The organism is Actinokineospora lacus (assembly GCF_053813445.1).
The window spans coordinates 625,065-681,156 of the sequence record NZ_JBQERA010000003.1 but is presented as its reverse complement, the minus strand read 5'-3'; the positions used below and the strand labels follow the sequence as shown (position 1 = coordinate 681,156).

54 protein-coding genes and 1 pseudogene (1 of these 55 running past the window's edge) are annotated in these 56,092 nt (G+C 71.2%); 12 read left to right on the top strand and 43 right to left on the bottom strand.

Annotated elements, in window-relative coordinates; all coding sequences use genetic code 11:
• Positions 1 to 313: 313 nt before the first annotated feature.
• Positions 314 to 1,264, bottom strand: a complete 951-nt coding sequence (locus ACTG9Q_RS11330) for a hypothetical protein (protein WP_455572626.1) — start codon at positions 1,262 to 1,264, stop codon at positions 314 to 316.
• A 513-nt stretch (positions 1,265 to 1,777) separates the two neighbouring features.
• On the opposite strand from ACTG9Q_RS11330, the gene ACTG9Q_RS11325 reads away from it, so the two are divergent.
• The gene (locus ACTG9Q_RS11325) at positions 1,778 to 2,068 is read left to right on the top strand and encodes a type II toxin-antitoxin system Phd/YefM family antitoxin (RefSeq protein ID WP_455572625.1); all 291 of its coding nucleotides are present in this window, start codon (positions 1,778 to 1,780) and stop codon (positions 2,066 to 2,068) included.
• An 81-nt stretch (positions 2,069 to 2,149) separates the two neighbouring features.
• Positions 2,150 to 2,515, top strand: a complete 366-nt coding sequence (locus tag ACTG9Q_RS11320) for a hypothetical protein (RefSeq protein WP_455572624.1) — start codon at positions 2,150 to 2,152, stop codon at positions 2,513 to 2,515.
• A 34-nt stretch (positions 2,516 to 2,549) separates the two neighbouring features.
• Here the strand turns inward: ACTG9Q_RS11320 and ACTG9Q_RS11315 are convergent, their stop codons facing one another.
• Genes ACTG9Q_RS11315 through ACTG9Q_RS11305 form a run of 3 tightly spaced genes read right to left on the bottom strand, consistent with a single transcriptional unit; the run spans position 2,550 to position 5,046 of the window.
• On the bottom strand, positions 2,550 to 3,341 hold the full coding sequence (locus ACTG9Q_RS11315) for an SIR2 family NAD-dependent protein deacylase (RefSeq protein WP_455572623.1): 792 nt from the start codon (positions 3,339 to 3,341) through the stop codon (positions 2,550 to 2,552).
• Positions 3,331 to 3,642: an antibiotic biosynthesis monooxygenase family protein gene (locus ACTG9Q_RS11310; RefSeq protein ID WP_455572622.1), complete on the bottom strand. Its 312-nt coding sequence runs from the start codon at positions 3,640 to 3,642 to the stop codon at positions 3,331 to 3,333. The genes ACTG9Q_RS11315 and ACTG9Q_RS11310 overlap by 11 nt, the downstream gene beginning before the upstream one ends.
• Before the next feature lie 9 nt (positions 3,643 to 3,651).
• Complete coding sequence (locus ACTG9Q_RS11305) at positions 3,652 to 5,046, bottom strand: M1 family metallopeptidase (RefSeq protein ID WP_455572621.1); 1,395 nt, start codon at positions 5,044 to 5,046, stop codon at positions 3,652 to 3,654.
• Between the two features lie 92 nt (positions 5,047 to 5,138).
• On the opposite strand from ACTG9Q_RS11305, the gene ACTG9Q_RS11300 reads away from it, so the two are divergent.
• Positions 5,139 to 5,945, top strand: coding sequence for an alpha/beta fold hydrolase (locus tag ACTG9Q_RS11300; protein WP_455572620.1), 807 nt, complete (start codon positions 5,139 to 5,141; stop codon positions 5,943 to 5,945).
• Here the strand turns inward: ACTG9Q_RS11300 and ACTG9Q_RS11295 are convergent.
• Genes ACTG9Q_RS11295 through ACTG9Q_RS11285 form a run of 3 tightly spaced genes read right to left on the bottom strand, consistent with a single transcriptional unit; the run spans position 5,877 to position 7,771 of the window.
• Positions 5,877 to 6,383 (bottom strand): 2'-5' RNA ligase family protein, encoded by a 507-nt coding sequence (locus tag ACTG9Q_RS11295; protein WP_455572619.1) that lies wholly within the window; start codon positions 6,381 to 6,383, stop codon positions 5,877 to 5,879. The two genes, ACTG9Q_RS11300 and ACTG9Q_RS11295, sit on opposite strands and share 69 nt — an antisense overlap.
• A gap of 1 nt (position 6,384) precedes the next feature.
• Positions 6,385 to 7,254 (bottom strand): A/G-specific adenine glycosylase, encoded by an 870-nt coding sequence (locus ACTG9Q_RS11290; protein WP_455572618.1) that lies wholly within the window; start codon positions 7,252 to 7,254, stop codon positions 6,385 to 6,387.
• Positions 7,255 to 7,279: 25 nt separating this feature from the next.
• Entirely contained in the window at positions 7,280 to 7,771 is a 492-nt protein-coding gene (locus ACTG9Q_RS11285; RefSeq protein ID WP_455572617.1) for a beta-class carbonic anhydrase, read from the bottom strand.
• A gap of 191 nt (positions 7,772 to 7,962) precedes the next feature.
• On the opposite strand from ACTG9Q_RS11285, the gene ACTG9Q_RS11280 reads away from it, so the two are divergent.
• Positions 7,963 to 8,661 (top strand): hypothetical protein, encoded by a 699-nt coding sequence (locus tag ACTG9Q_RS11280; protein ID WP_455572616.1) that lies wholly within the window; start codon positions 7,963 to 7,965, stop codon positions 8,659 to 8,661.
• Here ACTG9Q_RS11280 and ACTG9Q_RS11275 read toward each other — a convergent pair.
• Positions 8,658 to 9,758: a LacI family DNA-binding transcriptional regulator gene (locus tag ACTG9Q_RS11275; protein ID WP_455572615.1), complete on the bottom strand. Its 1,101-nt coding sequence runs from the start codon at positions 9,756 to 9,758 to the stop codon at positions 8,658 to 8,660. The two genes, ACTG9Q_RS11280 and ACTG9Q_RS11275, sit on opposite strands and share 4 nt — an antisense overlap.
• A 170-nt stretch (positions 9,759 to 9,928) precedes the next feature.
• On the opposite strand from ACTG9Q_RS11275, the gene ACTG9Q_RS11270 reads away from it, so the two are divergent.
• From ACTG9Q_RS11270 to ACTG9Q_RS11260, 3 genes are read left to right on the top strand one after another with little or no spacing between them, the layout of a single operon-like run.
• Positions 9,929 to 10,942, top strand: a complete 1,014-nt coding sequence (locus ACTG9Q_RS11270) for a metal ABC transporter solute-binding protein, Zn/Mn family (protein WP_455572614.1) — start codon at positions 9,929 to 9,931, stop codon at positions 10,940 to 10,942.
• Positions 10,939 to 11,781 (top strand): metal ABC transporter ATP-binding protein, encoded by an 843-nt coding sequence (locus tag ACTG9Q_RS11265; protein ID WP_455572613.1) that lies wholly within the window; start codon positions 10,939 to 10,941, stop codon positions 11,779 to 11,781. The genes ACTG9Q_RS11270 and ACTG9Q_RS11265 overlap by 4 nt, the downstream gene beginning before the upstream one ends.
• Positions 11,782 to 12,621: a metal ABC transporter permease gene (locus tag ACTG9Q_RS11260; RefSeq protein ID WP_455572612.1), complete on the top strand. Its 840-nt coding sequence runs from the start codon at positions 11,782 to 11,784 to the stop codon at positions 12,619 to 12,621. It begins immediately after the preceding gene.
• A 224-nt stretch (positions 12,622 to 12,845) separates the two neighbouring features.
• Here ACTG9Q_RS11260 and ACTG9Q_RS11255 read toward each other — a convergent pair whose 3' ends face one another.
• The 19 genes from ACTG9Q_RS11255 to ACTG9Q_RS11165 form a co-directional block, all read right to left on the bottom strand.
• The gene (locus tag ACTG9Q_RS11255) at positions 12,846 to 13,298 is read right to left on the bottom strand and encodes a DUF3800 domain-containing protein (RefSeq protein WP_455572611.1); all 453 of its coding nucleotides are present in this window, start codon (positions 13,296 to 13,298) and stop codon (positions 12,846 to 12,848) included.
• A 102-nt stretch (positions 13,299 to 13,400) separates the two neighbouring features.
• Positions 13,401 to 14,642, bottom strand: coding sequence for a DUF445 domain-containing protein (locus tag ACTG9Q_RS11250; RefSeq protein WP_455572610.1), 1,242 nt, complete (start codon positions 14,640 to 14,642; stop codon positions 13,401 to 13,403).
• A 39-nt stretch (positions 14,643 to 14,681) separates the two neighbouring features.
• Positions 14,682 to 15,821: an ABC transporter permease gene (locus ACTG9Q_RS11245; protein ID WP_455572609.1), complete on the bottom strand. Its 1,140-nt coding sequence runs from the start codon at positions 15,819 to 15,821 to the stop codon at positions 14,682 to 14,684.
• Complete coding sequence (locus tag ACTG9Q_RS11240) at positions 15,818 to 16,993, bottom strand: ABC transporter permease (RefSeq protein ID WP_455572608.1); 1,176 nt, start codon at positions 16,991 to 16,993, stop codon at positions 15,818 to 15,820. The genes ACTG9Q_RS11245 and ACTG9Q_RS11240 overlap by 4 nt, the downstream gene beginning before the upstream one ends.
• A 14-nt stretch (positions 16,994 to 17,007) precedes the next feature.
• Entirely contained in the window at positions 17,008 to 17,946 is a 939-nt protein-coding gene (locus ACTG9Q_RS11235; protein WP_455572607.1) for an ABC transporter ATP-binding protein, read from the bottom strand.
• A gap of 139 nt (positions 17,947 to 18,085) precedes the next feature.
• Complete coding sequence (locus tag ACTG9Q_RS11230) at positions 18,086 to 19,081, bottom strand: right-handed parallel beta-helix repeat-containing protein (protein WP_455572606.1); 996 nt, start codon at positions 19,079 to 19,081, stop codon at positions 18,086 to 18,088.
• Positions 19,081 to 19,596, bottom strand: coding sequence for a phosphopantetheinyl transferase (locus tag ACTG9Q_RS11225; RefSeq protein WP_455572605.1), 516 nt, complete (start codon positions 19,594 to 19,596; stop codon positions 19,081 to 19,083). The genes ACTG9Q_RS11230 and ACTG9Q_RS11225 overlap by 1 nt, the downstream gene beginning before the upstream one ends.
• Complete coding sequence (locus ACTG9Q_RS11220; RefSeq protein ID WP_455572604.1) at positions 19,593 to 20,360, bottom strand: alpha/beta fold hydrolase; 768 nt, start codon at positions 20,358 to 20,360, stop codon at positions 19,593 to 19,595. The genes ACTG9Q_RS11225 and ACTG9Q_RS11220 overlap by 4 nt, the downstream gene beginning before the upstream one ends.
• Positions 20,361 to 20,384: 24 nt before the next feature.
• Positions 20,385 to 21,203, bottom strand: coding sequence for a nuclear transport factor 2 family protein (locus ACTG9Q_RS11215; RefSeq protein WP_455572603.1), 819 nt, complete (start codon positions 21,201 to 21,203; stop codon positions 20,385 to 20,387).
• Positions 21,200 to 21,616: a phosphopantetheinyl transferase gene (locus tag ACTG9Q_RS11210; protein ID WP_455572602.1), complete on the bottom strand. Its 417-nt coding sequence runs from the start codon at positions 21,614 to 21,616 to the stop codon at positions 21,200 to 21,202. Before ACTG9Q_RS11210 ends, ACTG9Q_RS11215 begins: the two co-directional genes overlap by 4 nt.
• Entirely contained in the window at positions 21,613 to 22,527 is a 915-nt protein-coding gene (locus ACTG9Q_RS11205) for an ACP S-malonyltransferase (RefSeq protein ID WP_455572601.1), read from the bottom strand. Before ACTG9Q_RS11205 ends, ACTG9Q_RS11210 begins: the two co-directional genes overlap by 4 nt.
• 16 nt (positions 22,528 to 22,543) lie before the next feature.
• Positions 22,544 to 23,443, bottom strand: a complete 900-nt coding sequence (locus ACTG9Q_RS11200) for an alpha/beta fold hydrolase (RefSeq protein WP_455572600.1) — start codon at positions 23,441 to 23,443, stop codon at positions 22,544 to 22,546.
• Positions 23,440 to 24,687, bottom strand: coding sequence for an FAD-dependent oxidoreductase (locus ACTG9Q_RS11195; protein ID WP_455572599.1), 1,248 nt, complete (start codon positions 24,685 to 24,687; stop codon positions 23,440 to 23,442). The genes ACTG9Q_RS11200 and ACTG9Q_RS11195 overlap by 4 nt, the downstream gene beginning before the upstream one ends.
• Entirely contained in the window at positions 24,684 to 25,445 is a 762-nt protein-coding gene (locus ACTG9Q_RS11190; RefSeq protein ID WP_455572598.1) for a nitroreductase family protein, read from the bottom strand. The genes ACTG9Q_RS11195 and ACTG9Q_RS11190 overlap by 4 nt, the downstream gene beginning before the upstream one ends.
• Positions 25,442 to 27,709: a beta-ketoacyl synthase N-terminal-like domain-containing protein gene (locus ACTG9Q_RS11185; RefSeq protein WP_455572597.1), complete on the bottom strand. Its 2,268-nt coding sequence runs from the start codon at positions 27,707 to 27,709 to the stop codon at positions 25,442 to 25,444. The genes ACTG9Q_RS11190 and ACTG9Q_RS11185 overlap by 4 nt, the downstream gene beginning before the upstream one ends.
• A 40-nt stretch (positions 27,710 to 27,749) precedes the next feature.
• Positions 27,750 to 28,820 carry an aminomethyl transferase family protein gene (locus ACTG9Q_RS11180; RefSeq protein WP_455572596.1) on the bottom strand — a complete coding sequence of 357 codons (1,071 nt, stop codon included), beginning with the start codon at positions 28,818 to 28,820 and terminating at the stop codon, positions 27,750 to 27,752.
• A 1-nt stretch (position 28,821) separates the two neighbouring features.
• The gene (gene fabZ, locus ACTG9Q_RS11175) at positions 28,822 to 29,286 is read right to left on the bottom strand and encodes a 3-hydroxyacyl-ACP dehydratase FabZ (RefSeq protein WP_455572595.1); all 465 of its coding nucleotides are present in this window, start codon (positions 29,284 to 29,286) and stop codon (positions 28,822 to 28,824) included.
• Positions 29,283 to 29,582: an acyl carrier protein gene (locus ACTG9Q_RS11170; protein WP_455572594.1), complete on the bottom strand. Its 300-nt coding sequence runs from the start codon at positions 29,580 to 29,582 to the stop codon at positions 29,283 to 29,285. Before ACTG9Q_RS11170 ends, fabZ begins: the two co-directional genes overlap by 4 nt.
• A gap of 30 nt (positions 29,583 to 29,612) precedes the next feature.
• Positions 29,613 to 30,359 carry a 3-oxoacyl-ACP reductase family protein gene (locus ACTG9Q_RS11165; protein ID WP_455572593.1) on the bottom strand — a complete coding sequence of 249 codons (747 nt, stop codon included), beginning with the start codon at positions 30,357 to 30,359 and terminating at the stop codon, positions 29,613 to 29,615.
• Between the two features lie 131 nt (positions 30,360 to 30,490).
• Between ACTG9Q_RS11165 and ACTG9Q_RS11160 the strand changes: the two genes are divergently transcribed.
• Positions 30,491 to 32,074, top strand: a complete 1,584-nt coding sequence (locus ACTG9Q_RS11160) for an FAD-dependent oxidoreductase (protein ID WP_455572592.1) — start codon at positions 30,491 to 30,493, stop codon at positions 32,072 to 32,074.
• Between the two features lie 449 nt (positions 32,075 to 32,523).
• On the opposite strand, the gene ACTG9Q_RS11155 is transcribed toward ACTG9Q_RS11160, so the two are convergent.
• Both ACTG9Q_RS11155 and ACTG9Q_RS11150 read right to left on the bottom strand, forming a co-directional pair.
• Positions 32,524 to 34,065 carry a BTAD domain-containing putative transcriptional regulator gene (locus ACTG9Q_RS11155; RefSeq protein ID WP_455572591.1) on the bottom strand — a complete coding sequence of 514 codons (1,542 nt, stop codon included), beginning with the start codon at positions 34,063 to 34,065 and terminating at the stop codon, positions 32,524 to 32,526.
• Positions 34,062 to 35,237 carry a macrolide family glycosyltransferase gene (locus ACTG9Q_RS11150; RefSeq protein ID WP_455572590.1) on the bottom strand — a complete coding sequence of 392 codons (1,176 nt, stop codon included), beginning with the start codon at positions 35,235 to 35,237 and terminating at the stop codon, positions 34,062 to 34,064. The genes ACTG9Q_RS11155 and ACTG9Q_RS11150 overlap by 4 nt, the downstream gene beginning before the upstream one ends.
• A gap of 219 nt (positions 35,238 to 35,456) precedes the next feature.
• Between ACTG9Q_RS11150 and ACTG9Q_RS11145 the strand changes: the two genes are divergently transcribed.
• Positions 35,457 to 36,557: a DegT/DnrJ/EryC1/StrS family aminotransferase gene (locus ACTG9Q_RS11145; protein ID WP_455572589.1), complete on the top strand. Its 1,101-nt coding sequence runs from the start codon at positions 35,457 to 35,459 to the stop codon at positions 36,555 to 36,557.
• A 345-nt stretch (positions 36,558 to 36,902) separates the two neighbouring features.
• On the opposite strand, the gene ACTG9Q_RS11140 is transcribed toward ACTG9Q_RS11145, so the two are convergent.
• From ACTG9Q_RS11140 to ACTG9Q_RS11085, 12 genes and pseudogenes are all read right to left on the bottom strand, one after another.
• Complete coding sequence (locus ACTG9Q_RS11140; RefSeq protein ID WP_455572737.1) at positions 36,903 to 38,249, bottom strand: NDP-hexose 2,3-dehydratase family protein; 1,347 nt, start codon at positions 38,247 to 38,249, stop codon at positions 36,903 to 36,905.
• A gap of 53 nt (positions 38,250 to 38,302) precedes the next feature.
• Positions 38,303 to 38,863 carry a dTDP-4-dehydrorhamnose 3,5-epimerase family protein gene (locus ACTG9Q_RS11135; protein WP_455572588.1) on the bottom strand — a complete coding sequence of 187 codons (561 nt, stop codon included), beginning with the start codon at positions 38,861 to 38,863 and terminating at the stop codon, positions 38,303 to 38,305.
• Positions 38,864 to 38,901: 38 nt separating this feature from the next.
• The gene (locus ACTG9Q_RS11130; protein ID WP_455572587.1) at positions 38,902 to 39,843 is read right to left on the bottom strand and encodes an NAD-dependent epimerase/dehydratase family protein; all 942 of its coding nucleotides are present in this window, start codon (positions 39,841 to 39,843) and stop codon (positions 38,902 to 38,904) included.
• 6 nt (positions 39,844 to 39,849) lie between these two features.
• A complete protein-coding gene (locus tag ACTG9Q_RS11125; RefSeq protein ID WP_455572586.1) occupies positions 39,850 to 41,070 on the bottom strand; it encodes a methyltransferase domain-containing protein in 1,221 nt (406 codons plus the stop codon).
• A 29-nt stretch (positions 41,071 to 41,099) separates the two neighbouring features.
• Entirely contained in the window at positions 41,100 to 43,784 is a 2,685-nt protein-coding gene (locus ACTG9Q_RS11120; RefSeq protein ID WP_455572585.1) for a LuxR C-terminal-related transcriptional regulator, read from the bottom strand.
• Positions 43,785 to 44,184: 400 nt separating this feature from the next.
• Positions 44,185 to 45,207: a tyrosine-type recombinase/integrase gene (locus ACTG9Q_RS11115; protein ID WP_455572584.1), complete on the bottom strand. Its 1,023-nt coding sequence runs from the start codon at positions 45,205 to 45,207 to the stop codon at positions 44,185 to 44,187.
• Between the two features lie 215 nt (positions 45,208 to 45,422).
• A complete protein-coding gene (locus tag ACTG9Q_RS11110; protein WP_455572736.1) occupies positions 45,423 to 45,587 on the bottom strand; it encodes a helix-turn-helix transcriptional regulator in 165 nt (54 codons plus the stop codon).
• A 45-nt stretch (positions 45,588 to 45,632) separates the two neighbouring features.
• Positions 45,633 to 47,228, bottom strand: a pseudogene (locus ACTG9Q_RS11105) (replication initiator).
• The gene (locus ACTG9Q_RS11100) at positions 47,225 to 48,646 is read right to left on the bottom strand and encodes an FtsK/SpoIIIE domain-containing protein (protein ID WP_455572583.1); all 1,422 of its coding nucleotides are present in this window, start codon (positions 48,644 to 48,646) and stop codon (positions 47,225 to 47,227) included. Before ACTG9Q_RS11100 ends, ACTG9Q_RS11105 begins: the two are co-directional and overlap by 4 nt.
• Positions 48,647 to 49,100: 454 nt before the next feature.
• The gene (locus ACTG9Q_RS11095) at positions 49,101 to 49,322 is read right to left on the bottom strand and encodes a hypothetical protein (protein ID WP_455572582.1); all 222 of its coding nucleotides are present in this window, start codon (positions 49,320 to 49,322) and stop codon (positions 49,101 to 49,103) included.
• Positions 49,323 to 49,371: 49 nt separating this feature from the next.
• Positions 49,372 to 50,115, bottom strand: coding sequence for a Scr1 family TA system antitoxin-like transcriptional regulator (locus tag ACTG9Q_RS11090; RefSeq protein ID WP_455572581.1), 744 nt, complete (start codon positions 50,113 to 50,115; stop codon positions 49,372 to 49,374).
• A 2-nt stretch (positions 50,116 to 50,117) separates the two neighbouring features.
• Positions 50,118 to 50,594, bottom strand: a complete 477-nt coding sequence (locus tag ACTG9Q_RS11085) for a hypothetical protein (protein WP_455572580.1) — start codon at positions 50,592 to 50,594, stop codon at positions 50,118 to 50,120.
• Between the two features lie 194 nt (positions 50,595 to 50,788).
• On the opposite strand from ACTG9Q_RS11085, the gene ACTG9Q_RS11080 reads away from it, so the two are divergent.
• From ACTG9Q_RS11080 to ACTG9Q_RS11070, 3 genes are read left to right on the top strand one after another with little or no spacing between them, the layout of a single operon-like run.
• A complete protein-coding gene (locus tag ACTG9Q_RS11080) occupies positions 50,789 to 51,565 on the top strand; it encodes a GntR family transcriptional regulator (protein WP_455572579.1) in 777 nt (258 codons plus the stop codon).
• A gap of 43 nt (positions 51,566 to 51,608) precedes the next feature.
• A complete protein-coding gene (locus ACTG9Q_RS11075; RefSeq protein WP_455572735.1) occupies positions 51,609 to 52,244 on the top strand; it encodes a 2'-5' RNA ligase family protein in 636 nt (211 codons plus the stop codon).
• Positions 52,245 to 52,272: 28 nt separating this feature from the next.
• Positions 52,273 to 52,695 (top strand): NUDIX hydrolase, encoded by a 423-nt coding sequence (locus ACTG9Q_RS11070; RefSeq protein ID WP_455572578.1) that lies wholly within the window; start codon positions 52,273 to 52,275, stop codon positions 52,693 to 52,695.
• 746 nt (positions 52,696 to 53,441) lie between these two features.
• Here the strand turns inward: ACTG9Q_RS11070 and ACTG9Q_RS11065 are convergent.
• Entirely contained in the window at positions 53,442 to 54,875 is a 1,434-nt protein-coding gene (locus tag ACTG9Q_RS11065; protein ID WP_455572577.1) for an MBOAT family O-acyltransferase, read from the bottom strand.
• A gap of 73 nt (positions 54,876 to 54,948) precedes the next feature.
• A protein-coding gene (gene radA, locus ACTG9Q_RS11060; RefSeq protein ID WP_455572576.1) for a DNA repair protein RadA crosses the window boundary here: on the bottom strand, positions 54,949 to 56,092 show its 3' portion. It continues 194 nt past the right edge of the window; 1,144 of the gene's 1,338 nt are visible here — the last part of the coding sequence; its start codon lies beyond the right edge, outside the window — the gene reads right to left on this strand; its stop codon occupies positions 54,949 to 54,951.

Below are 56,092 nucleotides of genomic sequence, written 5' to 3'. Positions count from 1 at the left end.
ACTCCGCGCTCTGTCCACAGCCCGTCCGAGTTATCCACAGTCACCACCATGAACCCTTCCCCCTGCGGAAGGGGTGAACACCAGCCCGGACAGCGGCCTGACCAGCAGATATGCGAGAACACAGCCCATGCCTGCCGACCTGCTCCGGCTCACCAGAGCAGTGCCTAGCGGCCGCCGGGAACCTCGCACCGCCGTGTTGTCCACACCCGTCGAGGTTATCCACAGGCAACCGCGAACGAGTCCGCGCCGGTGGACCGACCAGAGCTGTGCCGCCTTGAGTGGCCAGCGCCGAAATACCACCGGTTGGTGGCGTTCACGGTTTCGACACGATGCTCGGGAGGATGGTGGCAATGCCGGTGGGGACGCGTTTCTGGGACAACGCGCACGCGGGCTTCTGCACACTGGTGACCACAGGTTCTTCGAGGGTTCCGCCGAGCGCGATGGCCTCGACGCTGAGTCCCGCGCAACCGCGGGGGAGATCAGCCTCTGCCAGTGCGTCCTGGTCCGGCACGAAGCGGAGTTCGACCTTGAGGGGCGTGGTGACCGGGGCGCCGTTGGCGGGCGCCGATGCCAGGACGAACGTGAGTAAACACGCGATCAGGAGGACGCCCGCGATACGGAGGTCGCGGACGAGGGTGTGGTAGCGCTGACGGGTCTCGGCCAGATTGGCGGTCTCGGCGATGCGGCCCGCGATTTCCGTGACGGTATCCAATCGCTGCCGCAGTCGCCGCTCGTCGGTGTCGCTGTTCGCGTCATAAACGATGGGGGAACGGGCACTCGTGCTCGGCGACAAGCTCGTGGACACGGTGACACTGCCGGTCTCCTGGAGCGTGGTGGTGGCGACGAACAACTCGCGTTGCGCCCGGTAGATCTCGCCGAGGACGAGTTCCCGCCCAGTGGTGAGCAGGCTCTTGCTGCCTTGGAGTTCACGGTTGATCGGGTGTTCGCGCCAATGGTCCGGTCGGGTGCGTTCCAAGCCGGTCAGTTTTCCGAGCGTCCACGCCGGTGAAACCAGCACCCGTGCCGCGCGCACCAAGATCCAGCCCGCGGCCATCGCCCCCAGCACCGCCGCGGCAACGGCCACCACCATCCGAGAAGCCGGTCCGTCGATCTTGGTGACAGCGGAGACCTGGAGTCCGGCCATGATCACCGCCGCCATCGCGGCCGCCGCGGCCACCAGCCATCGAGCGGCGGACCGGATCGACTCCAGCTCCTGATTCCGGTCCACGGGTTCGTGGGAACCCTCCTGACCTGCGCTGTTCATCCAGTTCCCCCGACTCGCTTGACAAGCCCCGCCGTTGTAGTACAAATATAGTACAACTGGTTCGAGCAGGAGGAGGCGCCATGAGACCCAGGAGCGAAGGTGATGACGTGCCTCCTCCCATGCCGGCGAGGAAGCACGTGGACCGAATACCCGCCGTGACGGAGACGCTGAAAGCGCACCGAGGAGTGAGGGCAGCCCTGGTGGCCGCGTCCCGGGACGCGGGCAGCCGGGGCGGCTCTCCCCCTCGGCTGGCGGGACCCTGCTCGGTCAGGACTGTGCGCTGCGCGCGCTTGCATTGTCGGCGGGTCGTGTTGGTGACCACACCTTTGTCGTCCGAGCCGGGGCCCTCGACCACAGGGGTGACGCCTGCGCGGGACCGACCCCGTTGGCGCCCGTCACGAGCGTCGCGGACTCTTTCCGTGACGGTGGCTCGACGCCTCCTGGGTGTCGGTGGTGTTTGAGATCATGTCCGGGAGTGAAACTGGGGTCACCTGGCCTGGAGGAGGAGTGGCCATGTCACCGAAGACGAGACTGGCGGAGTTCAAGACGTACACGATGCGCGAGCTGAACCAGAACACCGCTCGTGTGCTCGACGAGATCAACGATTCCCACATTCCCGCCGTGGTCACCAAACACGGTCGGTTCGTCGCGCTGATCACGCCGTTGCGGGACTCCTCCGTCGAACAGCTCGTCCTCTCGCACGGTGAACTCCACTCCGAGTTGGAGAAGCGGGCGACGGACCAGGACGTCATCACGTACTCGACCGACGACGTCCTGGAACAGTGGAAAAACCACCAACCCTGAACGGTGCGGGCCACTGAGCTGTTTGGGTGAAACCCGGGAGATCGCGAAACAACCGGAGGCCGCGCCATAGATGGTGGCTGTGTGTACCAACTCGAATGGGGCCCCCGCGCCGTTGAGGACCTGAACGTCAAGGTCTCCAGCGAGCGGGCCGTTCGGGAACTCGTTCGGGTCGCCCGGGAGGCCCTGGACGAGCCTTCCGACGGCGATGGCGGGCAATTGGGCGCCTTCTTGTGGCGGCGCTGCATCCTCCCGCGGCGCAGAGAAGAACTCGATGCCGCCATCGCCCAGGGGGTGGACCCCCCGGACGCGGGTGACGCGGCGTGGAACTACGTCCTCGTCTACGTCCGTCGAGGACTCAGGCCGGGGTTCAAGGTGCTGGCCGTCCTCACCAACGGTGAACTGGCCGCCGGCCTGGAGAGCCTGCCCACCCTGGACTTCGTCTCCTGACCCCCGCGCGGTCCAGCGGCTGGTCAGGTGTGGGTCAGGGTAGGCGGTCTTTCAAGGCTGTCAGGGCTTCCGCGGCGCCCATGGGGAGGCTGATGCCGCGGCCGTGGCGGACGGTGCTCTCCCTGGGGTTGACGCGGATCAGGGCCCCTGAGGCCGCGGTGGCCAGTTCTGCCATTCGGCGGACGGTGGGGACCGCTGTCCCGGCGCCGATCTCCAGCACCGCGACGCGTCCGGCTGTTCGGCGCCAGGTGTTCAAGGCGTCCAGGGCTTCCTGGCTTCGGTGGGGGACCCAGGTGTAGTCGCCGAACATGAGGATGTTGGGGCGGGCCAGGTTTCCGCAGTCCGGGCAGGAGGGGAGCTTCCCGACCGCCCGCATGGTTTCCGGGTCGACCTCGATGTCCAGGTCGTCGGCGGGCCACACTTGGCCGGAGCAGGGGCCCAGGCACTGCAAGTGGTGGATCGAGCCGTGTACCTCGGCCACGTCGGCGAAGCCCGCCTTCTGGAACTGGCCGTCCACATTGGACGTGAACACCCGGGCGCCGAGGGACCGCAGCACCTCGAACCCCGCGTGTGGCACGGCCGAGCGGTACAGGGCCAGCCGGTGGCCGTAGAACCCCCACGCCAGCTCCGGGTCGGCCGAGAAGTGCACCGGGTCGGCCAGTTCCACGAACCGCAGGCCCAGGCGGGCGTACGGGGGGTACGCCGCCCAGAAACCGGTGTCACCCCGGAAGTCCGGCAGCCCGGAGTCCACCCCCATCCCCGCCCCGGCGCACACCAGGACGGCGTCCGCCGAGGCGATCAGCGCGGCGGCGTCGTCAAGACTCACGCGGCCCCGCGCTCTGGACGACCTCGAATTCCAGCAGCGCCGAGCCCGTGCCCACCGGCTTCGCGCGCTCGCCGGAGTGCGCCTCCTTGGCCGAGCCGCCCATCCACGCCTGGAAGTGCTCCTCGGTCTCCCAGCGGGTGTACACGAAGTAGCGGTTCTCCCCGGCCACCGGCCGCAGGAGCTCGAAGCCGAGGAAGCCGGGCTGGCCGTCGACAGCGCCCAGGCGGGCGGCGAAGCGCTTCTCCAGCTCGGGGCCTGCGCCCTCGGGGACCTCGATAGCGTTGATCTTCACGATTGCCATAACCCCAGACTAACGCGCCAGCGGCCCGGGGTAGAGGTGCTCGTCCGACGGGCGGGCGGCGTCGCGGAACCACGCGACGAGGAACGGGCGGACGTCCTCGCCCGCCACCGCGGCGACGAGGTCCTCGAACTGCGGCCACGAGGCGTTGCCGTCGGCGTTGGCCGTCAGCCACGTGCGCAGGACCTCGTCGAAGTCCTCGTCGCCGATGTGCCTGCGAAGGGCGTGCACGGCCACCTGCCCCTTGTCGTAGACGGCGGTGAACTCGTTGCCCGCGCCCATGTCGTAGAGCTTGCGGTTCCAGAACCGCTCCCGCTCGTACGCGCGGGCGACCGTCGTGCGGTACAGCGCGTCGATGTCGACGCCCTGCGACTCGTCCCACATCCACATGGCGTAGGAGGCGAAGCACTCGTTCAGGCAGATGTCGGCCCAGGTGTCCACCGACACGCTGTTGCCCCACCACTGGTGGGCCAGCTCGTGCACCACCACGTCCAGCTCGGCCCACCGCGCGTAGATCGGCCTGCCCTGCGTCTCCAGGGAGAACCCGATGTTCTCGTTGAGGTAGATCCCGCCCGCGGCGCTCTGCGGGTACTCCCCGAACTTCGAGGTCAGGAACTCCAGCACCTCCGGCATCCGCGCCTGCACCGACCGCTTGCCCTCCGCGCCGGGGGCGTAGGCATTGACCACGGGCGTGCCGTCGGCCAGCGCCGACCGCTCGATGGTCCACCTGTCGATGCCGATGGTGGTCAGGTACGTCGCGACGCGGTTGGGCTCCACCCAGCGGTACGTCGTCCAGCCGTCGGCCTTCACCGGGGGCTCCTCGACGCCGTTGGAGACCACGCTCCACGGGTCGGGCACGCGCGCGGACAACGCGAAGGTGGCCTTGTCGCGCGGGTGGTCGTTGACCGGGAACCAGCTGCTGGCGCTGTGCGGCTCACCCGCGGCGAAAGCGCCGCCCGACTGGGTGCCCTGCCAGCCACCGGCGCCCAGCGGCCCCTCGTCCTCGGACCCCGGCTTGCCGGAGTACCGCACCCGCGCGCTGAAGTCACCGGAGACCGGGGCCGCCGGGGTGACCACCAGTTCCTGCTCGCCCTCCCGCTCGAACGACGCCGCGACGCCGTCGACCTCGACGGCGGAGACCTCGAAGCCGGTGAGGTCGAGGTTGAACCGGGTCAGGTCCTCCGACGCCGTCGCCTTGACCACGGTGTCACCGTCGAGCCTGCGGGACTCCGGGTCGTAGGTGATGCCCACCTCGTAGGCGACGACGTCGTAGCCGCCGTTGCCGTCGTCGGGGTAGTACGGGTCGCCGATGCCGTCGGCGCCCACGCCCGCCACCACCGAGGGCGGCGCGGCGTTCTCCACGGAAGCAGGCGAGGTGCACGCCGTGAAGGCGCCGACGGCTGCCACAGCGAAGATCACACGGATGGGGACTGGACGCACCGTCCCATCATGACGCCCCGACTGTGTTGCCCGGGTTGACTCGGGCAGACTCGAACCCCGTGGCACGGCGCGACGTGGTCGACTTCGGCGGGGACGGCCCCCCGATCCTGCTCCTGCACGGGCTCATGGGCCGCGCCACCACGTGGTGGCCGGTGGCCCGCTGGCTGCTCCCGTACGGCCACGTCATCGCGCTCGACGCCCGCGCCCACGGCCGCAGCCCCCACCGCGGGCCGCGCTGGCGCACCCCGGACTTCGTCGCCGACGCCACCGCCCTGCTCGACGAGCACGGCCCCGGTGTCGTGATCGGACACTCGATGGGCGGCCTGCACGGGCTCGGCGTCGCCGCCACCCGCCCCGACCTGGTGACCGGCCTCGTCGTCGAGGACATGGCCGTGGACCTGCGCGGGCGCACTGTGGACGCCTGGCGGGGCCTGTTCGACGCCTGGCCCGTCCCCTTCGCCTCCCTGGCCCACCTGCGCGACTTCTTCGGCCCCGTCGTCGGCCCCTACTTCGCCGAGTGCGTCGAGGAGCGCGCCGACGGCTACCACCTGCTGTCCGACGTGGACGACCTGTTCGCCATCGCCGCCGAGTGGGGCGCCCGCGACTACTGGGACTGGGTCGACGCCGTGCGCTGCCCCCTGCTGGCCATCGAGGCCGAGCACAGCGCCATGCCACCCGGCCAGCAGGCCGCCATCGCCGCCCGCGCCCAGGGCACGCACCTGCTGGTAGCCGGTGCCGGACACCTGGTCCACGCCTCCCAGCCCGAGGTCTACCGAGGCGCGGTCGAGGCGTTCCTGTCAGGTCAGCGGATCGATCTCCCCGGTGGCCGTGTCCATGACCACCACGCCGGAGACCCGCGCGCGTAGCCCGGCCACCGGGAACACCGCGCCGAACGCGGCGACCAGCTCATCCCCGGTGACCTGCTGGACCAGCGTGCAGTGCGGCACCCACGAGCCCGGCAGGTAGTACGAGCTGGGGTTGCGCACCTTCCCCGCCAGCACGTCGTGCACCGCCGAGTGCACCGCCAGCAGCTCCGGGTCGGTGACCGCCGCGAGCATCAGCACGTTCTCGCTGTGGGCGAAGGTCGACAGCGACCCGAACCACAGCGACGGGATGTGCAGCGCCCGCAGCTCGGCCCGCAGTGCCTCCCGGGTCTTCCGCGGGATGTCCGAGGCCACCGCGAAGGTCAGGTGCGGCGGGAAGGTCCGCCTGCTCGGCAGCCCGGCGGCGTCCAGCCTGGCCCACAGCGCGCGCACGGCGGCGTCGGCCTTGTCGTCGAACAGGACGCTGACCGCCTGCGCCACCTCAGCCCTCCCCGGGAAGCGCGAACAGCCCGCCCGCGGTCTGCTCGACCAGCCCGTCGACCAGCAGCGAGTCCAGGCACCGGTCCCGCTGACCCGCGTCGGCCCACACCACGTCCAGCCGCGCCCTGGACGCCGGGTCGGGCGAGTCGCGCAGCACGTCCAGCAGCAGCCCGCGCACGTGCCGGTCGGTTCCGCTGAACTTCTGCGCCGCCTTCACCGGGCCCTGGTAGGCGGGCCTGCCCGCCCGCTGCCAGGCGCAGGAGTCGAACACCGGGCAGTCCGCGCACCGAGGGGCCCGCGCCTTGCACACGACCGCGCCCAGCTCCATCAGCGCCGCGGACACCCGCGCGGCCTCGGCGGGCTCCTCGGGCAGCAGCTTCTCCACGTCGGCCATGTCCCGCACCGTCGAGGGCGGCCCGGCCTCACCCGCGCCGTGCACCGCCCGCGCCACGACCCGCCGGACGTTGGTATCCACCACGGGGCAGCGCTTGCCGTAGGCGAAGGCCGCCACCGCGCGCGCGGTGTACGCGCCGATCCCGGGCAGCGCGAGCAGCGTGTCCACGTCGTCGGGCACCACGTCGCCGTGGGACCTCTCGATCTCCGTCGCCGCCTCGTGCAGCCGCAGCGCGCGGCGCGGGTAGCCCAGCTTCCCCCACGCGCGCACGACGTCGCCGCGCCCGGCCGCGGCCAGCGCCGAGGGCACCGGCCAGCGCGCCATCCACTCCAGCCACACCGGCTCGACCCGCGCCACCGGCGTCTGCTGCAGCATCACCTCGCTGACCAGCACGCCCCACCCGGTGCGGTCCGGGGCCCGCCACGGCAGGTCCCGCGCGACACCGTCGAACCACTCGACCACCACGCGTGTGTCCATCGCGGGGCACTGTATTCGCCCCGGCTCAGTGCACCTCGGTCAGCGCCGCGGTCTGCACGTCGTAGACGAACCCGCGCACGTTCTCGGTGTACGGGATGAAGGGGCTGCGCCGCACCCGCTCGACCGACTGGCGCACGCTGTCCTTGACCTCGCGGAACGCCTCCACCGCCCACGGCGGGCGCAGCCCGGTGTCCCGTTCGAGGGAGTCCTTGAACTCGTCGTCGGTGATCGTGGCCAGGCCGCATGAGGTGTGCTGCATGACGATGACCTCGCGGGTGCCCAGCTGGCGCTGGCTGATGGACAGCGAGCGCACGATGTCGTCGGTCACCACCCCGCCCGCGTTGCGCATGATGTGCACCTCGCCGTGGGTCAGGCCGAACACGTCGAACACCTTGATGCGGGCGTCCATGCAGGTCACCACGGCCAGGTGCAGCCGGGGGACGGGCGTGAGCATCCCGGGCGCGCCGTGGTCGGGGCCGTCGAGGTGGCGTTGGAGCAGATCGTCGATGGCGGTCATGGGCCTGCCTCCGGCGGTCGTCGAGTCATGGTCACTTATTGGAACCGCTGTCCCACTCCGCAGCCAAGCGGAATAGGGCCGAATTCACTGTGGCATACGCCGCTGACGAGGTATCGCCCAGACGAATATCGCCCAGACGAGCGACACCCGGCGGCGCCACCGTCCGTGTTTCCGCGACTACCGTCGCTGCCATGTCCGACCAACCTGGCCCGGTGTCCCGGGGCGTGTACTTCCGCCGCAGGGCAGGCGCGCTCGCGGGCTCGATGCTCGCGCTGGTGGGGCTGATCTGGCTCGTCGACGGGCTCATCGGCGGTGAGGAGCCGGTCAGGGGCGTCGCCGCGTCCGTCCCGCTCCCGGCCTCCACGGCGCCCGCCTCCCGGCGGAACGCGCCCGCCAGCGCGACGGCCGCCCAATCGGCCACCCAGTCGGCCAGTCGGTCGGCGCGGCCCAGCCCCAGCAGGACACCCGAGCAGGTCCCGCCGGACCCGAGCGCGCCGTGCCCGGACTCCTCGGTCCGGGTCTCCGCCGAGACCGGCGAACCCGCCTACCGGACCGGGCAGCGACCGCTGCTGCGGCTGGTCGTGGTCAACACCGGACCCGTGCCGTGCACCCGGGACGTGGGCCGAGCGCTGCGCGGGCTGGAGGTCACCAGCCGCGACGGCGGGACCCGGGTGTGGTCGAGCAACGACTGCTACTTCGGCACCCGCGAGGGGTCGCCGCGCGTGCTGGCGCCCAAGCGGCGCGCGGTGTTCGAGGTGCGGTGGACCGGCCGCACGTCCGCCGCGGGCTGCCCGGTGCGCCGCGCGCCCGTCGCCCCCGGCGACTACGCGGTCGTGCCCAGGCTGGGGAAGCTGACCGGCGCCCCGGTGCCGCTGAGGCTGACCGCCTAGGGGCCGAACCAGCGCTCCTCGCTGGTGCGCGGCGGGGCGGAGGTGGTGCCGGTGACCAGCTCGGTGTCCAGGATGATCTCCCGCGGGCGGGTCGGGTCGGGCGCGCCCAGCAGCAGCTTGCCCGCCGCGCGGCCCTTCTCCAGCACCGGCTGGCGCACGGTCGTCAGCCCGACCCGGTCGGCTTCGGCTATTCCGTCGAACCCGGTCACGGTGAGGTCCTGCGGCACCCGCAGGCCGCGGCGGCGGGCCTCGGTCAGCGCGCCGAGAGCGAGTATGTCCGACGTGCAGATCAGCGCGGTGACCTGCGGGTCGGCGTCGAGCAGCTGCGCGGCGGCCGAGGCCCCGCTGGCCGTGCTGTGGTCGAAGCGCTCCACGACGCGGATGGCCGACCAGTCCACGCCGACGGCGCTGAAGGACTCGGCCAGGCCGCTGAGGCGGGCGCGCTGGACGTGGAAGTGGGCGTTCCGCTGGCGCTCCTGGTCGGCGAACCCGTCGTTGCGGTCGCGCGCCAGGCGCATGCACAGCACGCCGATGCGCCGGTGACCCAGCGTGATGAGCTGCCTGGCCAGCGCGGTGATCGCGGCGTGGTCGTCGATGCCGACCTGGTCGACGCCCTCGACGTTGGGCTGGTCGGCCACCACGGTCGGGACCGGGCGGGAGAGCACGGCGGCCAGGTGCGGGTCGTCGTCGGGCACGGAGTACACGACGAAGCCGTCCACGCCCGCGCGGTGCACGGCGGCGACGTCCTCGCGCTCGGGGTTCACCGGCACCAGGTGCAGGCCCTGGCCCGCGCCCTCGCAGGCCAGCGCCAGCCCTTCGAGGAAGCCGAGGGCGGCGGGGTCGCGGAAGGCGTAGGACAGGTTCTCGGTGAGCAGCAGCCCGACCGCGCCCGCCTTGCGGGTGCGCAGCGAGCGGGCCACCGGGTCCGGTCCTGGGTAGCCCAGCCTGCGCGCGGTCTCGAGCACCCGCCTGCGCAGCTCCGGCGAGAGCTGGTCAGGTCGGTTGTACGCGTTGGAGACGGTGGTTCTGGAGACCCCGAGCTCCGCGGCCAGCGACGCCAGTGTCGCCGGACGCCGGACATGTATAGACCGCGCCATGATCTGACCGTAACGGTTCAGAACCAATTGCAGAAGTCCGAGCCCGGCTCGCTTCGGACACGGTTGTCGTCCGGTCGGGTGAATCGTCCCTGGCGGGGTGTCGTATTCTGAATCCGACAACGGTTTCCATTGTCGCCCACGTGGCGGCCATCGCCCAGCAGGAGCGCCAGATGACCAGTCGCCGTTTCCGGCCAGCGCCCGTGGTCGCGGGGCTCGCCGCCACTGTCCTGTTCGGCGTCGCCGCGTGTGGCGAATCACCCGCCGAGCCGCAGGGTCCCGCCGCCGCGGGCACCACCGTCGTGGTCACGTCCACGAACGTGTGGGCGTCGGTGGTACGGGCCGTGGGCGGCGACAAGGTCACCGTGCGCGCGATCCTGGAGGACCCCGCCGCCGACCCGCACGGCTACGAGGCCAAGCCCGCCGACGCGGTCGTCTTCGAGGGCGCGCGCCTGGCGGTGTCCAACGGCGGCGGCTACGACGACTTCTTCACCGGCCTGGCCGACAGCGCGGGCCCCGACCTCCGCCGCGTCGTCGCCGTCGACCTGGCGGGCGCGCACGCCGCCGAGGAATCCCACCCAGAGGAATCCCACAGTGAGCCCCCCAGCGAGACCCGCTCTGGGGAGGAGCCCGCCGAAGACGGCCACGGCCACGAGCACGCCGAGAACGAGCACGTCTGGTACGACCTGGAGACCGTGCACGCCGTCGCCGAGAAGGTCGCCGCCGACCTCGCCGCCATCGACCCGGCGAACGCCGCTGCCTTCACCGCCAACGCCGAGGGCTTCGGCACGGAACTCGACGCGCTGGCCGGGAAGGCCGCCGCGATCGGCGCGGCCAAGCCGGGCGCGAAGGTCGTGGCCACCGAGCCGGTCGCCGAGCACCTGCTGGAGGCCGCCGGGCTCACCGACGTCACCCCCGCCGCCTTCGCCGAGGCCGTCGAGGAGGAGACCGACCCGCCCGCCGCCGCCCGCGCCGAGACCGAGGCCCTGGTCACCGGCGGCCAGATCGCCGCGCTGGTCTACAACGAGCAGACCTCGACCCCGGTCACCGAGGCGGTCAAGGCCGCGGCCGAGGGCGCCGGGGTGCCCGTCGTGGGGATGACCGAGACGCTGCCCGAGGGCGTGACCAGCTACCTTGAGTGGATGACCAAGCAGGTCGACGACCTTGCCGCGGCCGTGAAGCCGTGATTACCCGGCACGTCGCCGCGCCCGCCGCCGTCGACGCGGTCAGCCTGTCCGGGGCCCGGCTCGCCTACGGCGACCGGGCGCTCTGGGAGGGCCTGGACCTCGCCGTCGCGCCGGGGGAGTTCGTCGCCGTGCTGGGCCCCAACGGCTCGGGCAAGACCAGCCTGCTGCGGGTGCTGCTGGGCCTGCAGAAGCTCTCCGCGGGCACGGTCCGGGTCGCGGGCGCGGTGCCCGGCAGGGGCAACCGCGGCGTCGGCTACATCCCGCAGCAGCGCGCCCTGGACCCGTCGCTTGCGCTGCGCGGGCGTGACCTGGTCGGGCTCGGCCTGGACGGGCACCGCTGGGGCCTGGGCGTCTCCGGGCGCCGCGAGCGGGCCCGCCGGGTCGCCGAGGCCATCGCCTCGGTCGACGGCGGGGCGTTCGCCGACCGCCCGGTCGGGCTGCTCTCCGGCGGCGAGCAGCAGCGGCTGCGGGTCGCGCAGGCGATGGTCGGCGATCCGCGCGTCCTGCTGTGCGACGAGCCCCTGCTGTCGCTCGACCTGGCCAACCAGCGCGCGGTGAGCACGCTGATAGATGCCCGCAGGCGCGAGGCGGGCACGGCGGTGCTGTTCGTGACCCACGAGATCAACCCGGTCCTGCCGCTGGTCGACCGCGTGCTGTACCTGGTGGACGGTCGCTTCCGGGTCGGGCGGCCCGACGAGGTGATGACCACCGCGACGCTCTCGGCGCTGTACCGCACCGAGGTCGAGGTGATCAGGGTGCGCGGGCAGATCCACGTCGTCGGCGCGCACAGCGACCTGTGCGAGGACAACCCGCACCATCATGACCACGGGGTGGGGTAAGTGGACGGCTTCTTCGACCTCGGGCTGACCCTGGACCTGCTCGGGCTGGACTTCGTGCGGATGGCGCTGCTGGTGGCCGTCGTGCTCGGGCTGCTGGCCGGGGTGCTCGGGCCGCTGATCGTCAGCCGCAACATGGCCTTCTCCGTGCACGGCACCAGCGAGCTGGCGCTGACCGGGGGAGCGGCGGCGCTGCTGCTGGGCTGGGACGTCGGCAACGGCGCGCTGGCGGGGGCCATCGTGGCGGCGCTGGTGCTGGGGCTGCTGTCGCGGCGCTCCTCGGAGTACGACTCGGTGATCGGGGTCGTGCTGGCGTTCGGCCTGGGCGTCGGCGTGCTGATGCTGTTCCTCTACAAGGGGCGCGCGTCGAACAAGTTCGGGCTGCTGACCGGGCAGATCGTCGGGCAGGACTTCGCCAGCGTGGCGCTGCTGCTCGGGTGCTCGGTCGCGGTGTTCGCGGTGCTGGCGGTGATCTACCGGCCGCTGCTGTTCGCCTCGGTCGACCCGGAGGTCGCGCGGGCGCGCGGGGTGCCGGTGGTGGCGCTGTCGCTGGTGTTCGCGGTGCTGGTGGGCGTGGCGACGGCGCTGGGCGTGCGCACGGTCGGCGCGCTGCTGGTGCTGGCGCTGATGGTCACCCCGGCCGCGGCGGCCTGCCGGGTGACGGCGAGCCCGCTGCGGGCCACCGTGCTCTCGGTGGTGTTCGCGCTGGTCTCCGCGGTGGGCGGCATCGTGCTGTCGCTGGCCCCCGGCGCGCCGATCAGCGCGTTCGTCACCGCCATCTCCTTCGTGATCTACGTTGCCTGCTGGATCGTCGGCCGCGCCCGCGGCCTGACCCGCGCCTAGTGCTTCGTCATCAAGGCGAATCCGACAACGGCAACACTGCGTCGAGGTGTTGCGAAGCAGCACCCCGGTGCTGCTTCGCAACACCAACCGCTACGACGGTGGACGGTCACCTCGCGACTATGCAGGCGTTCTGCAAGTCACCAACCTTGTACCATGGTATGCTGTGGATAGGAGGAAACTCCTGCGAGCCCTGAGCCCCGCCAGCGAGCGGGGCTCTTGTGCGTTCAAGGCCACCAGCAGTGCGAATGGGCGACTCTGGGCGCGATTCGATCCCACAGCGCCGTGTTCGCCTTCACCACTCGCGAATCGGTGTTCGTCTCGGTCTGGATGCGGTGGTGCAGGAACGCGATGAGGTCGACGGCCTGGACCAGCCTACTGGCGGTGGAGGGGGCGAAATATATGGTGTCGACGATCCGGGTGATTTGGTCGGCGATGGCCTGCAAGGCTTTGCCGTAGACGCCGATGCGGGCACGAACCATCGTTTTGAGCGGCTCCCAATCACGCTCCGCGTGAAAGAGGTCGTATCCGTGTAGTTCTGCCTCGGAGGCGAGGCCCTTGTACCCCCAGGACGCATCATCGACGACCTTGTCCAGAGCTGTGCTCAGCGAGCGCACGCTGGCTTCGGGAACCAACAAAGCCACAACGTAGTAGCAGGTCTTGCAGTAGCTCTCATCCACATAAATCAACCGCACCGGAGAAGCCTAGCCGGGCGTTCGATGCCTGCGGGCAATCGACGGCTGTACCGTATGGGCGGTCTTCTCGGCCAGCTCTCCGACGGCCTAGAACAGGCCCGAGGACAGGAACACCAGCACCTGCAACTCGCCGACGAGGGCGCCGATGACGGCGCCGACGGCGATCAGCTTCCACTCGTCCTGGCGGAACGCCGGGCGGAGCAGTCCCTCGTACTCGACGCGGCTGAGGCGGTCCATCTTGGAGGCGATGACCCGGCCGAGGTTGATCTGCTCCGCGGCGTAGGGCGCGGCGAGGCGGGCGGTCTCGTCCAGGTAGACCATCGCCTTGTCGGCGGCGGCGTGCTTCATCTGCTGGAAGCGGCGGGTGCCGACGGCCACCGCGACGAACGGCTTGGCCAGGCTGGCCTGCTCGTCGACGACCTTGGTGATCGTGCGCCGGATCATGGCCATGACCCGGTCTGAGCGCGGGCCGCGGAAGATGCCGTCGATGATGTTCGGCACCGTCATCACCTCGGTGGCGATGATCTCCCCGTACTGCCTGGCCACCTCCTCGCGCCTGCGCTGGAAGACGCCCTGGAAGGAGAACAGGCCGAGCACCCGCCTGCGCTCGCGCGGGAAGAACACCAGCTTGATGGCCAGCCAGTCGGTGAACCAGCCGATGAGCCCGCCGAAGATCGGCAGCACCAGCGGCTCCTTGGTCAGCGCCCAGACGACCGTCTGCACGACGCCCAGGGCGAAGCCGAAGTAGATTCCGCAGCGGGCGATGAACGCCATCTCCGGGCGGGAGATGTCGCGCACCAGCCGGACCAGCAGCTCCTTGTCGCGCTCCAGGGCGTCGATGGCCACCTGCTGGACGTCCAGCAGGTCGTCGATGTCGGTGCGCAGGTCGGCGACGATCTGGCGGACCATCGCGGGCGCGCCCGCCTGGGCCTGCTTGACGATGAGGTCCTGGGCGAAGACCGGCAGCGTCTCCCACAGGCCGGGGTGGTGCTCGGCGATGACGTCGCGGGTGACCTCGTCGATGATCAGCAGCAGCGGGCCCTGGATGTCGCGGGCCAGCGCGTCGGGGTCGATGCGCCCGGCGAGCTGGCGGGCGTCGACCAGCCGCGAGGTGATCAGGTCGGTGGAGACCCGGATCATCCGCGCTGAGTTGCGCGGCACGACGCCCTGCCAGCCCAGGTACGGCTCGGCGATGCCGACGAACCGCAGCGGGCGGAACATCATCTCGATGGCCACCCGCTTGGTGACGTAGCCGATGACCGCGGCCACGACCGGCATGATGGCGTAGAGCGGCCAGTGCTCGGCGATGTCGGCGAGTACGCGCTCCACGGGCCCTCCTGTCCTGACTCGACAGTAGGTTACTGCGCGTCAGGCGGCCCGCAGCGCCCGCCGCTGGAAGACGACCACCGCGACGCCGAGGCTGAGCGCGGCCATGCCCGCGAGCACCAGCGACTCCTGCCAGACCGCGGCGATGCCCGCGCCCGGCCGGGTCAGCGCGAGCAGCCCGTCCATCGCCCACGAGTGCGGGAACACGTAGCCCACCGTGGCCAGGAACTCGCCCGCGACCTCGCGCGGCCACAGGCACCCGCCCAGCATGCCGAGCACGATGCCCAGCGGCGGGCCGATGGCCGGGGCCTGCTGCGGGTTGTTCACCAGCGCCCCCACCAGCATCGCCGCGCCGGTCGCGACCAGGCAGAACAGGGTGACGATGACGGTGACGGCGAGCGGGTCGCCCCAGCGGACGCCGAACATCAGCGCGCTGACGACGATGATCAGCAGCGCCTGGGCGGCGGCCACCAGCAGCCTGCTGAGGGCCTCGCCGAACAGCACGGTGGCCTTGCTGACCGGCCCGGCCAGCGTGCGCCGGACCATGCCGATGCGGCGGCTCTCCACCAGCGCGGCGGCCACGGCCATCGAGTTGATGAAGACGAACAGCAGCAGGTTGGCCGGAGCGGTGTAGGCGAAGCCGGTGGGCGCCCCGTCGTCGCCGCCGGTGTTGCGCACCGCGACCGCGCCGCCCTCGGCCCGCGCCTCCTGGACGTACTGCTCGGCCAGCCGGGGGCTCGCGCCCGCCTTCTCCGCGGCCCTGGTGGCCTCCTGCACGGCCGAGACCTTGCCGATGGCCACGTCGATCTCGCTGCGCGCGGCCATGCCGCTGCCGCTGGTCTGGGTGAGCACCAGGTCGAACTCGGTGTCGCCGGGCCGCATCACCAGGCCCGCGGCGACGCGGCCCCGGCGCACGTCGGCGCGCACCTCCTCGGCGGAGTCGGCGCGGCGCACCTCCAGCGACGGGCTGGCCTCCAGCACGCGCAGCACGGCGGCGGCGGTCGGGTCGGAGTCCTGGGCGATGACGGCCACCGGGATGCGGTCGCTGCCGCCGCCCATCGCCAGGCCGACGAACATGATCGTCACGAACGGCATGACGATCATGAAGAACAGGCCGACCCGGTCCCGGGTCTGGCGCTTGAGGTTGGCGATGACCAGCGCGCTGATCGGGCGGGGCCTCATGCGAACAGTCCCTTCCGCAAGCGCAGGAACGCCAGGGCGCCCGCGACGACGCCGATGCCCGCGACGACGGCGACCGGCAGGGCGATGGCGCCCATCCCGCTGCCGCCCGCCAGCTCGGTCAGCCCCGCCGAGATCCAGCCGTTGGGGGTGGCCAGCGACACCGTCTGCAGGAATTCGGGCAGGTTGTAGACGGGGACCAGGCTCCCGCCGAGGAAGGCGAACACGAACGCCACGCCGAGGGTGTAGCCGTCGGCCTGCGCGTCGGTCTTGGCGCCGCTGGCCACCAGCATCACGATCATGGTCGCGGCGAACACGTGCGCCAGGATCAGCGCGAGCACGCCCAGCGGCGGCCCCCAGCTGGCCCCGAAGATCAGCTCGGAGGACAGCCAGGTCGCGCACATGCTGATCACCGCCAGCAGGAAGCCGACCCCGCCCTTGCCCGCGATCACGGTCCACAGCGGGATCGGCGCGGCCCGCATCCGGCCGAGGGTGCCGAGCTGGCGCTCGGTGAGCAGGCTGCGCGCCGAGCTGCCGACGACGAAGAAGGCGAACATCACGGCCATGCCGGAGCCGTAGTAGACGGCCAGGTCGACGGCGCCGCCGCTGACCGGGTCGCTGGCCAGCGACAGGCTCGGTCCGGCCGCGCCGTTCTCCTCCACGAAGATCTTGACGTCCTCCGGCGCCACCCCGGCCCGCAGCGAGGCGCGCACGGCCAGCGTCCGGGCCTCCACGAGCGCGGAGATCCGGTCGACCATGCTGCGGGCGATCACGCCCGCCAGCGGGGCGTCGTTGGACTCCATGACGGTCACCTCGCCGCCCCTGCCCGCGCCGACGCTCTCGCTGAACCCGGCCGGGAAGACGATCGCCGCGCCCGCGGTCTCCGCGTCGAGGGCGGCGCGCGCCGCGGCCTCGTCGGGGAACTGGGCGAAGGTGAGCAGGCCGCGCAGCTCCTCGGTGTTCAGCGCCTCGCGCTGCACGCTGGCCGGGAACTCGCCGCCGTCGTGGTCGACGATGCCGATGGTCGCCTTGAGCGGCGGGTCCTCGTCGCCGCCGAGGGCGAAGCCGAACATGGTCGCCAGCACGATCGGCGCGATGAGCGCGATGAGCACGCCGGTGCCGTCGCGCAGCCGGGCGGCCAGTTCGCGTCCGCCGATGACGAGCAGGGGTCGCACGTGGTCTCCTCCCGTCAGTCGCGCAGGGTGCTGCCGGTCAGGTGCAGGAAGGCCGCTTCCAGGTCGGGCTCGACGACCTCGACGCCGGTAACCGCGGCGGTGCCCGCGGCGGCGTCGATGATCGCGGGCAGCAGGTGCCGCCCGCCCTTGGCGAGCAGGCGCACCGACTGCTGGCCGGTGACCACCGCCTCGGTGACGCCGTCGACCAGGCGCAGCTTCTCCGCCGTGGACTCCACGTCGCCGTCGAGCACCAGCTCGATGCGGTCGCTGCCGCCGAGCTCGGCGACCAGCTCGCGCTTGCTGCCGTCGGCCATGATCTTGCCGCGGTCGATGATGCCGACCCGGGTGGCGATGCGCTCGACCTCCTCCATGTAGTGGGAGGTGTAGAGCAGGCTCATGCCCTCGTTGATCAGCGCCTCGACGCCGTCGAGGATGGCCACCCTGCTCTGCGGGTCGACGCCGACGGTTGGTTCGTCGAGGATGAGCAGCTTCGGCTTGTGCAGCAGCGCGACGGCGATGTTGGTGCGCCGCTTCATGCCGCCGGAGTAGGTCTCGATCCGGTCGTCGGCGCGGTCGCTGAGGCCGACCATCTCCAGCACCTCGCCCATGCGAGTGGCCAGCTCGCGGCGCGGGATGCCGTAGAGGCGGCCGAAGTAGCGCAGGTTCTCGCGCGCGGTCAGCTCCGGGTAGAGGGCGATCTCCTGGGGGACGTACCCGATCAGGCGCTTGGCCTCCTTGGGGTCGTCGGCCATGGCGACCCCCCCGACGGTCACGCTGCCCGAGTCCGGGGCGAGCAGGCCGACGATCATGGAGATGGTCGTCGTCTTGCCCGCGCCGTTAGGGCCGAGCAGCCCGTACGCCTCGCCCTCGTCGATGTGGAAGCCGACGTGGTCGACGACCGTCCGGTCGCCGTAGCGCTTGACCAGGTCCTCGCACACCAAGGCCGGGCTCATCCCGCTCCCCCGAATTCAACCGTGGTGGTCGCGTTGAGCTGGGACACGCCGGTTCGGCGGGTGTCCGTGGCCGGGTGGCGTTCCGTTCCCCTTGGGTGCGGTTGACGGCCACTCGGCACCGGGGTTGGCAGGAGGTCTCTCATGTGGCTTCCTCGGGTTGGCCGATCACGTTGTTCACCATGCGCAGCCCGTCGGGGTCGGCCTGGATGTCCGCCGGGCTGTTGCCGGAGATCGTGTTCCACTCGACGGTGTTGTCCGCCGACGCCGAGCCGCCCCAGTCCGCGGAGGAGCCGACGACGAACGCCGCGCCCATCACCGACGGGCCGCCGGGGTGGTTGCCGGTGATGCGGTTGCCCACCACCGCCGCCCGCTGCACGCCGATCATCGCCAGCCCGACGCCGGACATCGGCGGGCCCGCGGCGCCGAGCGCCTCCGGGTCCTCCCCGCCCGCGGCCAGCGTGTTGCCGCTGAGGTCGCAGTCGGCGACCAGGCAGTCGGTGACGCCGCCCTCGGGCTCGCCGGGGTAGGTCTGGTGCAGCATGAGGACGCCCGCGGCGTTGCCGTGGCTGTGGACCCGGCGGATGCGGGCCCGGCTGGAGTTGTCGACGAAGACGCCGAAGGCGTTCGCGGTGCTCTCGCAGTCGGCGATGTCGGCGTCGGCGTCGGCGCAGAAGGCCAGCGCGATCCCGCCGTACTGGCTGCCCCGCGCGGTGCACCGGGTCACCGACAGGCCGCTCGACTGGCGCAGGTAGATGCCCCAGACCTTGTTGCCGTCGGACTCCACATCGGTCACGGCGAGGCCGGTGACGGTGTGGGCGTAGACGCCCGCGCCGGAGAAGCCGCGCAGGGTCACGCCCTCGACGGCCACGTCGGAGACGTTGTGGACGACGATCGCGTGGTCGACGGCGGCGGGCGCGTCGTGCAGCGGCGGCACGTCGCTGTCCTGCACCGGGCCGGGGACGATGACGCTCGCGCCGGGGCCCGCGCCGAGTAACCGCGTGCCGGACGGCAGGACCACGCCACCGGGGTAAACGCCCGCCGACAGCCGGATGAACCGCGCCCCACCGTCAAGCGCCGCCTGGATGGATTCCCCGGGAGCGACGGTGACCTCGGCGGGGGTCTCGGTCAGCGACATCAGAGCGCTCCTTCCGGAAACGTTGTCAGTATGGCAAGTGCGACGATCAGGTTGCCCTGCCAGCCCCAGCGGGCGGCACCGGCGATGACGCCTGGGTCGGGCGGGAAGCGGGTGCGGGCGGCGGCCAGGCTGGCCCCGCCGACACCGTAGGCGCAGTACTCGGTGAGCACGACGTCGGTCGAGGCGGCCAGTTCGGGCACGGCGTCGTCGAGCAGGGCGCGGGCCCAGTCGGTGCTGTCCGGGCCGCCTCCCCCCGGGCCACCTCCCCAGGCCACGTCACCGCGGGCGGTGAAGTCGTGCCAGGTGAACCCCGGCGGCCTGCCGCCGAGCGCCTTGACCAGCGACTCCTTGATGGCGACGCTGGCCGCCGTCGCCAGGTCGGGGTCCTCGTGCAGCGGGTGCTCGCCTGGCGCGGTCACGTGCCGGGCGTAGGCCGGGCCGCTGTAGGCGACGGCCCGGCTGATCCGGTCGACCTCGACGACGTCGACCCCGACCAGCACGGGAGGCGCGATCACACCCGGTCCAGGAACCGCAGCAGGTGCTCGTTGTACTCCTCGGCGGCCTCGATCATCGGGATGTGCCCGCAGTCCTCGATGGTGATGAACTCGGTGCCCGAGTGCCGGGGCACGGTCTCCAGCCACGGGTCGATCGGCGTCATCCGGTCGTGGCGGCCCCAGACGTAGAGCGACGGGCAGGTCACCTTGTCCATGGCGGGGTCCACTTTGTACGTCCGGGTGGCGCGGATGCTGCGCGCCATCGCCACCATCGCCGGGCCCTGCTGCAGGACCGTGCCGACGGAGTCGATCTGCTCCTGGGTGAACAGCGGCTCGCCGTGGAAGAGGGCGGCCAGCATGCGCGCCTGGAACTGCGGCCCGGACGGGCGCACGTCGGCGCGCCGGTCGATGTTGAGGCCCACGTCCGGGTCCGGGGTGAGGCCGGGCGCGCCGGAGACCACGATGGCGGCGACCCGGTCCGGGTGGCGGCCCGCGAGGTCGATGGCGACCAGCCCGCCCAGGGAGTTGGCGCACACCACCAGCTTCTCCGCGCCGACGGCGTCGCAGGACTCCAGCAGCGCGTCGCCGAGGCGCTCGATGGAGCCCGCGACCTTGCTGTCCAGGGCGCAGATCGGCTCGTTCGTGCGCAGCACGGGCCAGCCGCGCTCGACCAGGGCGTCGTACGGGCGGTTCCAGATCCAGCCGCCCGCGAACAGCGCGGACATGAACGCCACGAGGGGCCTGCCCTCGGTCCCTGGCGCGTGCTCTGCGGTGAAGACCGTCATCGGGGTTCTCCTAGAACGGGGTCTCTAGAACAGGGTCTCGGGGTCGGGGGTCCAGCCGCAGTCGCAGGTCTTGCCCGCCGCGGTCATCGTGTCGCAGCCGCCGCAGCGGGCGAAGTGGCTCTCCCTGGCCAGCGTCCACACGCTGGTGTACGCGCCGGTGCACAGCCCGCCCTTGAAGAAGCGGCGCATGGCGCGCTGGTGGGCGCGGGCGTGCACCGCGCGCACCGAATCCGGCTTGTCGAACGCGGTGAGCGTGTACTTGCGGTTGCCGATGTCGAAGGTGCCCGCGCCGAGGAAGCCGCGGGAGGCGCGCAGGGCCTTGACCACCTCGACGCTGAGCAGGTCCACGTCGGCGCCCTCGTCGTCGTCGCGCACGTCCAGCCAGGTCAGGGTGATCGCGCCGGGGGTGCCCGGCCTGCCGGGGGTGCGGGTGCTGACGCCGAACTCGCGGTCGCCGTCCTCGCGCGGGACGAACTTGGCCGTGTAGCCCAGCGCCTCGGCGACGGCGAGCCGGTCGAAGCCGCGGCGCACGTGCAGGCCGTCCTCGCGCTCGGTCAGCACGTCGACGCCGGTGACCACCAGCTCGGCCCCGGTGCCCGGCATGCCGAGGTAGGAGTCGCGGTGCGCCGCGGTCAGGGTCCAGGAGACCACCGGGCCGTCCACGGTGAACTCGAACGTGCCGGGGAAGCGGGCCAGCCACTCCCGCGCGTGCGCGGCGAGGGCGTGGCCGCTCAGCGGCTTGTCGGTGTCCGGGTCGGTGAAGGACGCGACGGCCGCCGCGGCGGCGTCGGGGTCGCCGTCGCGCCACGCGGCGAGGTGGCGCTCGACGGGATCGGTGCTCATCGCTCGTCCTCCGGGAGGGTGGCCGCGGTGAGCGCCACCGCGACGGCCAGGTCGGCCGTGTGGCTGACCGAGATCCGGATGCGGGTCCGGACGTCGTCGGCGCGCAGCGGCGCGCGCAGGTGCACCTCGGGCGGGTGCCCGTGCAGGCAGGCCGCGCCGCGGGCGCACATGGCCGACGGCCGGGGCAGCACCTCGACCCCCGCGAGGGACTCCGGGGTCGCCGCGACGCCGAGCAGCCGCAGCACGGCGTGCTTGGCGGCGAGCCTGCCCGCCCAGTGCTGCAGCGTCCTGCCCTCGCCGGAGCGCACCCGTTCGGCGCGCGTGTACACGGCCTCCAAGGCCATCGGCGCGACCAGCTCCGCGGGGTCGGACAGCCCGCGGAAGGCCACCGCCGCGCTGCCCCAGCGGCTCATGCGACCGGCTCCAGCCTGCGCGCGGCGGCCGGGTCGGACATGCTCACGCAGCGCACCCCGACCGCGCGCAGCAGCCCGGAGAGGACCTTGCTGTCCCCGACCTCGACGCACTGGTCCACATCGGACTCCAGTCGGGCGGACAGCGCGCGCATGGTCTCGGTCCAGCGGACGCGCGCGGTCATCTGGTCGATCAGCGCCTCGCGCAGGACCGCCACGTCCGTGGTGGGCTCCGCGGTGGTGTTCGGGATGACGGGCACCTGCGGCTCGGCCATCGGCGTCGCGCGCACCGCCTCCGCCCAGGCGTCGACGGCCGGGGCCATCAGCGGGGAGTGGAAGGCGTTGCCGACCTTGAGGGGCACGACCTTGCGCGCCCCCTCGGCCAGCGCGACGAGGCGCTCGATGGCCGGGAGCGCGCCGGAGACCACGGTGTGGTCCGGCGCGTTCTCCAAGCCGACGACGAGCGGCTCGTCCGGGGTGGACGCCGCGACCGCCCACGCGGCCACCTGGGCGGGCTCGGGACCCATGACGGCGCTCATCCCGCCGACGTCCGGCACCGAGGCCATCAGCCGCGAGCGGGTCGCCACCAGGCGCAGGGTCGCGTCGACGTCGAGCGCGCCCGCCGCGCACAGCGCGCTCAGCTCGCCGACGCTGTGCCCGGCGACGACGTCCGCGACGATGCCGCGGGCGGCGAGGACCGCCAGCGCGGCGAGGTTGCACGCCGTCACCGCGGGCTGGGCGGCGTCGGTGGCGACCAGCCGCTCCAGCGGACCCCGGGCGCACAGCTCGGAGACCGGCTCGGGCAGCAGCGCGTCGGCGCGCGCGATGACCTCGGCGCCCACCGGGTCGCGGCGCAGCCAGCCGCCCATCCCGACCCGCACGGTGCCCTGCCCGGGGAACACGAACGCGATCACGGCGATCCCTTCCTGCCTAGAGACGCCTGCGGCGCGACGGCGCGCTGGCGGCCTTCTCGCTGCCGAGGAAGTCCAGCAGCAGCTTGTTCACCAGCTCGGGCTGGTCGAGGGGAATCCAGTGGCTGGCGTCCTCGACGCGCTCGTAGCGCCACGGGCCCTTGACGAACTTGACCGACCCGGTCATGCCCTCCTCGAGCAGCGCCTGGTCGCCGGTGGACCACACGCCCATCGTCGGGGCGAGCACGGGCGGGAAGTTCCGCTCCACGCGCAGCTCCGACTCCGGGGAGCGGTTGGCCCGGTACCAGTTCAGCGCCGCGGTCAGCGCGCCCGGCTTGGCCAGCTCGCGCGGGTAGCGCTGGTAGTCGCCCTCGGTGCCCATGATCTCCTTGAACAGCCGCCAGCCGTTGCGGCGCAGCAGCTGCTCGGAGACCCCGGGGAACTGGTAGAACAGCATGTACCAGCTGGCCCGGCGCTGCTCGATCGACGGCGTGGCGAACACCCCGGGGTGCCCGACGGAGAACACCGCGAGGTGGTCGACCCGGCGCGGCATGAGGAAGGCGTACATCCAGGCGATCGCCGCGCCCCAGTCGTGGCCGACGATGTGCGCGCGCGGGATGCCCAGGTGGATGGTCAGCGCCACGACGTCGTTGACGATCGTGCGCATGTCGTACGCCTCGGCCTCCTGCGGCTTGCTGGAGCCGCCGAAGCCGCGCAGGTCCGGGGCGATGACCCGGAAGCCCGCCTCGACCAGGGGGTCGATCTGGTGGCGCCACAGGTAGTGCGAGTCCGGGAACCCGTGCAGCAGCACCACCGGGTCGCCCTGTCCTTTGTCGACATACGCGATGTCGACCCCGTTCACGTGCGCGGTGTCGGTCAGCAGGCTGTCCCGCTGCGACGCGCTCGAAAGCTCGCTCATACCCTCTCCCTGAACAGCCTCTCGGCGAAGAACTCGCTGAAGCCGAAGTCCGGGACTTCCTCCGGCGGGACCATGTTGAGCAGCCCGGTCACCTGCGCGGCGAAGTTGTCGGCCATCAGCTCGCGCACCCGGCGCCTGCGCGCGGCGGCCTCCGGGCCGAACTCGCAGTGCAGCTTGGCGATGATGCCCGCGCCGAAGTGCAGCCGCTCCATGCGGAACTTGCGCTCGACCAGGTACGGCTCGAACGCCGACGGCGACCAGTCCTCGGAGCCGACCAGGATCTCGCACACCGTGCGGGTGTCGCGCAGGCTGCACGACAGGCCGGTGCCGAGCACCGTGTCGGCGTTGCCCGCCTCGTCGCCCACCAGCACCACGCCGTCGGTGACGATCGGCTGCTCGGGGAACATCGACACCGACGGCCACACCTTCAGCGGGCCGATCGGCGACGCCGCGGCGTAGACGGACTTGCCCCGGTCGGGCAGGCAGTCCAGCTCGAAGTCGGCGATGAACCGGGCGGTGCCCTCCGGGCCGCGGTAGCGGTGCTTGTTGGCGGTGGGGAAGTTGATGTAGAGCCGGGCCATCCCGTCGCCCTGCGGGAAGACCATGAACATCTTCTCGCCCTCGGTGCCCATCGCCTGCACGTCCATCGGCCAGTCGTGCAGGCCCTCGACGCGCACGCCGCCGCCCCAGTGGTGCACGGCGGTCTCCATGCTGATGCCGATCTGGCGGCCGATGGTGCAGCCGCGGCCGGTCGCGCCGATGACCATGCGGGCGTGGATCTCCCGGTCGCCCTCGGCGGTGGCGAAGCGCACGGAGGGCTTCTCGCCCTTGGTCACCTGGACCTTCTGCACGCCCATGATGACCGTCGCGCCGTTGTCCACGGCCTGCTCGGCCATCAGCTCGCAGACGGTGTGGTGCGGGAACGACAGCGGCCCGCCCACGCCCGGCACGAACCGGGTCATGTCCACCGTCTCGGCGGTGTACGGGTCGTCGGTCGTCTCGTCCCACTGCGTCCACTCGCGGATCTCCCACGCGCCGCCGAGGCCGAAGGCGTCCTCGACGCCGAGGATCTGCGCCTCGCGCATGCCCCACGGCGCGATCCACTCGCCGCGCACGATGTCGGTGTAGGTGTCCTGCTTCTCCAGCATCACCACCGACAGCCCGTGCGTGGCGAGATAGGCCGCGGCGGAGGCGCCGGAGATGCCGCCACCGACGATCACGACGTCGGCGTTGTCGGTCCTCATGCCTGCCACCTCTCCCAATAGGTGCGTTCCTTCGCCGCGTGCCGGTTGGCCGGACGGAAGTCGGTGCCGATCGTGTAGGCGACGGGGACGAGGCAGATCTGGCTGACCCCGGCCGGGATGCCGAGCAGGTCGCCCACCTGCCGCTCGAACGGCAGGTGCATGCCGGTGATCGTGCTGCCCAGGCCCCGGCTGCGGAGGGCGAGCTGGAACGACCAGATGGCCGGGAAGATCGAGCCGTAGAAGTTGCTGGCCCGCATGGCGCCCATCAGGGAGCCCTCCTTCCAGGTGCCGACGAGGAGCTCCGCCTGGTGCGATGCCGACCACTGCCGGTCGATGTCGCCGATGTCCGGCGGTCTGCCCAGCACGCACGGGATCACCAGCACCGGCACCTTGCCGAGGATCTCCACCAGCGCCTGCGCGGACTCGTGGTTGCGCCGGGCCTGCTCGTCGTTGCGCCTGCGGCCGGAGCGGGCCCACACCTCCCGCTCGTGGAAGCGCCACGCCTGCGCGACCATGTGCGCGATCCGGCCCTTCAGCTCCGGGTCGGTGACCACGACCCAGCGCCAGTTCTGCTGGTTGTTGGCCGTCGGCGCCTGCACGGCCACCTCAAGGGCCTCCTCGACGACCGAGCGGGGCACCGGGCGTTCGAGGTCGAGCCGCTTGCGCACCGACCGGGTCGTGGTCAGCAGGCGGTCGGTCTCCAGGACGTCGAAAGGGGTGACGTCCGATGGCGCGGCTGCCGACGGCACTGTCGTCACACCGCCCCCAGGACGGTCCCGCCGCGCACCGAACCCGGCGCGGCGCTGAGCACCAGCGCGCGGCGGACGGGCCCGGGCAGCACCGGCTTGGCCACGTAGGACTCGGTGGCGCCCGCCACCGGGTTCTCCAGGCCGGGGATGGCCGCCACGACCCCGTCGCGGATCGCCAGCGCCGCCAGCGCCAGGTTGAGCGCGCCGGTGGCCGAGCCGCAGTCGCCGGTCAGGCCGGTGGACGCGGTCAGCCTGCTGCCGGGCAGCGCGGCCAGCACCGCGGCGGCCTCGTCGGCGTCGTCGGCGCGGCCGGTGGCCGAGCCGATGACCAGGTCGACGTCGGCGGGCAGCGCGGACAGGCCGCGCTCGACCAGGCCGCGCTCGCCGTCGCCGCCGGAGCCCGCGTGGGCGCTGGCCACGACCCGCGCGTACGGGGTCGCGCCCCGGGCCGCGGCGTGCTCGGCCGACTCGACCACCAGCGCCACCGCGGCGGAGGCGAGCGGGGCGGTGGCGGAGGAGCGGTCGTAGGGGGTGACGTCGGCCAGGTCGCCCTCGGAGCTGGCGTCGTCGGCGGCGACCACCAGGACCACGTCGGCCTTGCCCGCGCGGATCGTCTCGACCGCGCAGTCCAGCGCGATGGAGGCCGACGCGCCGCCGTTGCAGATGGTCGTCGTCGGCCCGCGCAGCCCGAGGGTCTGGCAGACCGCGCCGCCGGTGGCGTTGAGCACCACGTTGGAGAAGCTGAGCACCGCGGGCTTGTTCGGGTCGGCCAGCACGCTCTCGTCGAAGCCGCCGGTGCTCTCCACCGAGCCCGCCGCGGTCGCGAAGATCACCCCGACGTTGTCGCAGGCCGCGCGGGACAGCTTCAGCCCGGCGTCCTCCCAGGCCAGCCGCGACGCGGCGATGGCCATGCGGGACAGGGCGTTCATGTGCCGCCACAGCGTGCGCGGCGCGAACGTGCGCCCCTCCAGCGACGGGGTGGCGGCGCTGCTCTGGCCCGCGGCCAGCGCGGCGGTCACCTCGGCGATGCCGGTGCCCAGCCCGGTGACCGGGCCCAGCCCGGTGACCACCACGTCGCGCTCGGGCAGCCCGTCGGAGCCGCCCTCGCCGTGGCCGGGGGAGCGCAGCACCAGCGCGGCGTTGTTGCCGCCGAAGGCGTAGTTGTTCGACACCACCACCGACATCGGCATCCGCCGGGCGGTGTTGGGCACGAAGTCCAGCGTGGCGGCCTCGATCGCCTCCTCGGTGAACCCGATGGTCGGCGGGGCGGTCGAGGTGCGCAGCGCCAGCACGCTGGCCACCGCCTCCACCGCGCCCGCCGCGCCCAGGGTGTGCCCGATGAAGCTCTTGATGCTGCTGGTGGGCACCGACGCCGCGCGCTCGCCGAAGACCGAGCGCATCACCTTCTTCTCCATGGCGTCGTTGGCGGGCGTGCCCGTGCCGTGCCCGTTGACGTAGTCCACGTCGTCGGTGCCCAGCCCGGCGTCGGCCAGCGCCCTGCGCATCGCGCTGACGCCGCCGCGGCCGGTCGGGTCCGGCGCGGTGGCGTGGTAGGCGTCGGCGGAGAGGCCGTAGCCCGCCACCACGGCCAGCGGGACCGCGCCGCGGGCCAGCGCCCGGTCCAGCGGCTCGACCACCAGGAAGGCCGCGCCCTCGCCCAGGTTCAGGCCGTCGGAGCGGCTGTAGGGCGCGCACGGGCCGGTGCTCAGCGCCTGGAGCCCGGCGAAGCCCGCGTAGGTGCCGAACAGCAGCGGGTCCACTCCGCCCGCGAGCACCACGTCGGCCTCGCCGGTGAGGATCTTGTCCTTGGCCAGGCCGACGGCGTTGCCGCCCGCGGCGCACGCCGTGGAGACCAGGATGCGCGGCCCGCGCATGCCCAGCCGCTCGGCCATGATGTCCCCGGTGCCGTAGATGGGCTGGTAGCCGCCCGTCTCGTCCGGGGTGGCCTGGCACTTGCCCAGCACCAGGCCGAACCGCTCGCCGGGCACCGACCCGGCGTCGGCCAGACCGGCCTGGCGCAGCGCCTGGCGGGCCGCGACCAGCGCCAGCCGCGCGGTGCGGTCGAGCATGCCGTCCTCGCGCGGCAGCTGCTCGCTGATCCACGCCGCGGGCACCTGCCCCGCGTGGCGGGCCTCGAACGCGGTGAACCGCTGGTCGGCGACCGCGGTGATCCCGCTCTCGCCCGCGGTGAGCCGCGCCCAGAACTCCTCCGGGTCGCGGCCCGCCGCGCAGATCACCCCGACACCCGTGATGACCACTGGGCGCAGCGCCATGACTGAGTTCCTCCCTGACGTGCTGATCGCAGCGCGGCGATCAGATGATCGGCGTGCTCCACGACTTCGGCGTGACGTACGGGCTGGTCAGCGTGATCGCCTCGGCGCCGCCGACGGTGACCTGCAGCCCGGCCGCGGCCAGCTCGGCGGGCACCCGGATGAGGCCGAGCGCGGCGTCCAGGCCGACGCTGTGCACGGCGTGCACGACCTCGCCGATCCGCTCGCCGTCCACGGTCACCTCGGTGCCCGCGGCGGGGATGTCGGCGGAGGTGGTGAACCCGATGGTGCGCAGGCCCGCGGGCGCCTCGAAGGCGGCGACCACCGCGTCGCGGCCGACGAAGTCGTCCTTGGTGATGTCCACCAGCCAGTTCGCGCCCATCTCCAGGATGTCGGCGGCGCCCGCCTCGCGGTGCACCAGCGGCTGGCGGACCTCCAGCATCGACAGCTCCAGCGCCTCGTTGCCCGCCGGGGTGGCCTCGGCCGCCGCGGCCGCCCAGAGGCGCTGCGCCTCGGCGCGGGGCACGAGCACCTTGTAGCCGTACTCGCCGGTGAAGCCGGTGCGCGCGAAGATGACCGGCACGCCGTCCCACTCGGTGTCCGCCACGGACTCGAACGGCAGCGCGGCCAGCTCGCCGTCGATCAGGCGGCCGACGACGCCCCAGGAGTACGGGCCCTCCAGGCCGAACAGGACGTGCTCCTCGGAGCGGTCGGTGATCTCCACGTCGCTCGGCATGTCACCGGCGCCGACCTGGGCGCGCAGGTGCTCCAGCAGCCGCGTGCCGCCGCCGACCGAGCTCTCCAGCAGCATCCCGGTCTCCCGGCCCCACACCACGACCTGGTCGACGACCGTGCCGTCCGCGTCGAGCACCAGGCTGGTCATGCACCGCTCAGCGGTGAGGTACTCCACGTCGCGGGCGAGCACGCGCTGGGCGAAGTCGACGGCGTCGCCTCCGGAGATCTCGATGATCCGCACGCCGGAGAGGTCCAGCAGGGCGGCGCGGTCGCGGATCGCGGCGTACTCCTCGGCCAGCGTGGTGTAGCGCAGGGCCACCGTCGCCTCGAGGATGTCGCCGAGAACGGTCCCGTCGGGCTGGGCGATCGGGGATTCCATGTCAGGCCTTTCCGTGTGCGGGGTCTGCGATGCTGATGGAGCCTTCGGCGGCGACCTGCCCGTCGACGCGGGCGGTGACCTTGTACTCGCCGAAGCCGCGGCCGCCCGCGGTCCGCTCGGCGGTGAGCACGAGCTGGTCGCCCGGCACGATGGGGCGGCGGAAGCGCATCGACCGCACGCCCGCCAGGTAGCTGATCTTCCCCGCGCCCGCGAGCGCGAAGACCACGCCCGCCAGCTGCGCCATCGTCTCGATGACGACGATGCCCGGCAGCACGGCCTCGCCGGGGAAGTGGCCCTGGAACCACAGCTCGGTGCCCGCGACGTTCTTCACCGCGGTGCCGCTGACGCCGGGCTCGACCTTCTCCACGCGGTCGAGCAGCAGCATCGGCCAGCGGTGCGGCAGGATCTCCCGCACCTCGTCGTGGGAGAGGTTGGTGCGGGTGGCGCCGGGCAGGGTCGCCGTCATGCCGGGGTCTTCTCGAGTTCCAGCGCCGGGTTGACGTGCGTGGCCAGGCGCGAGACCGAGCCGAAGACGGACATGTCGCTGTCGTAGAGCGCCACGCCGAACTCGGCCTCGATGGCGACGTAGAGCTCCAGCACGTCGAGGCTGTCGAGTTCCAGGCCCCGGCCGAACAGCGGCTGGTCGTCGGTGATCCACTCCGGCTCGATCGGCAGGTCCAGGCGCGAGACGATCATCTTCTTGATCTGCGCGCAGGTCTCCCGGCGCGCGGACGCGGCGGCACGAAGCTCGTCGATGGTCACGGTGCTCCCCTCGGTGTTCTTTGTGGACGGTCAGCTCAGCCCGCCGCCGTTGGCGACGACGACTGCGGCGGAGATGTAGGAGGCCTTGTCCGAGGCCAGGAAGGTGACCGCGTTGGCGATCTCCTGCGGCTCGCCCATGCGGCCGATGCGGATGCGCGACTCGTAGCCCGCGCGGATCTTCTCCGGGATGCCCTTGATCATGTCGGTGCGCACGAAGCCCGGCGCCACGACGTTGACCCGGATGCCGTGCGGGGCGGCCTCGTTGGACAGCGCCTTGGCGAAGGCGATGATGGCGCCCTTGGAGGCGACGTAGTTGGTCTGGCCGGGGAAGCCGCCGTCGATGCCGCTGGAGGAGCTGATCGAGACGATGGAGCCGCGGCGCTGGTGCTGCATGATGCGCATCGCCTCGCGGCAGACCAGGAACGTGCCGAGCACGTTGGTGTCCATGGTCTCGGTGAACATCTCGGTGCTCATGGCGATCAGGTGCCGGTCGCGGGTCACGCCCGCGCTGGTGACCAGGACGTCGAGCCTGCCGTGCTCGGAGCGCAGCGCGCGGAACATCTCGCGCACGGCGGCCTCGTCGGTCACGTCCGCCTGGGCGATGCTCGCGCTGCCGCCGTCGGCCTCGATCTGCGCGACGAGCTCCTTGGCCTGCGCCTCCGACCGCGAATAGTTGATCACGACGTGCACCCCGTGCGCCGCCAGATCGATCGACACCGCACGTCCGATGCCGCGCGACCCGCCGGTTACCAGGGCTACCGCGCCTTCGCTGAACATGGACGTCTCCCCTGCTGCTAGACCACTCGCGAGCGTGCACGGCAACGCTACTGACCTGCGTTTTTCATCCCCTATCAGTTCGATATCCACGGGATTGACCGCGCGGGCGCCGATGGCTGAGGCTTGCCCGCATGGGCGACGTGGACGTGCTGATCGTGGGTGGGGGCCCGGTGGGCCTGGCCACCGCCGTGGAGTGCGCCCGCCACGGGCTGACCTGCCTGCTGGTGGAGAAGCACCCGGGCACGTCGATCTTCCCGAAGGCCCGGCTGGTGACCACCCGCACGATGGAGCTGGTGCGCGCGTGGGGGCTGCAGGAGGCGGTCGAGCTGGCCGGGCTCCCCCGCGAGGACAGCCTGGCCGTCGGCGTGGGCACCTCGCTCGTCGGCGACGACTTCCGCCGCCAGGCCGCCGCGATCGCCGAGGACGCCCCGCACAGCCCCACCTACGCCTACATCTGCGCGCAGGACAGGTTCGAGGTGATCCTCAAGGCGCACGCCGAGGCACAGCCGGGCACCGACATCCGCTTCGGCGTCCGGATGACCGCGCTGTCGCAGGACGACGGCGGCGTCACCGCCGAACTGTCCACAGGGGAGCGGGTCCGGGCGCGCTACTGCGTCGCGGCCGACGGCGCGCGCAGCGGCGTGCGCGAGTCCCTCGGCATCCCGGTCGACGGCCCGCCGCCGATCGGCCACATGATCAGCGTGATGTTCGACGCGGACCTGGTGCCGCTGCTCGATGGCCGCATGTGCGCGCTGTACTTCATCCGCAGCGCCATCCCGTGCGCGGTCGAGGCCGTGGACAACAAGCGCCGCTGGATGATCCAGACCGGCTACGACCCGGCCGAGGGCGGCAGCGCCGAGGACTTCACCCCGGAGTTCTGCGTCGAGGTCGTGCGCGCCGCCGTCGGCGTGCCGGACCTGGAGGTCTCCCTGGTCGGGGTCATGCCGTGGCTGCAGCAGGCGGTGACCGCGCGCACCTTCCGCTCCGGCCGGGTGTTCCTGGCGGGCGACGCCGCGCACGTGTCCACCCCGCAGGGCGGCTTCGGCATGAACTGCGGCATCCAGGACGCGCACAACCTGGTGTGGAAGCTCGCCGCCGTCCTGCGCGGCGAGGCGGGCGAGGCACTCCTCGACACCTACGAGGCCGAACGCCACCCGGTCGGCGCGCGCACCGTCGAGGAGAGCCTGACCAACGCGTTCATCACCTTCCGCATGATGGAGGGCGAGCTGACCCTCAAGGAGTCCATCGAGCAGCAGGCGGGCCGCCGCAGCTCCGAGGGCCTGGTCCTCGGCTTCCACTACGCCTCACCCGCCGTGCTGGACGACGGCACCCCCGCCCCCACCCCGGAAGACCCGTACCGCACGTACATCCCCACCGCCCGCCCCGGCCACCGCGCCCCCCACGTCTGGCTGACCCACAACGGCACCGAACTGTCCACACTGGACCTACTAGGTCCCGGCTTCACCCTGCTGACCCCAACCGGAAGCGGCTGGGCCCACGCGGCAACGGCAAACGCCATCCCCGCCGAGGAAATCTCCGCCGACGCCACCAGCGGCCTCTGCGCCCCCACCTGGGCCAAGGAGTACGGCCTAACCCCCTCCGGCGCCGTCCTGATCCGCCCCGACGGCCACGTGGCCTGGCGCACCCAAGACGCCCCCGCATCCCCGGACACACTCCGCGCAACCCTCAACACCCTCCTGGCCCGCTCCACCTAACCAACCGCGACAGCTCAGGCCGCCCGACCACGACGACCCGAGCAACCGGACCGCGACAGCTCAAGCTGCCCGACCACGTCAGCCCAAGCAACCGAATCGCGACAGCTCAAGCAACCGGACCACGTCAGTTTCAAGCAACCGGACCGCGACAGTTCAAGTAGCTCGACCACGTCAGCCCAAGCAGCCGGACCACAACGGCACGCAACACGCGCGCCGAGTGTCCGACGGGGTGGATTTGTTTTCGTGGGGAGGAATGCGGTGCCAAACTTGCTGGTCGTGGACGGCTCTGCCGCTCCACGCTCTTCCACGACCGCACCGCATTCCTTAGGGGCCCCGCGAAAACAAATTCACCCCGTCGGACGCCCAAAGCAACTCGCGTCACCCCCGGGCGGTCCCAACCGCCGGCCGCCAACGCCAAGCACCCCGAGCCCAAGCCAGGCGCAGCGCGCCTAAGCCGGGACCAGATCCACCCGCACCCGAGTACAGCCCGCCCGCCGCAACCGAGCAGCCGCCCGCCGAACCGGCAACGGAAACCCCTGCGCCTGCCGGGCAATCCGCGCCGCCTCCTGCGGCTGCGCCGCCAGCCAGTCCGGCCCGAGCAGCATCGACAGCAGCGACCGGCTCTCCTCAACGGCCAGCGGCCCGACATCGTGCTGGTGCGCCCCGAACCGAGCGGCGAACTCCTCCAGCGGGTCCCGGCTGGTGACGATCACCCGCGTGTGCGGCCCACCCGGCAGCAGCGGCGCCACCTGCGCGTCGTCCACCGCCCCGTCGAGCACCACCAGCATCCGCCGACGGGCGACCGCACTCCGGTACAGCGCCACTTTCTCCCCCATCTCCTCCGGCAGCGCCCGCACCCCCAGCGCCCGCAGGAACCGGTCCAGCACGACCGACGGCGCCACCGGCGCCCCGTCCTCAGCGACGAGGTCGGCGTGCAGCTGCCCGTCGGGGAACCAGTCCATCCGCTGGTGGGCCCAGCGCAGGGCGAGCGCTGACTTGCCCACCTCGCGCGGCCCGCACAGCACGACCGCCCCCGGCGCGTCCCGGCCCTCGGCCAGCGACCCGTCCAGCGCGGCGAGGTCCGGCTCGCGCCCGACGAACGGCAGCGGCTGGCGCGGCAGCTGCGAGGGCACCTCGACGTTCACCGGCGCGGTGCTGGGCAGCGAGTCGCGCAGCACCTGCTCGTGCAGGCCGCGCAGCTGTGGTCCGGGCTCCAGGCCGATCTGCTCGACGAGCGCCCGCCGCCCGTCCTGGTAGACGCGCAGCGCCTCGGCGCGCCTGCCCGCCCGGTAGTGGGCGAGCATGAGCTGCGCCCGCGCGCGCTCCCGCAGCGGGTGCTCGGCGACGAGCGCGCTCAGCTCCTTGCTGACCCGGTCGTGCAGGCCCAGTTCCAGTTCCAGCTCCGCGCACGCCTCGGCGGCGTCCAGCCGGGCGGCCTGCAGCCGGGCGGCGTCGGCGCGCAGGCCGGGCACGTCCTCCATCGGCACGCCCCGCCACAGCGCCAGCGCCTCGCGCAGCAGCGCGACCGCGCCGAGCCGGTCGCCGACCGAGGCCCGCGCCCGCGCCCGCCCGACGAGCGCGTTGAACCGCGCCCAGTCCGAGCCGTCCTCGCCGATGCGCATCAGGTAGCCGGGGCTGGCCGTGGTGATCACCTCGGCGCCGAGCACCTTGCGCAGCCGGGACACGCAGATCGCCACCTGGCCCCGGGCGCTGGCGGGCGGCTCGCCCTGCCACACGGCGTTGATCAGCCGGTCGACGCTGACCACCCGGTTCGCGTCGAGCACCAGCCGGGCCAGCACCGCGCGCTCGCGCGGTCCGCCGACGTGGCGCTCCACCCCGCCGCGCACGGCCCGCACGGGCCCGAGCACGTCGAAGGCCGCTGACCCGGTATCGGACCCGGCATCGGCCAAGACCTCGCCGGAGCCGGTCCCGGCCTGCGCCGAGCCCAGCGCGAACGCACCGGCGGCGAACGAACCGGCGGCGGCCGTCACCGGCGCTCGATCTCGTCGGCCGCCCGGCCGGCGCCGCCCGCGTCGGCGATCGCCGCGGCCATCGCGGTGGCGTTCGCCGCGGTAGCCGGGTCGCCCATGACGGCGGTGATCGCGGCGACCAGGTCGTCCCCGCTCAGCGAGTTCGGGTCGAGCGCGGCGCCCAGGCCCAGGTCGGTGACGCGCTTGGCGGTGGGCCGGTCCAGTGCCGAGGTCGGCACGCACACCATCGGCACCCCGGCGCGCAGCGCCTCCATCGCCGTGCCCATCCCGGCGTGCGTCACGCACAGCGAGGCGTGCTCCAGCACCGCCACGTGCGGCACGAACCGGTGCACCTCGACGTTCGGCGGCAGCTCGCCCAGCTCGGCCGGGTCCAGCCCGTCGGCGACGGTCATCACCGCGTGCCACGGCTGCCCGCGGAACGCCTCGACGCAGGTGCGGAAGAAGTCGGCGTGCTCGTTGAACACCGCGCCGAGGGACACCAGCACCACCGGCAGCCCGCTCGACGGCGGCGACCACGACCCCAGGAACCCGCGGTCGCCGACGCACGGCCCGACGAAGGCGAACCGCTCGTCGAACGTCTCGCCCGCGTACTGGAACTCCCGCGGCACGGTGACCAGGCTCAGCGGCGGCACCTCGAACCACAGCTCCGGCGGCGACGCGGCCACCCCGTGCTCGGCCAGCAGCCCGCCGATGCGCTGCATCGTGCTCATCACCCAGGCGGGCGGCTCCGCGGGCTTCTCGGTCGCGGGGCTGTCCGGGTTGTACATCGCGTTGAGGTAGGAGAAGTGCTCGTTGGAGGCGAAGACCGGGATGACCTGGACCGCGGGAACACCCAGCTTGCGCGCCAGGACGCGCCCGGCGAACAGGATCGAGGTGTCGTAGACCACCACGTCCGGCTTCTCCACCGGGGTGGCCAGCATCGCGGCGCTCTCGTCGAGCAGCAGGTCCATCAGGTAGCCCGGGTCCTCGGCGACCTTGTGGAAGTCGGCGTCCCGGTAGCGGGACTCGTAGGTCACCGCGGTGGCGCCCGCGTCGGTCACGATCCCGGCCATGCTCGCCGCGGTCAGGTAGGTGACCCGGTGCCCCCGCCGCACCAGTTCCGTCACCATCGCCAGGTTCGGGATGACGTGGCCGTGGTCCGGGTGGCACAGGAACAGGAAGTGGCGCTGCATAGGTGTTTTCCCCTGGAGAACCCTAGGTGGTCTGGCGATCGCCGCCACCGTAGGTCGATCCGGACAAGCCCGGACACCCCTACCGAACCCCTAGCCCGACACCGGGGGGCCGCCTGGCGAACGGCGTAGCGCCCGCTGCGTCCAGAGCACCAGTCCACGGGGTCTGACCTGCGTTGATAGGGGTTACCCGCACCAGGGCCCCACTTTAGGCTGGCGCGCATGACCACTCTCGTCTGGGACTACACGCGCGAATACGAAGCCGAGCGCAAGGACATCCTCGACGCCGTGGAGACAGTGTTCTCCTCCGGCCGCCTGGTGCTCGGCCCGAGCGTGTCCGGATTCGAGTCGGAGTTCGCCGCCTACCACGGTGTCACCCACTGCGTCGGGGTCGACAACGGGACCAACGCCATCCGCCTCGCCCTCCAGGCCCTGGGCGTCGGCCGGGGCGACGAGGTGATCACGGTGTCCAACACCGCGGCCCCCACGGTCCTGGCGATCGATGCCATCGGCGCCACCCCGGTGTTCGTCGACGTCCACCCCGACACCTACCTGATGGACGTCGACCAGGTCGCCGCCGCCATCACCCCCCGCACCAAGTGCCTCCTCCCCGTCCACCTCTACGGCCAGTGCGTCGACCTGGCCCCCCTGAAAGCCTTGGCGGACAAGCACAACCTGCACCTGCTGGAAGACTGCGCCCAGGCCCACGGCGCCCGCCACCACGGCACCATCGCGGGCGCCACCGGCCACGCCGCCGCCTTCTCCTTCTACCCCACCAAGGTCCTGGGCGCTTACGGCGACGGCGGCGCCACCATCACCAACGACCCCACCATCGACGCCAACCTCCGCCGCCACCGCTACTACGGCATGGAGAAGACCTACTACGTGGTGGAAACCCCAGGCCACAACTGCCGCCTTGATGAGGTCCAAGCAGAAATCCTCCGCCGCAAACTCACCCGCCTGGACGAGTACATCGCCGCCCGCCAAGCCGTGGCCACCCGCTACGCCGAAGCCCTGTCCGACACGGAGCTGATCCTCCCCACCACCGCCCCCGGCAACACCCACGTCCACTACGTCTACGTGGTCCGCCACCCCGACCGCGACAAGATCATGGACGAGCTGAAGAAGCATGACATCCTGCTGAACATCAGCTACCCCTGGCCAGTCCACACCATGACCGGCTTCGCCCACTTGGGCTGGAAACCAGGCAGCCTCCCCAACACCGAGGCAGCAGCCACCGAGATCTTCTCTCTCCCCATGTACCCCTCCCTCCCCGCAGACGTACAAGACCACGTAATCGAAACCCTGCGCACCCTCCTCTAACAAGCGCAAGCCACGCACCACCTGAAGAAGCAAAGAAGCCAAGCACCACCCAACGCAACCCTCCGCCGCCAACTGTCCGATGGGGTGGATTCGCTTCTGCGGGGAGAAACGCGCCGCTAAACTTGCCCCGCGTGGGACCGGCACCGCCGCTCCCACGCTTGTCCCACGCAGCGGCGCGTTTCTAAGGGGCCCCGCAGAAGCGAATCCACCCCATCGGACACTCCCGGCCACCCCGCAGCACCCACACCGCCACGCACACAAGAGCCGGGCCCCAAACAGGACCCGGCTCTCAACAACCCTGCTTCCCCGAGGAACCCAGAAGAACCCAGAGGACCCCAGGCCACCTCACCCCCGAGGAATCAAGCTCCGCAAGCACAACACCAAACTCCGCGCCTGAATGTTCACATAAAAACTGTGCCGCAACAACTCCTCATACTGCGCCAACGTCAACCACCGATACGACGGATCATCCGCGGCGACCTCCACATCACTCTCCACCACCATGTACCGATTCCGGGCCCCCAAGAACCGCCCCCCCTCCTCCGACAGCACAGTATCGAACCGCACCCGCCCCGACCCCAGAACCTCATCCAAGAACCGAGGCCGCGCCACCATCCGATCATAATTCGACGGCACACACTGCACAGTAGGGGCCAACTCCGTCACATCCGCATACCCCGGCTCCGTCCGAGCATGCGTCAACACGTGCAACACCCCCCCGATCTCCTTCACCAAAAACGCGATCACCCCCACCCCCACAGGCTCCAACATGGGCTGAGACCACGAAGCGACCTCCCGCCCCCCAGCCTCAACCCGAACCCCCACCACGGAAAAGAACCCCCCACTGCGATGAGAGATCCGCCCATCGTCATAACACCAGTCAGGCAACCCCGCCAACGGCCCCCGAACAACCTTCAGATCCGTGTGCGTCCGCACCTCAGTGATCCAACTCAGCACATCCCCCAACTCGTGCACACCACGAGAGGCAGGATCAGCGGACCGCACCAACGCCCGCGTGAATTCGTCAACCCCAGCCGACCCGAGCGCCGCCCCACCCCCCGGCAGACAAGCCAACACCGTCCGCGCGTCCATGTTGACCAGATCAGGAACAGTCATCAACTCCGCGATCTGCCCCAGCGTCAACCACACGAACCCCTCACGGGCCTCCACCGAAGGCCCAACCTCGACCACCATGTTCCGGTTGCGCTTCTGGTAGAACCAGGCCCCCTGCTCGGACTGCCGGATGTCAATGATCACCCGATGCGCCGAGGTGTCCCGGAAGTACTCCAGGTAAGGGACTTCCTTCCCCTGGTGCACCCGCGTGTAATTGCTGCGTGTCGCCTGCACGGTAGGCGAGATCTGCAGCCCGTTCGGATTCCCCGGCTCGTGCTTGGCCTGCATCAGGCAGTGCAGCACGCCGTCGATCTCCCGGACCAGGATGCCCAGAATGCCGATCTCCGGCTGGTTGATGATCGGCTGCTGCCACCGCGGCACCGGCGCCCCCGCCAGGTCGACCGAGACCGACTCCACGGTGAAGAACTTCCCCGTGTGGTGGCGCAGGTTGCCCGTGCCCGCCTCGACCTCCCACCCGGCGAGCTCCCCGAGGTCGGCCCGCTCCACCCGCATCCACCAGCGGTGCGCCAGCCCGTCCAGCCACCGCAGCACATCCGAGGAACCGCGGGCGGACAGCATCGACTCCGCGAGCCGGTCGGCTGCGGTGCGCGCGGGTGCGGACACGGGACTCCCTAGAGTTGGTAGTGCGGCAGGAGGTTGTCGGCGAGCGCGTCGCTCAGCGACGGCGCGGCCTGGTCGCGCTCGGACAGCACGGCCCCAGCCGGGATCGGCAGGTCCAGCTCCGGGTCGAGCAGCGACACCGCCAGCTCGTCCGCGGGCTCGTAGCCGCGGGAGAGCAGGTAGCAGACGGTGGCGTCCTCGCTCAGCGCGACGAAGGCGTGCCCCAGCCCGGCGGGCAGGTACACCGCCCGCATCTCCGACAGCTCCACGGCGTCCCACCGCCCGAACGTCGGCGAGCCGACCCGGATGTCGATGACGAAGTCGAGCACCCGGCCCCGGGCGCAGTGCACGTACTTGGCGCACCCGGGCCGGGTGCGCGCGTAGTGCACCCCTCGGGCGACGCCGTGGCGCGAGACGCTGGTGCTCATCTGCGCGACCGGGAACAGCTCGTGGCCGACCGCGGCGGCGAACTCCGCGGCCTCGAACGGGGAGATGAACAGGCCGCGGTCGTCGCGGTGCGGGTCCGGGGTGAACGCCCAGGCGCCGCCGACGGCGAGTTCGCGCGCTTTCACCAGGTCAGCATCGTGCGGCCGGGGTGGCGGGTAAACCCCTACGCGGGCAGATTAGGGGTACCCTTCGTGTCCTTCGTGTCCTTTGTGGACAGGGAGGCGACGACGCCGCCGACCCCGTCGGCCAGCGCGACGCGCGGGCGCCACCCGGTGACCGCGGCGAACGCCGCCGGGTCGGCCACCTGCCCGCGCAGGTCGGCCTCGGTGGCGTGGGCGGGCGGCGGCACCGACCGCACCGGCACCGGCGCCGCGCCCGTCCGCTCCGCGACGGCCCCGGCCACCAGCTCGAACAGCTCGCGCACCGACACCCCCGTCCCGGTCCCGATCAGCCAGTGCCGCCCGGCCAGCGCCTCGCGGTGCCGCACCGCGGCGAGGAACGCCTCGGCGACGTCGTCCACGTGGACCAGGTCGCGGCGCATCGCACCGGAGCCCCAGACCGTCAGCGGCTCACCCGCCAGCGCCCGCCGGGCCATCGCCGACACCACGCCCCGGTCCTTCGGCCCCGGCCCGTACACCGTCGGCAGCCGCAGGCAGATCCCGCCCGCGGCCACCACGATCCGCTCCGCGGCCAGCTTCTGCCTGTCGTACGCCGACTCCGGCTCGTCCGCCTCGCCGCCGTCGAGCCGCTCGCCCGCGGCCGGGCCCGCCTGCGAGGTCGACCCGGCCAGCAGCACCGGCAGCCCGGTCGAGACCGCCGCGCGCGCGATCCCGACGTTGACCGCCGCGGCGGCGTCGGCCTGCTCCGGCTCGACCCGCCACGACCCGCTCCCGGTGTGCAGCACCAGCGACAGCACCACGTCGGCCCCGGCCACCGCGGCCGCCACCCGACCCGGCCGGGTCAGGTCCGCCCGCACCGCCGGGTACGGCGGGCTGCCCGGGTCGCGGGCGACGACGCGCACCGCCATCCCGGCCGCGGCCAGCCTGCCCGCCACCGCCGTCCCGACGAACCCGGACCCGCCCAGGACCGCGACCTTCACCGCCACGCCCGCTCAGACAACCCGCACCTCGGGCACGTAGGTGATCCACTTGCCGCCCGCGTCGCGGAACGCCTGCTCCTTGGCCATGATCTCCTCGGCGTGGTTCCACGCGAACAGCAGCGCGTGGCCCGGGTACGGGTCGGCGAACGCGGCGGGCGGGCGCACCGGGATGCCCGAGCCGGGCGCGAGGCGGTCCTGCTTGGCGGGGGTGGTGTCGCAGATGAACTCGACCAGCTCCGGCCCGATCCCGCACAGGTTGGTGACCGTGGCGCTCTTGGCCGTCGCGCCGTAGCCGACCACCCGCTCCCCGCGCTCGCGCAGGTCGGTCAGCAGCGCCAGCAGGTCGGCCCGGATCTTCTGCACCCGGGTGGCGAAGGCGTCCAGCGTCACCCGCGAGGACAGCTCCCGCTCGGCCTCCTCGGCCAGCAGCGCGTCCACGGCCGCGGTGCGCTCGCGCGCACCCGGGCGCGCCAGCCAGTACCGGACCTCGCCGCCGTGCACCGGCAGGCGCTCCACGTCGACCAGCTCCAGCCCGTGCCTGCGCGCCATCTCGTCCACCGAGCGCGCGGAGAACAGGAAGAAGTGCTCGTCGTAGATCTGGTCGAACGACGTCTTGGCCACGATGTCGCCCAGGTACGGGTCCTCGAAGGCGAACACGCCGCGCTCGGACAGCAGCGCCGTCACCCCGCGCAGGATCGAGTCCATGTACGGGATGTGGCAGACGGTGTTGGCCGCGTAGATCAGGTCCGCCGGGCCGTCGGACTCGCGGATGTCGCGGGCGGTGGCCTCCTCGAAGAAGTCCTTGCGCACCCGCACGCCCGCCGCGGCGGCCAGGTCGGCGACCGAGCCGGAGGGCTCCACGCCCAGGTGGCGCCTGCCCGCGTCGGCGATGGTCCGCAGCATCGTCCCGTCGTTGCAGCCCAGCTCCACCACGAAGGCGTCCTCGGCGGCCAGCTCGGTGGCCAGGAACCGCTCGGCCAGCTCCCGGAAGTGCGCCCGCATCACCGACGAGCCCTGGCTGACGTATGGGTAGTCCTGGTGGAACATCGCCTCCCGCGGGACCTCCTCCATGAGCTGGACCATCGTGCACGTCTGGCAGACGCCGACGGCCAGCCGGTAGAAGAACTCCGGCGCGGTCTCCTCCGGCCGCCGGAAGGCGTCCGAGAGCGGTTGGCGGCCGAGGTCCAGGAACTCGGCGACGGCGCCCGCGCAGATGCGGCACTCGGTGGTCATACGTCGGCCCTTCTCGGTCGATCGGTTGGTCAGCCGCGCACGCGGACGGGGGAGTGTCCCGTGGCGAGCCGGTGCGGCAGGTCGGCCCGGCTCTTGACGCCGAGCTTGCGGTACACGCGGGTCAGGTGTTGCTCGACGGTGCTCACCGTGATGTAGAGCGCCCGCCCGATCTCGCGGTTGGTGTGGCCGGTGGCGGCCAGCTCGGCCACCCGGCGCTCGGAGTCGCTGAGCACGGGGGCGGCGTCGCCCGGCCAGTCCACCGGCAGGGGCAGCGCCCCCGAGTAGCTGGCCCTGGTCTCCTCGGCGCACTCCCTGGCCAGCTGGTCGGCCTCGCCGTCGCGGCCCACGGCGCGCAGCGCGGCGCTCAGGTCCGACAGCGCGCGGGCCGCGGCGGCCCGGTCGCCGCGCAGGCACTCCACCGCCTCGCGCAGCAGCTGCGGGCGCTGCGCGGGCTCGCCCGCCGCCGCCATCAGCCGCAGCGACTCGCCCCGCGTGCGCCGGTCGCAGCCGGGCAGGCGCAGCTGCTCGGCCAGGTGCGCCGCCGCCACGTCCGGCCTGCCGAGCAGCAGGTTGGCCTCGGCGAGCTGAGTGCGCCACGGCACCAGCGCGGGCAGGTCCACGCCCCAGGCGCGCATCCGCTGCCCGCAGCTCTGGAAGTCGCTGATCGCCGAGAGCACCTTGCCGGTGGCCAGCAGCCCGCGCCCGCGCGCGTGCAGGTAGCGCAGGCCGCAGAGCGTGTCGAACAGCGCGGCGGGCACCCGCAGCCGCATCAGCTCGTCGACCACCCGGTGCCTGCCCAGCGCGGTGTTGGCCGCCATCAGCACCGACAGCGGGTAGCCCACGGACACGCCCCAGCCCTGCGCGGGCAGCAGCCGCATCGCCGACTCCGCGCGCGCCGCGGCCAGCACGACCTCGCCGCGCACCAGCGCGATCTCCGCGGCGACCGCCTCCACCATCGCCTGGCAGGTGGCCGCGCTGCGCCGGGCGGCCTCGGCGGAAAGGCGCTCGCACCAGTCGGCGGCCTGCTCGGCCGCGCCGCCGTGGGTGAGGATCAGCAGCGCCATCGCCACCATCTCCGGCGCGCTGTACCCCGGCCAGCAGTTGGCCAGGATCAGCTCCGCGGCCTCCAGGGTGTCCGCGGTGGACCTCCCGGACCAGGCCCGGCCCAGCGTGCGGACGGTGACCGCCCACGGGTCGTCGCCCTCGGGGGCCAGCGCCTCGGCCGCGGCGGCGAGCGGGCCCATGCCGTGGAACCACTGCGCGATGACCAGCAGCTCGGCGGCGTCCCTCGGGTCGAGCTGACCCCGGTCGAGCATGCCGATGGCGCGCAGCGCGGTGGCCTGGTCGCCGGTCCACAGGGCGTGCCTGACCAGCGTGACGGCGTCGCGGCCGGGCAGCTCGCCCGCCCACATCGCCGCGCGCAGCGGCCCGATGTGCGCCGCCGCCGCCGACGGGTTGGTCCACCACAGGGCCCGCACCAGGGCCTTCGTCACGGCCAGCCGCTGCGGCCCGTCCGCGGCCCGCAGCGCCAGCTCCAGCAGCCGCACGGCGCCGGGCGCGTCGTCGCCGGTCATCGCCTGGTCGGCGGCGTCGAGCAGCACCGGCACCGACCAGCCCGCGACCACCCGGTCGGCGGCCAGCAGGTGCGCGGCGACCGCGGCGGGCTCGTCACCGCGCTGGTAGCGCAGCTCCGCGGCCACGGCGTGCAGCGTCGAGCGCTGCGCCACCGGCATCGCGTCGAGCACGGCGGCGGCCGCGGCGGCGTGCCGGAACCGCCCGTCGGCCAGCAGCCCGGCCCCGGTGAGGATCTCGATGGCCCGCTCGGCGACGTCGGGGGTGGTGCCGCCGAGCCGGGCGACGAGCTCGGTCGTGCAGCCGTCGGTGACCGCGATCGCCCGGGCCACGTCGAGCAGGTAGGACTCCCAGCGGTGCAGGCAGGACAGCACCGCCCGGCCGTAGGCGGGACCCGCCGTCACGTCGTCCGCGGTGATCCCGGCGGCCAGGTCCTCGGTCATCGCCCGCACCAGCAGCGGGTTGCCGCCGCTGATCCGGTGCCACACCGGTGCCAGTTCGCCTGCGGCGAGCGTGCGCTCGCGCAGCAGTCCCGCGATGGCGTCCGGGGACAGCGGGGCCAGGTCGATCCGGTGGTACTGGCGACGGGTGATCTCGGCGTGGAACAGCGGCAGCGTCGGCTGCGGCTGGTCCCATTCGGTCAGTGCGATGAGGATTCGAGCGGACGCCATCCGCCTGCGTAAGTACAGGATGAACTGCAGCGACGAGCTGTCGGCGAACTGCACGTCGTCCACCCCGATGACCACGGGCCGCTCGCGGGAGAGCTCCAGCACCACCCCGCACACCTCGTGCACCATCATCGCGCAGCCCTGCCGCATCGTCCGCGCGTCGGACCCGCTCTCCTCGTCGGCCTGCGGCGAGATCAGCCGCGACATCCGGTCGGCGACGGCGGGCGGCAGCCCGGCCCCGTGGAACAGCTGGTCGATCACCCCCGCCCGCAACGCCCGCTCCGACCGCGACCCGGTCGCGGTCAGCACCAGCGCCCCCTCGGCCCGCGCGTGCGCGTAGAGCTGGTTGAGCAGCTGCGTCTTCCCACTAGCGAGACCGCCCGCGACCAGCGCCAGCCTGCCGTGCCCCACCCGGCTCTCACCGAACAGCCCGACCAGCTCACCCAGCGCTTCGCAGTGGTCCGTTCGTACCATTCGACATGCCCCCTTTTGGCTTGTGGCCAAGCAAGTCTCTTTTGGACGCTTTAGGCGGTCTGTCGGTGGTTTATAGCATGGCGAAAGCGGTCCTTGGGCCAAGACAAGGTATCCATATCGGAGAACGTCTGTACTCTCAGTATCGGGCCTTTAGCACATCCACCAGCGGACGCGGGACCGCTCGACCGGTGTATTAACCCAAGTTTCTCCCACCCGACGAACTCCTTGAGCAATCAACAGTTCACCAACCATGCCCGATCTGGTAAAGCGGTCCAACGCCGTACTCCGAAAAGCCTCACCCATGTGGGTCGCCCTACCAACGACCTCAGAACTGGTAGTAGTGGAACGTACGCGCCTCTGACTTGCCGATATCGAGTTCCGTTCCATGATCAGGCCGTCCTCAGGCCGCCACGGGCTCCAGGCCGCCGAAGACCGCGTCGACCGCCCGGCGGGTGCGCTGCTTACTGGACGGCATGAGGTGGGTGTAGACCTTGAGCGTGAAGCCCGGGTCGGCGTGCCCGAGGTAGGACGCCAAGGCCGTGATGGTCTCGCCCGCGTCCAGCAGCGTCGAGGCGTAGAAGTGGCGCAGCGCGTGGAAGCCGTCGACCCGGGGGAGTGGCTTGACCCCTGCTCCCCTGAGCGCCGGTGCCCAGGTCCACTGGTTGTAGACCGGCCGCCACGCCACCGTCCGGTCCCGGCTCCACACCAGCACCGGGACCGTTACCAGCTCGCCGCCGGGCGCCTGCCACGGCAGGGTGACCTCTACCGGCGGGAACGCCTCCATGTGCGCCCGCACGGCCAGGGCGACCGAGCGCGGCAGCGGTACCTCCCGGGTCTTGCCCCGCTTGGGCAGCGCGAAGCACGGACGCCCGCCGACGATCTTGACCTGACGCCGGACGTGCACCACGTCCTGGTCCCAGTCGAAGTCATCGGGGCTCAGTGCGAAGACCTCACCTTGTCGCAGCCCGAGCCCGGCCCCCAGCGTCACCGTCACCCGGTACCGCTCGCTCATCGCGGCCCGGACCGCGTGCACCCGCTCCGCCGACCAGGGGACGACCCGCCGTGGCGGTATCTGCGGCTTCTGCACCGAGGCCGCGTTGCACGGGTTCTTCCGGATGCGTTCGTCGTCCACCGCCGCGTTCAGGATCGTCTGCAGGTGAATGAAGATCACCTGGCGGTAGCTGTCACTCAGCCCCTTGTCCTGCAGGGTCTTCAGCCATTCCCGCACGTCCGAGGGCCGCAGCGAGTCCAGGTTCCGGCGGCCCAGATGGGGGAAGACGTGCAGCCGCAGCCGCAACGCCACTGCCTCCCGCGTCGACTCCTCGAACGTCTGCGACCTCAACCACCGCGTCCCGAAGACCTCCACCGTCACCTTCCCCGCGTCGGGGTCCACGTAGGTCCCGCGCCGCAGTTCGGTTTCCACCTCCCCGAGAAACGCCTCAGCCTGCGTCTTCTGCCGATCGGGAAAGGACTTCGACCGCTCTCGCCCCGAATGGTCGACGTACCGGACCCGGTACCGGTCACCTCTGCCGTATAGGTCCGTTTTCTCCCGAATTGGCTTGCCCCGCTGGTTGAGCACCGGCCGACCGGTCCCCGGCTCAATTTTGTCCCGGTACCAGCGATCTTGGACGTGGCCCATCAGGCCGCCCTCCCCTCGGCCAGCCCGTCAACCCACCGGGCCACGTCCTCGGCCCGGTACCGCAGGTGGCGCCCCACTCGCCGCCCGACAGGCCCATAGCCCCGCGTGCGCCATTGATAGACGGTCGTTACTGGAACCCGCAGATAGGCCGCGACCTCATCCACCGTCCACAGCGTTTGCGTCAATTCCCTCACGGTCGTCCCCCCGGGTCAGGCCGCTATTGCGCGAGTTGCTGAAAGATTTGAGCCGGTCACCCCGGCCGCGAGTAGCGCGCTGTCGTATTCCGCCCGCCACCGAACGCGCTCGGATATCGCGTGCATGAGCAGATGCACCCGAGGCGGAACATTGCCGTCCCCGGGCGCGAGCCTGCGCCAGACCAAATTCGACGCATTCCGCTCAGGCGGCCTGATGCCCACACCTTCGAGCATCGACAGCACGAACTCCCGCCGGTCCGCCTGGTGCTCGGCGACGGTCTTGCCCGACCACTTCCGCGACACCAACACCCGCCGCCCAGGCAGGCCCAACGTCGAGCGCCGATGCGCGCGGCCCTTGCAGCTCCCCGGCGTGGTCTTCGAGGTCACCCCCAGCGGCTGCACCCCGTAGAGCAGCCACACCGCGCACCGAGGCGAACACGGCGTGACCGCCAGTTCCGCGTGCAACCGCTCGTGATGCTCCCGCTGCCGGTCGGTGGTCGCGGTGACGACCTCCCCGGTGGATTTCGTGAGGTACTTGGTCAGGTACCCGATGTGCCGCCCGGCCTCCTCCGTCCCGCCGAGGATGCCCTTGGAGTGCACCTGCGCCCCGAAGGTGGCCACGTGCGCCGGTTCCTCGACGTCGTCGAGCGCGTCCACCCACGCGGTCAGGGGGCGCCGGGTGTCCGGGTCTACGAACCGCTCCCCATCCCACACCGGCAGGTGCTCGCCGCCGTAGACGAGCTGGTCATGGACAGGCCACCACACCTGAAGGTAGGTAGCCGCGGTGACCTGCCGAATCACCTCATGCGAGATCGAACCGCGGATCGCGGTGTGCAGGTGCGGCGCGGCACGCTTCTGCGGCTCCACCGTGGCGAAGTACTGCACGTCCCACCCGACGACGCGGCGAAGGTTCTGCCACCACCGGTCCACCAGCGAGGCGAAGTGCACCGCGTCCCGAGCCGCCCGCCGGTAGTCATAGGTGGCGAAGTCCCGGGGCGTGCCGTCACCGAGGACCGGGCCGTAGGTGTCACAGGTGAGCGTGACGAACATCGACGGCCGATAACCCCCGGCGTACTCGCGGCCCACCGTGCGCTTCTCCACCCGCCGCCGAGGCAGGTTCGGCCCGTTCTGCCGCCGCCTGGTCGACCGCTTGGGAGCCACCTTCGGCCCCGGCCCATCCGGGTTGGGCAACCTGCCCGTGACCCCCGAGGCGTGCAGCTCCGCATCCACCGCACGGATGTCCTCACGGAGTTCGTCCGCCTCAACCTCCCCGGCCGCGTCAGCGCGCCGATAGGCCGCCACGAGATCAGCCCGCAGCTCCAAGAACGCCCGCTACTTCTCGGAGGGCTCACGACGCACATCGACCGGTTCCGCTGCCAGGTGCCACCCCTCACGGCACTGGGTCATCCGCAGCGCCCGAGCCTTCCGCGCACACGGCCCACACACGCTCTCCACCGTCGACCCACACGGCACACCCACATACCGCAGCTCACCGGTAGAGGTGTCCCCAACCTCCATCGTGAAAGGACGGACACAGACACCCCACTGCTCAGCGGTCGCCGTCACCACATCAGCAGCCAACGGAGGACGAACCTTGACAGGCGCGCTCATGCAGCCTCACCACCATCGGCCGTAGCGGTGTCCGGGAAGGCATAGACGGTCGCCGAACCACCAGTGACGTAGTGGACAAGCTCGATGATGTTCGTATCAGTCACATGGAAAGCCCGCGCCCGCACCGGATCGCGTTTGCCGTCCTCCTTTACCCAGGCCACGCCGGGCGTGCTCTCCGGGATCTCGTGTGCGTTGCCGCCCCGAGCCCGCACACCGTCACCCAGGACCATGTCGACCTGCGTCGCCTCATCCAGCCGCAGCGCGATGCGGGTCGTGAACAGGTTGCGGAAGGGCACGATCTCCTTACGCGGGTCCTGGACCAGCCCCAGCACGGCGACCCCCGGCGCGCGCCCCTGAGAGGTGATCGTCTGCAGTGCCGCCGCCGCGCGTTCCTTGAGCTTGCGGTCAGGCTGGTAGGCGATGATGTCGGCGAGTTCATCGAGCACCAGGAGCAGGAACGGCTCCCCACTGGCCGGTGTCCAACCCCGCAGGATGCCCCGGAACCGCGCCGCCCGAGCCCGTGTCTCCTCGGCGAGTGATTCGAGCAGCTCGACCGCCGCCGCGCCGTTGCTGTAGACGGGGCCGCCGTGGAACAGCTCCGGAGCCTGTCCCAGCTCCATACCGCCCTTGGGGTCGATCCCGTAGACCTGGACCAGGCCCGAGCGCAGGGCGGGAGCGAGTGCCCGCAGCACCGCCCACAGGACCGACGCCTTCCCTGCGCCTTGCACGCCTACGGCGAGGAACTGTCCACCGAGCAGCTTCAGCGTCCACGGCTTGCCGGTCTCGGTGCGCCCGATCTGGACTCGCTTCAAGTCCATCGACGCGTCCGGCTCCGCCAGTTCGGGAACCGGCAGCGGGCGGGCCAGTGGGTCGGCGTGGACGAAGTCGAGTTCGATCGTTCCCGGCTTGACCGTGCGGACGCGGCAGGATCGAGCCCGGAACGAGTGCGCCAACCCCGAAGCCCGTAGCTCCCATTGCTCCGGAGCTTGGCCGGGGATCATCCGGACCTGTACCCGGTCGCGCCACCATTCCGAGCGGGTGCGCTTGAGCTTGGGTCGGTACTCCCGGCCCTTGGCCTCACCGCACAGCCCCGCCAGCCGGGTGACCGTGCGCCACTGCGCCGAGTACACCAGCGCCCGTCGCAGCTCCGTGCGCACCCACCGCACCCGTGCCAGGAACCCGAGGGTGTCCCGGTGCCACCACACCAGCCCACCCAGCACGAGCACGAGGGCCAGGCCGCCGAGCAGCCACCACCCACCGAGCCGGTGCAGCCATACTCCGCCGAGGGCCAGGACCACACCCAGCACCACTGACACCGGGTAGTACCAGGCCATCCGCACGAGCTTCCCCAGCGCCCAGGCCAGTACCCACAGGGCGGCGATGGGAGACAGCAGCAGCTTTGCCTTCCAGGGCAGCAATGTCCACCAGGGAAGCCGCGGACGAGCCACCTCCAGTGGTGCCGGGTCAACCCACCGACTGCCCTTCACCCCGCCCATCACCAACCACCCCGGACCGTGGCGTCGGTGGGAGCGGTGATCGTGCCGAACTCTAACCCCAGCGCTCCTGAGCACTGGGCGCACTTGGTGTCACCCGGCAGGAGTCGGGCGAACCGCTTGCATTCGGCGCAGCGGTTTCCTGTCCGGGTGGTGCCCCTTGCGGAGCGCCCCCGGTCGTGACTTACGCTTGCCATGTCTGATTCGCTTCCGATTCGGGCAAGCGGGAGCGGCCAACGGCGACCAACCATTCTGGCCGCTCCCACCTACAACTTCCCTTTGTTTCCAAGCCTTTTCGGGCGCGGCAGGAACACGCGAGCGCCCCTCAATGCCCACGTGTCCCTGCCCCACCAGCGCTATTCGGTTGTCGGCTGTGCGCCTACTCCGCGCCCTGCTCCACCCGTTCCGCCTTGGCCTGGGTCAGCGCTTCCTGCGCCAGGTCGAGGAAGCGTTGCAGCGCGGGCAAAGTGAAGTGCACCTCGAAGCTGTCCCGGTCACCACCCATGATCAACACAGCACCCGACTCATCGTTGGTGTTGAACCGCATCGGGCACGTGTCGCTGATCTCGGCCCACAAGCCGAGGGAGACATTGCTGAACATCTAATCCGCCTAACATGGTTGTTTGCTTACTTGCGATGTGGATTACGTGTCAGGCCAACAAGGCCCGTGACCGATCCGGCGCGAACGCCGCCGACCGCAGAGCGGCGAACACCGCTTGGTAGTCAGTGATCGCCGTGTCGGTGTCGTGGTAGTGATGGGTATTCCGGGTTTCCTCGCACACGACCACCCCCGCCGGGCCGTGGACGATCTCGAACCCGCCTGAGAGCGCCAGTGCTGGGTCCAGGCCGCAGGGGACCACCTGAACGGTCACGTTCGGCAAGCTCAAGACGTGTCGCACCAGTGCGCGAACAGCGGCAGGCTGCGGGCGTCGGGTGAGGTGTTCCTCCACCAGCCACAACAACTCGGGCGCGTCGCCACCGTCGAGGATGTGCCAGCGGTCGGTGGTGATGAGCCCGCCGAACCGTGCCACGTCGTACAACTCCACCCGCGACGCGTACGCCTCCAACCCGACCACCAACTCAGGCCCGGACAGTGTCGGGCGAGATGAGGACCGGTGCGCCAATCTGCGCAGGTGCAGCAACCGAGGCAACGCCTCCACCGCCGAGAGGCGCCTGAGCAGCACCTCCAGAGCAGGAACGCTCAACAGGTTCTTCCCAGCAATCGCCTGAGTGACCGAGGCACGAGTCGTGCCCAGCCACTCACCCACCTGCCCATGAGTCACCGACCGCGCAGCCAACAGCCGAACCAGCTCAAAGCACAGCAACCGCCGCGCCACCGCCCCCTCCAGCTCCGGCCCAGCCTCGGCCGTCAGACCTTGCTCATCTCCCGCCACGGCTACGCCGCGACCTTCTCCGAGCCACCGTCACCCTTCTCCCCACCCCGCCGCGACGACGAAGGCGAGGACGGTGCCGCCGAAGCAGCCGCCCGGAACCCGGAAGCCCGGTACACATAGGACAGATACTTGAACTCCCCGTTCCCCGCGACACGCGGCTCAGCCGTCAGCCCCTCCAGCTCCACCGGCCGCATTCCGGGGATGGCCTCCACCGTCGTGGGCACCGGCTGAACCTCCGCCAGAAACGTCACCTCGAACGATGCCCGCTTCGCGTTGGTCTCCCCGAGGTCCATCACGATCGCCTTCCACTGCCGCAGCGCCGTGGACTCGTCCACCCGCTGCCGCACCGGCCGACCCGCCGCCCTCTCCTCCCGCGTCTGATACTCGTTGTCCGGCATCACCACACCCGTCATGACCAGGCCGTTCGGGAACGCGTCCTCAAAGTTGACGGGGAACCGGTGCCCCTTGCTGATCGCCACTTCTGCGCCTCTCGTCCAAGACCCTCTCCGGGCCGTAGGTCCTTAAGTCCTCATGAGGACTCTCGTCACAGTATGGCGGTCTCATGCTGTCGTCAAGTCCTCATGAGGACTACCGTGGGTGTGCGTCCCCGCCGACGAGAGGAGGGGACATGGATAGGGCAGGATCAGTGATCAAGAGGAGAGGAGGACGGAGAGTGGCCAACGAGCGCGCGCCCAAGTACCACCGGATCGCCGACGCGTTGAGGTCCGATGTCCGAGAAGGTGTGCTGGCACCGGGCGAGCGACTGCCCGCGGAGACGGCACTGACCGAGCGCTTCCGCGTGTCGCTACCGACGATCCGCCAAGCCCTGGCAGTCCTGAGGGCCGAAGGTCTGATCGAGTCCGTCCACGGCGTCGGCACGTTCGTCAAGGAGCAGCGACGCTTGCAGCGTCGGTCCCGTGGTCGCTACGGCGGAGCCCGAGGCCACCAGAAACTCCTCACCCACCACCTGCGCCACGACATCGTGTTCGCGGGCCGAGGCCCCGTGCCCGCGCACATCGCCGAGGTCATGGGCGTCGAACCGAACACCGAGGTCGTCATCCGCCGCCGCCACCTCCTCGACAAGGAAACCGGCCGCCCCGAGGAGCTTGGAGCCAGCTACCTACCGCTGAACATCGCGGCAGGCACATACCTGGAGAAGCCCACGGTCGTCCCCAAGGCCCTCTTCCTCTGCGTCGAAGAACTCACCGGCCGCCGATACGCCCACGCACACGACCAGTGGACCGCCCGCATGCCCAGCGCCGAGGAAGCCGCCAACCTGGAGCTGCCCACCGGCGCGGCCGTCCTCCACGTCGTCCACTGCGCCCGCGACACCAACGGCGACGTCATGGAAATCAGCGAATCCGTCTGGCCCGCCGACCGAGTCGTCGTCATCGACGACTACGAGATCGAACAACACGCCGAAGACACCCCCGCCCCCAGCGAAGTCTGAGTCGCCTCTCACCAGTCGATCCTGGATCATTGACCGGGTGAACATGCACGCGACAACGATTCGCGATCACTGGTGGTGGCGTCCCGGCTGGCGAGTGGGACGTCGGTTCTATACCTGGCATGTGACCTTCGCACGGGATAGTGAACTACATGCGCTTGTCCATTCGTATCAAGAAGTGATACGTGCGGTCCCGGGGCTTGATCTTATCCCGAAGCAATGGCTGCATCTCACAACTCAAGGCGTGGGGTTCGTGGACGAGGTCAGTGCGGACGATCTCGCAAGTATTGTAGAAGCGGTGCGATCGAGGGTGGGGCATCTCCCGGCCGCGCGAGTTTCATTCGGCACACCTGTCGTCAATGAAGAATCGGTGGTTCTCCCCGTACGTCCAAAGAGTGCATTGCAAGGGGTTCGATCAGAGATTCAAGCAGGAATTGCCGACGTCTGGGGCAGGAGTAAAACGCCGGAGTCTGATAAAGAGTTCATGCCTCATGTGAGCCTTGCCTACCCGAACATTGAACAGTCGTCCGCACCAGTAATCGCAGCGTTGGAGTCCGTTCGACCGACTCGCGTCACCCTTGATATCAAGGGGATTGACCTGATCAGCCTTGGTCGCGACGGACACCTCTATGAATGGAGCACCATCGCCACGGTGGCCACCCGATGCGGCACCCCTCAGTAGTGGCGAAGGTTTAGCGAGAGACCAAGGAATGTCGACACCGAAGCATTCGGTCAGTGTTGCAGGCGTAGTCGTCGATGATGCAATGAGGGTGCTGTTGATTCAACGACGGGACAACGGTCATTGGGAGCCGCCCGGAGGTGTTCTGGAGATGCACGAAACTCCCGAAGAGGGAGTTCGTCGAGAAGTGCTCGAAGAGACGAGGCTGGATGTCCACGTCGAGCGCCTGACTGGCGTGTACAAGAATATGCGACGCGGTGTCATAGCTTTGGTCTTCCGCTGTGCTGCCCGTTCCGGTATAGCGCGCGAAACTACCGAAGCTCAGCAGGTTCGTTGGGTGGGGCTAAGTGAGGCCGAGGAGTTAATGGAGCAGGCGTTCCACGTGAGATTACTGGATGCGATGGGGACGGAAGTCCGGGTGCGGTCACACGACGGCCGGGTCTTGGTCGAGTGAACGACCCTGCGAGAACCGAAGCCCTAAGGGACCGTCATCATATGTACTGCATGTTTTCTTGCTCGTTCTCATTGCATGAATATTGCTGAACTTCGCTCTATGGGATCAAGGCCGCGCCGCCTGCGCGGCGCGGTGCGAGTTGGCCTGTCCCGTTGGCAGCGCTGCGCCTATCCATCGCGCCAAGGCGCGGGCTCCCGCTTCGCTCCCGCCCGCGCTGGCGCGCGGCAGGCCCCGGCGGAGCCGGTCCAAGCGCACCGCGCCGCGCAGGCGGCACAGCCACGGCTACGAGCTGGTTCGAGGGCTTCCCGGGTCGCCGAGATCGTCTAGCGACGGGTGTGCGGCATCGAGGGGCATCTGTGGTGGCGCGGAGCGACGGAAGGCAGCTCCACCTTGACGGTGCACTCCTGTCGCTTGGAGCGCCGAGGTGACTATGTCCGGTTGCACGGCAGGACGTGGCCGGTTGGCGGGTACCAGGGGCACCCTGCCCCTGGACCCCTGGGAGCCCACAGCACGATCCGCGCCATGCGTTGAGCGCGGTGCTCGAAACGTTGGCGCGGATCGCACTGTGGGGTTGGGGGCGGTATGAGCCGCGGAGTGGTGGCCGGGGCTGGCGGGACCAAGATCAGGCCGTCTCCAGGCCGTGAGAGGTCGGGAGCGGCTGAAAGGTGTTGGCAAACGTCGAGCAACGTTCGTGCAGTTCAGGGGCGGTTTCCGCACGGCGTGTCGAGGTTGGGGAAGGGCGGGCCTCAGAACTGGTAGTAGAGGAAGGGGCTGAAGGTGCCCGTGGCTACCAAGATCGCCGCCCAGAGCATTCCGGGGACCATCACGGCGACGCGGAGGGCGGTGGCTGTGGGGGTGCGGGAGGACTCCAGCATGGGGCCGGTGACGGGGGAGGCGGGGAGGAAGACGACCGCCAGTGCCAGCAGCAGCGTTACCAGGGCCTGGTTGCCCAAGGCCGTGTCCACCTCGGCGGTCAGGCCGGAGAAGTCGGGCAGGAGCATGTGGCCGATCATGACCAGCGCCTGGCCCATGTCGGACGCTCGGAAGAAGACCCAGCCCACTGTCACCAAGACCAGCGTCAGGACGCGGCGGCCGATTCGGGCTCGCTGGGAATCGGGGGGCTGTTCCCAGCCGAAACCTCGCTCCATAATCAACAGTGCGCCGTGGAAAAGGCCCCACACCAAGAACGTCCAGTTGGCGCCGTGCCACAAACCGGTGAGGACGAAGACCACGAACAGATTGCGGTACGTGCGGCCGGCGCCTGCCCGGTTGCCGCCTAGCGGAATGTAGACGTAATCCCGGAACCACCGGGACAGGGACATGTGCCATCGCCGCCAGAACTCCGTGACGGTCACCGAGGAATACGGGCGGGCGAAGTTCTCCGGCAGCCGGAACCCCAGCATCCGCCCCAGGCCGATGGCCATGTCGGAGTAGCCGGAGAAGTCGAAGTACAGCTGCAGGGTGTACGCGACCGCGCCCAGCCAGGCGATCGCGAAGGTCATCTCCCCCGACGGCGTGGCGAAACACTGCTCGACCACCGGGCTCAGCGAGTCGGCGATGATGACCTTCTTGCACAGTCCCAGCGCGAACCTCGGGAACCCGGCCGCGATGTCGTCCAGCCGGTGGGTGCGCGACTGCGGCAGCTGGTCGGCGATCTCCCGGTACCGCACGATCGGTCCGGCCACCAACTGCGGGAACATCGCGATATAGGTGACAAACGCGACCGGTTTGCGCAGTGCGGGCCGTTCGCCGCGGTAGATGTCGACCACGTAGGAAATGTGGTGGAACGTGTAGAACGAGATCCCGATGGGCAGCAACAGCTCCACCACCGGGAAATCGCCGCCGAAAAGCCGCATGAAACCGGCGATCTGCTCGGTGGCGAATCCCGCGTACTTCCACACCACCAGCACCAGCACGTCGAAGGCGACCACGGCGTAGAGCAGCATCCGCCGCCGGTGCCGGGTGATGTCCCACTCGTCGGGCTCCAGGTACGGCCCGGCCAGGAAGTTGACCACCATGCACGTCAGCAGCAGCAGGGTGCTCGGCCCGGCGCCGACGGTGTAGAAGACCAGACTCGCGGCGGCGACGATCCCGTTGCGCCAGTGCCGGGGGCAGGCGAGCACGGCCAGCAGCACCAGTGGCGTGAAGAACCACAGGAACAGCGGGCTCGCGAACGACATCATCCCCCCTACGGACTCGGCAGAACTCTAGCCGTCCGCTATCGGGCATTAGTCCGACACACGGGGCGCGCTACTACCGCAGCACCTGCAGGTTGTTCATCGCCGAGCCCAGGTCGCGCACGATCCGCACCTGCATCCCCTCCGGCACGTCCCCGCAGTCCGGCGGGATCAGCGCCTTCGTGAAACCCAGCCGCATCGCCTCGGCGAGCCGCACCCGCACGCCGCTGACCCGCCGCACCTCGCCCGCCAGCCCGACCTCGCCCAGCACCACCAGGTCCGGGGGCAGCGCCACGTCCTTGGCCGCCGTGGCCACCGCCAGCGCGATCGCCAGGTCCGCGGCGGGCTCGGCGATCTTCATCCCGCCCACGGTCGCCGCGAACACGTCCCGATCCCCCAGCCGGACCCCACCCCGGCGCTCCAGCACGGCCAGCACCATCGCCACCCGCGCCGAGTCCAGCCCGCTGACCGCCCGCCGCGGGGTGTTCAGCGGCGAGCTGGCCACCAGCGCCTGCACCTCGCCCAGCATCGGCCGCTTGCCCTCCACCGCGACCGTCACCGCCGTACCCGGGACACCGGTGTCGCGGCGGTTCAGGAACATCCCCGACGGGTCGGGCACCCCGACGATCCCGCGGTCCACCAGCTCGAAGCACCCGACCTCGTCGGCGGGCCCGAACCGGTTCTTCACCCCGCGCAGCATCCGCAGGCTCGAATGCCGGTCCCCCTCGAACAGCAGCACCACGTCGACCAGGTGCTCCAGCACGCGCGGACCCGCGATGGAGCCGTCCTTGGTCACGTGCCCCACCAGCACCACCGGCAGCGACCGCTCCTTGGCCAGCGCCACCAGCGCCGCCGTCACCGCGCGGACCTGGGTGACCCCGCCCGGCGCGCTGTCGACATCAGGCGAGGACAGCGTCTGCACCGAGTCCACGACCAGCAGCCCGGGCTTGATGTCGTCCACGTGCCCCAGCACCGCGGACACGTCGCTCTCCGCCGCCAGGAACATCGTCGGGTTGACGTTGCCGGTCCGCTCGGCCCGCAGCCGGACCTGCCCGGCCGACTCCTCACCCGTCACGTACAGCGTCGGCCCCGAGCCCCACTGGTAGGCGACCTCCAGCAGCAGCGTCGACTTGCCCACGCCGGGCTCACCGGCCAGCAGCACCACCGCGCCCGGCACGAGTCCGCCGCCGAGCACCCGGTCCAGCTCGCTGACGCCGGTG

Excerpts from the sequence above, each read along its gene's own strand:
- ACTG9Q_RS11095 (WP_455572582.1), bottom strand. The coding sequence starts at position 49,322 with ATGTTCAGCAATGTCTCCCTCGGCTTGTGGGCCGAGATCAGCGACACG.
- ACTG9Q_RS11230 (WP_455572606.1), bottom strand. The coding sequence starts at position 19,081 with ATGTCGCTGACCGAGACCCCCGCCGAGGTCACCGTCGCTCCCGGGGAA.
- ACTG9Q_RS11210 (WP_455572602.1), bottom strand. The coding sequence starts at position 21,616 with ATGAGCCGCTGGGGCAGCGCGGCGGTGGCCTTCCGCGGGCTGTCCGAC.
- ACTG9Q_RS11200 (WP_455572600.1), bottom strand. The coding sequence starts at position 23,443 with ATGAGCGAGCTTTCGAGCGCGTCGCAGCGGGACAGCCTGCTGACCGAC.
- ACTG9Q_RS11120 (WP_455572585.1), bottom strand. The coding sequence starts at position 43,784 with ATGGTACGAACGGACCACTGCGAAGCGCTGGGTGAGCTGGTCGGGCTG.
- ACTG9Q_RS11235 (WP_455572607.1), bottom strand. The coding sequence starts at position 17,946 with ATGAGCCCGGCCTTGGTGTGCGAGGACCTGGTCAAGCGCTACGGCGAC.
- ACTG9Q_RS11310 (WP_455572622.1), bottom strand. The coding sequence starts at position 3,642 with ATGGCAATCGTGAAGATCAACGCTATCGAGGTCCCCGAGGGCGCAGGC.
- ACTG9Q_RS11075 (WP_455572735.1), top strand. The coding sequence starts at position 51,609 with ATGCACGCGACAACGATTCGCGATCACTGGTGGTGGCGTCCCGGCTGG.
- ACTG9Q_RS11145 (WP_455572589.1), top strand. The coding sequence starts at position 35,457 with ATGACCACTCTCGTCTGGGACTACACGCGCGAATACGAAGCCGAGCGC.
- ACTG9Q_RS11215 (WP_455572603.1), bottom strand. The coding sequence starts at position 21,203 with ATGAGCACCGATCCCGTCGAGCGCCACCTCGCCGCGTGGCGCGACGGC.
- ACTG9Q_RS11270 (WP_455572614.1), top strand. The coding sequence starts at position 9,929 with ATGACCAGTCGCCGTTTCCGGCCAGCGCCCGTGGTCGCGGGGCTCGCC.
- ACTG9Q_RS11070 (WP_455572578.1), top strand. The coding sequence starts at position 52,273 with ATGTCGACACCGAAGCATTCGGTCAGTGTTGCAGGCGTAGTCGTCGAT.
- ACTG9Q_RS11275 (WP_455572615.1), bottom strand. The coding sequence starts at position 9,758 with ATGGCGCGGTCTATACATGTCCGGCGTCCGGCGACACTGGCGTCGCTG.
- ACTG9Q_RS11325 (WP_455572625.1), top strand. The coding sequence starts at position 1,778 with ATGTCACCGAAGACGAGACTGGCGGAGTTCAAGACGTACACGATGCGC.
- ACTG9Q_RS11185 (WP_455572597.1), bottom strand. The coding sequence starts at position 27,709 with ATGGCGCTGCGCCCAGTGGTCATCACGGGTGTCGGGGTGATCTGCGCG.
- fabZ (WP_455572595.1), bottom strand. The coding sequence starts at position 29,286 with ATGACGGCGACCCTGCCCGGCGCCACCCGCACCAACCTCTCCCACGAC.
- ACTG9Q_RS11195 (WP_455572599.1), bottom strand. The coding sequence starts at position 24,687 with ATGAGGACCGACAACGCCGACGTCGTGATCGTCGGTGGCGGCATCTCC.
- ACTG9Q_RS11140 (WP_455572737.1), bottom strand. The coding sequence starts at position 38,249 with ATGCTGTCCGCCCGCGGTTCCTCGGATGTGCTGCGGTGGCTGGACGGG.
- ACTG9Q_RS11065 (WP_455572577.1), bottom strand. The coding sequence starts at position 54,875 with ATGTCGTTCGCGAGCCCGCTGTTCCTGTGGTTCTTCACGCCACTGGTG.
- ACTG9Q_RS11220 (WP_455572604.1), bottom strand. The coding sequence starts at position 20,360 with ATGACGGTCTTCACCGCAGAGCACGCGCCAGGGACCGAGGGCAGGCCC.
- ACTG9Q_RS11285 (WP_455572617.1), bottom strand. The coding sequence starts at position 7,771 with ATGACCGCCATCGACGATCTGCTCCAACGCCACCTCGACGGCCCCGAC.
- ACTG9Q_RS11290 (WP_455572618.1), bottom strand. The coding sequence starts at position 7,254 with ATGGACACACGCGTGGTGGTCGAGTGGTTCGACGGTGTCGCGCGGGAC.
- ACTG9Q_RS11150 (WP_455572590.1), bottom strand. The coding sequence starts at position 35,237 with ATGCAGCGCCACTTCCTGTTCCTGTGCCACCCGGACCACGGCCACGTC.
- ACTG9Q_RS11160 (WP_455572592.1), top strand. The coding sequence starts at position 30,491 with ATGGGCGACGTGGACGTGCTGATCGTGGGTGGGGGCCCGGTGGGCCTG.
- ACTG9Q_RS11180 (WP_455572596.1), bottom strand. The coding sequence starts at position 28,820 with ATGGAATCCCCGATCGCCCAGCCCGACGGGACCGTTCTCGGCGACATC.
- ACTG9Q_RS11330 (WP_455572626.1), bottom strand. The coding sequence starts at position 1,264 with ATGAACAGCGCAGGTCAGGAGGGTTCCCACGAACCCGTGGACCGGAAT.
- ACTG9Q_RS11280 (WP_455572616.1), top strand. The coding sequence starts at position 7,963 with ATGTCCGACCAACCTGGCCCGGTGTCCCGGGGCGTGTACTTCCGCCGC.
- ACTG9Q_RS11125 (WP_455572586.1), bottom strand. The coding sequence starts at position 41,070 with ATGACCACCGAGTGCCGCATCTGCGCGGGCGCCGTCGCCGAGTTCCTG.
- ACTG9Q_RS11245 (WP_455572609.1), bottom strand. The coding sequence starts at position 15,821 with ATGAGGCCCCGCCCGATCAGCGCGCTGGTCATCGCCAACCTCAAGCGC.
- ACTG9Q_RS11165 (WP_455572593.1), bottom strand. The coding sequence starts at position 30,359 with ATGTTCAGCGAAGGCGCGGTAGCCCTGGTAACCGGCGGGTCGCGCGGC.